The following is a 41,487-nucleotide window of genomic DNA, read 5'->3' as shown; positions in this document are numbered from 1 at the left end:
TATATTACAGTTTGGTCCACTATGGGCATTTTATTTATTATTTTTTTAATTAGTTCAAGTTCATTATACAATCAAGCTATTATATTTATTTAAAAAGTATTTAAATACTGCTCAAGTTCCCAATTTGAGACCTGAGTTCTATAAGAATCCCATTCTGCTTTTTTAGCTATTACAAAATGCTCATATACATGTTTACCTAAAGTAGCTTTGATTAATTCATCACCAGCTAAAATTTCTACCGCTTCATTTATATTAGAGGGCAGACTTTCTATTTGTAATTCTTCTTTGCGTTCTGGAGTCATTTCATAAATGTTTTCCAGTACTTCTGCTGGTGGCTCAATTTCATTTTTAATTCCATCTAAACCAGCTTTTAACATTACTGCAATGGCAAGATAAGGGTTTGCAGTTGGATCAGGATTTCTAAGTTCAAGTCTTGTTCCATTACCACGAGCTGCTGGAATCCTAATTAAAGCACTTCTGTTAGCACTTGACCAGGCAACATAAACTGGAGCTTCATAACCTGGAACTAGTCTTTTATAGGAGTTAATAGTTGGATTAGTGATAGCTGCAATTGCTCTAGCATGTTTTAATATACCACCTATATAATGATAGGCAGTTTTACTTAAACCTAATCTATCATTTTCATCATAAAAGACATTTTCTCCATTTTTAAATAAAGACTGATGGACATGCATACCTGAGCCGTTTTCTCCAAAAATAGGTTTTGGCATAAAAGTAGCATGTAAACCATGCTGATGAGCAATAGATTTGGTAACAAATTTAAAAGTGGCAATATTATCAGCTGTTCTTAAAGCAGGAGCATATTTGAAATCTATTTCGTGCTGTCCAGGTGCAACCTCATGGTGAGATGCCTCTACTTCAAAACCCATTTCTTCTAAAGCTAAAACTATACTTCTTCTAGCATTTATACCTTTATCTACTGGACCTAAATCAAAATAACCACCATTATCTTGAGTTACAGTAGTTGCTTCTCCATTCTCATCTAATTGAAATAAGAAAAATTCTGGTTCAGGGCCTACATTCATTTCATAACCCATTTCTTCAGCTTCTTCTAAAGCTTTTTTCAATACATTTCTGGGACCACCGGAAAAAGGCTCTCCTGTAGGTGTGTAAACATCACAGATTAAACGTGCAACTGATCCACCTTCTTCTGGACGCCAGGGGAAGATAGTAAAAGTATCATAATCTGGTCTCAGATACATATCAGATTCTTGAATCCTTGTAAAACCATCTACAGAAGATCCATCAAACATAATTTTATTATCTAAAGCATCTTCTAATTGATTAACTGTAATTGCAACATTTTTTACTATTCCCAAAATATCTGTAAACTGCATCCTGATAAATTTCACATTTTTTTCTTCGGCCATCTTTAAAATATCTGTCTTTGTTAAAGTTGACATAAAATCACTCTCCTATTTTTTGATTAATATTTTTAAATCTTGATAACAGTATAAGTACTTTTTTTGGGGGTGTCAATAGAGGCTAAAAAAATAAAAAAAGTACTATAAGCCTTGTTATAACAGCGAAGTTATTATAGAAAGATAAATTTTATGCTATTTTAAATACCTGTATACAAATATAATATACTTAATTTTAGCTAAGAAGATTAAAATTTTCTTGAAAATATAAGTAAATTAAAATATTAAATCTTGGTCTTAACTGTAATTAGTATTATAAAGTATTTAAAAGGACTAATAGATAGTATAGAAGATCTAATCTCTTTTAATCACTATTATTAATGTGAAATAAAGCACAATATATTTGTGTTTTTGCTTAAATTCTGATAATCTATAATTAAATAATAAAGCAAAGTTGTTTTCTGCTTTTAGAAGTAGAAAATTTATAATAAACTTTAAAAATTTGCCCAAATGCTATACTAATCCTCTGTAAAGGTGTCCCTGCCCGGGCGCCTTTTTTTCTTTTTCAAAAATTTTCTCTGATTCTTGACAATTTTCTAAAAATAATATATACTATACAAAACATAATAAATAGAAAAGTATTGAGAGGAAGGAAAGTAATTGCATCGATAACAGAGAGTCGGATGAGCTGAGAACCGATATCTAAGCCAATTATTTTTGTAGTCCTTGAACTGTAAAGCTGAAAAAAGTAAGCTTTATCGGCTGCCCAAATGGGCTAAGCATCCGTTATCATATGCTGAGGTATAATTAGTTACAAAACTTTTTTGTGCCAATGAGGCTGTTTTCAGCAAAAATGGGTGGTACCACGTGAGAGAACTCTCGTCCCTACTAATAGTTTAAACTATTAGTAGTGATGAGGGTTTTTTTAAATTAAAATTATAATTTTAAATTAAGAGGAGTGAGTAGAGTGAGTAAAAATAATGAAAAAATGATGAGTGGAGCAGAAATTTTTGTTAAATCTCTAGAAGCAGAAGGAGTAGAAGTTATTTTTGGTTATATAGGAGCAAAGGTTATTACTATTTATGATAAACTTTATGATTCTAAAATTAGACATGTAATGCCTCATCATGAGCAGGGTGGTGTTCATGCTGCAGATGGTTATGCTCGTTCAAGCGGCAAAACAGGGGTATGTATTGCTACATCTGGCCCAGGTGCTGCCAATATGGTTACAGCTTTAGCAACTGCCCATATGGATTCTGTACCTCTTGTTGCTTTTACAGGTCAGGTCCCTAATACTATGATAGGTACAGATGGATTCCAGGAGGCAGATATTAAAGGTATTACAATGCCAATAACTAAAAACAATTATATTGTTAATGATGTTACAGAGATCTCAAGAGTAATAAAAGAAGCTTTTCATATTGCTTCAACTGGAAGGCCAGGGCCAGTCTTAGTAGATTTACCTTCTAATATTTTAGCTGACATGGCAGAATTCAATTATCCTAGCCAGCTTGATCTACCAGGTTACAATCCGACTTATAAGGGGAACAAACTTCAAATTAAAAGAGCTGCAGAACTAATTAATAATGCAGCTAAACCGATTATTTATGCTGGTGGTGGAGCAATAATATCAGGAGCAGAAAAAGAAATTACAGAACTAGCTAAAAAAGCAGAAATACCAGTTACAACAACTTTAAATGGGATTGGTATTTTTGATGAAAATCATTCTTTAAGTTTAGCTATGTTGGGAATGCATGGTACTACTGAAGCAAACTTGGCTATTACTAATTCCGATTTAATAATTGCTTTAGGAGCGCGTTTTGATGATCGAGTAACAGGAAAAATTGACAGTTTTGCTAAAAATGCAGCTGTTATTCATGTAGATATCGATCCAGCCGAAATCGGAAAAATTATTGAAACTCAGGTTCCTATTACTGGTGATGTAAAATCTGTAGTTGAAGAAATCATTCCCAAGGTTAATAAAGCAAAAAGACCTGCCTGGTTAAAAGAAATAGATGAATGGAGAAAAATTGATAAAAAGGCCGATCCTGAAATCAATGATAAATTATTACCTTCTGAGATAATAGAAAGTCTTTATGAACTGACTGAAGGCAAGGCTATTATTACAGCTGGAGTTGGTCAGCATCAGATGTGGGCTGCCCAGTATTATAAATACTCTCGTCCGCGCAGTTTTATTAGTTCAGGTGGACTTGGTACAATGGGTTTTGGTTTTCCAGCTGCTATAGGAGCCAAAATTGCTAATCCAGATCAGGAAGTATTTGCCCTTGTAGGTGATGGAAGTTTTCAAATGAATATTCAAGAACTAGCTACTGCTGCTAAAAATAAGGTTCCGGTCAAAATAATTTTATTTAATAATCAGTATTTAGGTATGGTTAGACAGTGGCAGGAACTATTTTTCGATAAACGTTACTCAGCAACCTGTTTACGCAGACAGATAGATTGTCCACCTCATTGTTCAGGACCTAATCAAGACTGTCCTGAAATGATACCAGACTTTATTCAGGTAGCAAAAGGTTATGGGATTGAAGGCCAGACCATAACTCAAAGAGAAGACATTAAAACTGCTTTAAAAACAGCCTTAGAAGCCAAAGGAAGTTATTTGCTTAACTTTATCATTGAAGAAGAAGAAAATGTATTTCCTATGGTTTCAGCTGGTGGAAGTTTAGAAGATATGATTTTAAGAAAAGAACAGGGAAAATATGCAGATAAATAAAATATAATATAATTCACTAAAAATCCGCTTATTATTATGATACAATAAAAAAGAAAAGCATTAACTACTACAGATAAAATAATAGATAAAGCTATAAAATAATTATCAAACAAGGGGAGATTTTAGTGGATATTCCAACAAAACTAAAAGGGAAAAAGAAGTTTTTGTTTTTCCTTTTAGTTTTTGGTGTTTTAATTAAATATAATTATTTAATCTGGTCTGTTTTTCAAGCTCCATCACTTATTAGTTTGCTTTTTAAGAATATAATTATTACTGCTTTTATTATTTTGTTATTTGATAGTTTTACTAAAAATAATAAAAGAAAGAAGTTAACCTTTGCAATCTATTTCTTTTTTCTAATTTTCTTTTTAGCTAATCTCTGGTACAATAGATATTTTGGTAATTATTTAAGCTTAACAGATATTACTATGGGGCAGGGAATAAGACCATTTAAAGTACTAATTCGCCAATTGATTAGATGGCAGGACATAATTTTTATTATTGAACTACCATTTTTAACTTATTTACTTTTATTTACTAAAGATAAAAGTAAATACAGTTATAACAAAAATTTTTTTAAAGTAAGCAAAGGATTAGATAAATTTATTTTAGCTGGCTTAATTATAATTTTATTAACCTCACAAATTGTTTACAGTAGTTCCCTATTTAAAGAAAAAGGATTTTTGAATTTATATGAATATAGCACACCTGCTTTTGTCAGTGTATATGGTATTATTCCCCTATATATAGCTGAATATAGGTTGATTAGAAAAAGGGATCAAAGAGAAAATAATGCTGCTGAAATAGATGCTGTTGCAACTGAGCAAAAAATGAGTGGAAAATACAAACTCGATAATGTAAAAAATATTATAGTGATTCAATTAGAATCAGTAGATAAGAATATTATTGATTATGAATATGAAGGCAAAGAAATTACACCTTTTTTAAATAAATTGAAAAGGAGCTCGCTTAACTTTACAGATATTTATGCCCATCATATTAATGGTAGTTTTGATGCTGAATTTTCATTTTTAACTTCTTTATATCCTATTAATAGGAATTATGCTTTTAAAACAAATGATATGGCAGAATTTAAGACCTTAAATAGAATTTTAGCTGAAAAGGGGTTTCAAACTCTTGCCTTTCATGGAAATGATGATGGTTTCTTTTATCGTGATAAAGGTTATTTAGAAATGGGTTTTGATAAGTTTTACAGTCGAGATCATTTTTCAGCTTCAGAAGGGCTCATTGGTGATGAGAGCTATTTGGGAATTAATGATTATGATTTTTTTGATCAATCTTTAGATTATTTAGCAGAAGCTGAAGAAAATATTTTTGCTCTTTTAATATCGGTCAGCAGTCATACTCCATTTGATTTTTATCCTGAAGAAAAAAGTGTTGAAGAATTTGAGGATATTAGGCCTAAAATAGTTAAAGATTACTTCAATTCAATGGCATTTGTGGACAAATCATTAGAGATGTTTTTTAAAGGTTTAAAAGAATTATCTTTATATGAAAATACCTTATTTGTTATTTATTCTGACCATGTAGCTGATATAAATAGTGATAAATATAGTTCAGGCGGGAATTTTCTGGCAAATAGAAATATTAAAGAACCAGAGCATATACCACTGTTTATTTATCATCAGGATATAAGTCCTAGAGAAATTGACAAAACTGGTACCCATACAGATATAGCACCAACAATTCTTGATATTTTAGCTTATCCTGAAAATCCTAAAGAATTTTTAGGGATATCTTTACTTAAAGAAATTGAAAAACCAGTCTTCTTTTTGCATGAAATCCCCCAAATATTATATAAAGACCAACTATATTTAAGACTGCCAGCTACTGCTGATGGAGAAAGAAATTTTACTAAGATTGCTCGAAAAGTTGATTCAGCACAAAGAGAGCATCAATTTAGCTCAGAAGAGAAGGCAAGAATGGATCAAATTATAAATTACATGCAGAAGATAATGAACACTATTTTAAGTGAAGATTAGCTATTTTAAAAAGGGGGCAAAACAATGAAAAATAAATTAAAAAAAGGCTCCATTTATTTATTCTTAATGCTATTAATTGCAGCAGTTATTTTTTCTTTAAACTATTTCTATGCTAATAGAATTGCTGAAGATATTGAAAAAAGCATCAGAGCTTATGCAGATCAAGAAGGTTATCAGATTAGAGAGCTGCAGACAAGTGTAAATCCTCTTTTAAGAACTATAAATATCAATAGTTTAAAGCTTTTAGAATCTGAAAATTTTAACCTTGAAATAAGTGATTTAGAAATTAATTTGAGCTGGCAGCAGTTAATACATTATATTCAAGCAGGTGATTTGAATCTATACAGAGACTTTAAAATGGAAATTGATAACTTTAGCTATTCAGATTTAAAAGATGATTATCAATTAAACTTTAAAGAAAGCCGCATAACTTATCAGGGTAGTGCAGATTTTGAGCAATTTGCTGAAAGCAAGGATTTTTTTACTTCAGACCATGATATTGATTTTAGAGCTGAAGAACTTAAAGTTGATTACCCTTATTATAGGCGCTATGGAATTACTAGAGATAGTTGGGAGAGATTATCTTATTTTGACAATCTTGTTTTAAAAGCTAATTATAATTCTCAAACAAAGGAATTATTAATAGAAGAATTTGATTTAAGTGGAGAGTTTTTGAGTTATCACTTTGATCTAGAAGCGGTTTTAATGGATATTGATGAAGAAGAAATTTTAGCAGAAGATAAAATTTTAATAACTAATGATTCAGCAAAAGCCTTTAAAGATCTTAAAGCTAATTACAATTTTTCTTTTGCCGGAAGTGCTTTAGAAATATTAGAAAATGATTATTTTGAAGATCTTCAGCTTGATTCTTTTAGCTTTGATGGTTATTTTGATCTATATTTAGATGAGCTTGAAGATATGAGTTATCATCCCAATCAACTTAATTTAAACTTAGAGTTGAAAGATTTGAAATTATTGTTTTCAGAAGAGCTAAGTCAGCAAATAAATCAGAGTACATTTGGAATTTTAGCCAGAGATCAGCTTTTTTCTATAGAAATCAATTTATTTAATTATCTTCAGGATTATACCCATCCTAGAGGTAGTACTGAATCTAGGCTTGAATCTCCTTTTGCAGATGCTCAACTAATTGCTGATTTTAATTACAGCCAAGAAACTCCTTATTTAACTAATGCACAGTTAAGATTTAGACCTAAAAAAGAATCAGCCGAGCAGCTGCTCCTATTTTTACAGCTGATTTTTAAGCTTGAATTTGAAGAAGATGAAGCAGGATATTATATTATAGAGGCCTGGGGAGATATTGATGATCTGCAGTTTAATTAAAAAGTACTTTACAACTCAAGATTAAAATGCTAAAATAATTATTAGTATTTTAAAATTAAATATACTAGCGAGGATGGGTGTAATTCCCTACCGGTGGTTAAAGTCCACAAGCCTATTTAGGGTTGATCTGCTGAAATTGCAGAACCGACAGTAAAGTCTGGAAGGGAGTTAGTAGAATAACTTTTAAGATTTTCAATTGATATTAAAGATAATTAGCTCTTTAACAGCTAATTATGGCTAGATTTATAATGCTGTTAAAAGTGAATTGGAAATCATAACTATGAATTTAACAACCCTTCCTTTTTTTGGAGGGGTTTTTTATTTGAAGTAGTTATTTAATTAAAGAATGGGGGGATAATTGTGGAAGAAAAGTTTTCAATTAATGATATCAGATATATGGCAAGAGCACTTGAAATCGCAAAAAAGGGAGAGGGTAGTGCATCACCCAATCCTATGGTTGGTGCAGTTTTAGTAAAAAATAATGAGATTATTGGTGAGGGATACCACAAATTTTATGGTGGGCCTCATGCAGAAGTTTATGCATTAAAAGAAGCAGGTCAAAAGGCCACCAATGCTGATATCTATTTAACTTTAGAGCCATGCAGCCATTATGGTAAAACACCTCCCTGTGCTAATAAGTTAATTGAAGCTGGGATAAAAAGAGCAGTTATTGCTATGGTAGATCCAAACCCTGAAGTATCTGGAAGAGGGATTGAACTTTTAAAAGAAGCCGGGATAGAAGTAGAAGTAGGTTTGATGGCAGAAAAGGCCAAAGAATTAAATGAAGTTTTTTTAAAGTATATAACAAGTGAATTTCCCTTTGTTTATTTAAAAAAAGCTCAAACTTTAGATGGTTTTATTGCAAGTTCTACCGGCCATTCTAAATGGATAACAAACGAAAAAGCTCGCTTAGAAGGTCATAAGTTACGCCATAAAGTAGATGCAATAATGGTTGGTATTGGAACCGTTCTAGCTGATGATCCATCTTTAACAACGAGATTGGCTGAGCAAAAAGGAATTGACAGTTTAAGGGTTATACTTGATCCTAATTTAGAGATGCCTTTAGATGCTAAAATTATAAATCAAGAATCTACTGCTTCAACCTTATTGATAGTATCTCAGGCAAATTTAGAAAACAATGCAGACTCCATACAGAAGAAAAAAGAGAAAATTCTAGCTAAAAATAATGTAGAAATCATCGGTGTTCCAGCAGAAAAAAATGAAATATTAGATTTAGAATCTATTTTAAAAAAACTACATGATTTAAAGATTAGCAGTATTTTGCTTGAAGGAGGAGCTAAATTGAGTTATTCATTTTTAAAAAAAGGTTTAGTTGATAAATTATATTATTTTATAGCTCCTAAAATTTATGGTGGTAATGATGGAATTTCCTCATTTTGTGGTAAAGGACCAAAATTGATGTCAGATTCAAAGGATATTAAAATTTTAGATAGAAAATTTTTGGATGATAATATACTTTTAATTGCTAAAGTAAAAGAGCAATGAATTTATAGCGGGAGGTGTGCTTAATTGTTTACTGGAATTATACAGGAAAAAGGAGAATTTGTCCGAAAAATGAAAGGCAATAATAAATATCAGTTAGAAATTAGTGCAGAGTCTGTTCTAAAAAATGTTAAAACAGGAGATAGTATTGCAGTTAATGGTGTTTGTTTAACTGTAGTTGATTTTTCCGATAACTATTTTAGAGCTGATGTGATGCCTGAAACCTTAAAAGCTACTAATCTTGGTCAATTAGCTAGGGGAGATATAGTTAATTTAGAACAGGCCCTAAGACCAGATGATTTTATTGGTGGCCACTTTGTAACAGGTCATATTGATGATACAGCTGAGGTAAAAAAAGTTTTTACAGAACAGAATGCGAAAATAATTAAGATGGAGCTTTCTGCTGAAATAGAAAAATATATTGTTAAAAAGGGCTCGGTTGCCATAAATGGAGTTAGTCTAACTGTAATGGAAATAGAGGATGATCTCATGACTATCTCTTTAATCCCAGAAACCTGGTCAGAAACTAATTTAGCTGCTCTTTCTGTAGGAGATAAGGTTAATATAGAAACAGATATGCTGGGAAAATATATTTATAAGATGTTAAAAAGGGAAGAAAACCAGGAAAAAAAGAGTAAAATTTCTAAAGATTTTTTAGCGGAAAATGGCTTTATTTAAATCCACTTAAAGCTTAATTATTAAATTTATTTAGAGAGGGAGATATTGATGGATAAAATAGAAGATGCAATAGCTGACATAAAAGCAGGGAAAATGGTTGTTGTGGTTGATGATGAGGATCGTGAAAATGAAGGTGATCTGCTTATGGCAGCAGAAAAGGCTACTAAGGAAACTATTAATTTTATGATTAAAGAAGGAAGAGGTCTTGTCTGTACACCGGTTGAAGAAGATATCATTGAAAGACTTGATCTACCAATGATGGTTGATAAAAATACAGAAACTCATTCAACAGCTTTTACAGTTTCCATCGACCATGTTGATGTAACTACTGGGATTTCTGCTCAAGAGAGAGCCCATACGATTTTGAAAATGGTAGATGAGGATTCTCAACCATCTGACTTTATGCGGCCTGGTCATGTATTTCCATTAGGAGCTAAAAAAGGTGGGGTACTGAGAAGGGCAGGTCATACAGAAGCTGCAGTTGATTTGGCAAAATTAGCCGGTCTGAAACCAGCAGGTATTATTTGTGAGATAATTAAAGAAGATGGCGAAATGGCTAGAATGCCTTATTTAAAAGAATTTGCTAAAAAACATGACTTGAAATTAATTTCAATTGAGGATCTAATTCAATATAGAAAAAAGGAAGATAAGTTAATTAAAGAAGCTGCTGCAGCGGAACTACCAACTGAGTTTGGTGATTTTAAAATTAAAATTTATACTACAAATGTTGATAATAAAGAACACATCGCAATTATCAAAGGTGATGTAGAAGGTAAAGAAAATGTATTAGTTAGGGTTCACTCTCAATGTATTACAGGTGATATCTTTGCCTCTAAACGCTGTGATTGTGGAGAACAGCTTGCAGCTGCACTACAATTAATCGAAGATGAAGGTCAAGGAGTAGTTCTTTATATGCGTCAGGAAGGTAGAGGTATTGGACTGGCAAATAAAATAAGGGCATATAATTTACAGGATAAGGGGATGGATACTGTAGAAGCAAATGTTGCTTTGGGATTTGAGGTTGATATGAGAGATTATGGTATAGGAGCTCAAATTCTAGCAGAGCTTGGTTTATCAAGTTTAAGGCTGTTGACAAATAATCCTACCAAGATTGTAGGGCTGGAAGGTTATGGGCTTGAAGTTACTGAAAGAATACCAATTGAAATTGACCCAAATAAAGATAATGAATTTTATTTAAAAATCAAAAAAGATAAGATGGGCCATCTTTTAGATTTTAATGAATAAGGATTGCTCTTTGCTTTACCCTGAAAAGCATTAAATCTAAATTAAAAATATTAATATAAAGGAGAATTATAATGCATAAAACATATGAAGGTAAATTAATTGGTGATGGTATTAAAGTCGGTATAGTTGTGGGGCGTTTTAACGAATTTATTTCTGGCAAATTACTTGAGGGAGCCTTAGATGCTTTAAAAAGGCATAATGTGGCTGAGGAAGATATTGAAATAGCCTGGGTACCTGGTTCTTTTGAAATGCCTTTAACTGCAAAAAAAATGGCAGCTTCTGATAAATATGATGGTGTAATTGCACTTGGAGCTGTAATTAGAGGTGAGACCCCTCATTTTGATTATGTATCTGCTGAGGTGTCTAAAGGTTTAGCAAATGTAGGTTTAGACCTTGAAAAGCCAGTAATTTTTGGTGTTTTAACAACTGATACAATAGAACAGGCTATTTCAAGAGCTGGAACTAAATCTGGTAATAAAGGTTATGATGCAGCAGTCTCTTTAATTGAAATGGTTAATCTTTTTGAAGAAATTGAAAAATAATTAATATTATAATAACCCGGGCTTTTAGCTCGGGTTATAATTAACAATTTTCTTATAAAAGCAGGAAGTTTAAGAATTATCTATAATAAATAAATTAGTATTTTAAAATTTTTCACAATATTCTTTCAAATTATTTACTTTAATTGCAATTTCTAATTGTAGGCTGAATTTGTGAGGAGGTATAAAATTGAAAACTCAAAAATATATACTTGGTATTGATCAGGGGACCTCTGGAACTAGAGCTTTGCTTTTAAATGATGATTGGGAAATTCATTCTCAAGGCTATTTTGAACATCAGCAATATTATCCAAAACCAGGCTGGGTAGAACATGATCCGGCAGAAATATGGGAAAAAACCAAAAAATCATTGGCTCAGGCAATTAAAAATGCTCAGATCAATAAGTCAGATATAAAGGCTTTAGGGCTTGATAATCAGGGTGAAACCGTAATTGTTTGGGATAAAAATACTGGTCAAGCTATTTATAATGCAGTTGTCTGGCAGGATAGGCGCACCTCAAAAATGGCAGATAAGTTAAAAAAAGATCATGGAAAATTAATCAAGAAAAAAACTGGAGTTGTTGTTGACTCATATTTTTCTGCTTTAAAAATAAAGTGGATTTTAGATAATGTTGAAGGTGCCAGAGAAAAAGCCGAAAAGGGTGAATTACTGGCTGGTACAACTGATACCTGGTTGATCTGGAATATGACTGGTAGAAGATTACATATGACAGACTATTCTACTGCTTCTAGAACAATGCTGTTAAATATCCATAATAAAAAATGGGATAAAGAGATTTTAGATATCCTTGATATACCTCTTAAGATTCTGCCTGAATTAAAAAATAGTAGTGGAGTATATGCTAAAACAGATCCTGATTGTTTTTTAGGACTTGAATTACCTATAGCAGGAAGTGCTGTAGATCAGCAGGCTGCTTTATTTGGTCAGACATGTTTTGAAGCTGGTACAGTTAAAACAACCTATGGGACAGGATGTTTTATGCTGATGAATACTGGTGATAAAATAGTTAATTCAGAAAACGGTCTACTGACCACAGTTGCCTGGGGCTTAGATGATAAATTAACTTTTGCCCTTGATGGAGGAGTATATATTACTGGTGGAGCAGTTCAGTGGCTGCGTGATGGCTTAAAAATCATTGATAATGCTGCCCAATCCGAAACAATGGCTAAAGCTGTAGAAGATACTGGTGGAGTATTTTTTGTCCCCGCTTTTTCCGGTTTAGCTGCACCTCACTGGGATCAGTATGCAAGAGGAACTTTAATTGGTATAACCGGTGGGACGGAAAGAGAGCATATAGTCAGAGCAACTTTAGAAAGTATAGCTTATCAGGTCAATGATAATCTTAAAGTTATGAAAAAAGACTCTGGTATGGATATAGATGTTATGAGGGTTGATGGTGGAGCAGTAGTCAATGAGTTTTTGATGCAGTTTCAGGCAGATATTTTAGATATTCCTGTTGATGTTCCTGCAATAACAGAAACAACTGCTCTAGGAGCAGCATATTTAGCAGCTTTAGGTATAGGTATTTTTGATGATTTAGAAGAGATTGCGAAGAAATGGAAATTAGCAAAACGCTATGAACCTCAAATGAGCAGTAAAAAAAGAGAGTATTTAATCGGTCGTTGGCAAGAAGCGGTCAAAAGATCTAAAGACTGGGCCAAAGGTGAATAAGCATGTCACTTAATTTAAATATAGATAACTTTGGAGAGGGAGAGGATCAAGATGAAAGAGCACTATGATATTGTAATAATTGGTGCTGGAGCAATTGGTAGTGCGATTGCCAGAGAATTATCAAGATATAAATTAGATGTTTTACTTATAGAGAAAAATGTAGAAATTGGTGGAGAAGCGACTACATCTAATAGTGCTATAATCCATACAGGTTATGATGCTAAACCAGGTACTTTAGAATCTAAATTAGTGGTAGGAGCTAACCCAATGTATGATCAATTATGTGAGGAGTTAGATGTACCATTTAAAAAAGTAGGGGCTATTTTAGCAGCTGTGACAGAAGAAGAGCTAAAAACATTAACCCAAATAATAAAAAAGTCTTATCAAAATGGAGTATATGATATTGAATATTTAAGTGGAAAAGAAATCAAACGTCGCGAAAATGATCTCAGTGATGATGTCAAGGGGGGTATTTATATCCCTAGAGAAAGTATTATTGATCCATTTATTTTAAACATAGCTTATGCAGAAAATGCTTACACAAATGAAGTTGATATTAGTTTATCTACTAAAGTGACTGATATAAAAACTAAGAAAAACAAAATAAAAAGTGTTATCACAAATAAAGGAGAAATAAATTGTGATTATGTAGTTAATGCAGCTGGGGTATACTGTGATGAAATTGCTGAAATGGTAGATTTATGTGATTTTAAAGAACATCCCCGTAAAGGTGAGTTCTTTATTTTAGATAAAAATGTTTCCTATCAACTAAATCACATTATTTTACCGGTACCGACTAAATTAACTAAGGGTAAATTGATAACCCCTACCATTCATGGTAATTTGTTATTGGGGCCAACTGCAGAAGATATTGAAGATAAAAGAGATAAATCAACAACAAAATCAGGTTTAGAGAGTATTATTGAAGATGTAAAAAAAAGAGTGCCTAAAGTAGAGGCAAAAGATTCTATTAAACAATATGCAGGTTTAAGACCAACAAGGACTCCAGAAGGTTATCATATCGAAAGTTATGATTTAAAAGGATATATAGGCTTATCTGGAATAAGGTCAACCGGTTTAACTTCTTCTCCAGCGGTAGCTAAATATGTAGTTGATTTACTTAATCAAGAAGGGGTAGAACTTGTTTTTGATCCAGATTTTGATCCTAAGCGTGAAGGCATAAAAAAATTCAGTCAATTATCCTGGTCAGAAAAAGAAGAATTAAAGCAAAAAGATAGTAAGTATGGTCAGTTAATCTGTAGATGTGAGGAAGTAACTGAAGCAGAAATAGTTGCAGCTATTAATAGACCATTAGGGGCTACTACTCTAGATGGAATTAAAAGAAGGGTCCGTCCGGGAGCCGGAAGATGTCAAGGTGGATTTTGTAAACCAAGGGTTTTGAAAATAATTTCTAGAGAATTAGATATTCCTGTAAGTGAAATTCTCAAAAAAGAAAAGGGAAGTAAGGTTATTTCCAGAAGCAAAATTTAATAATTGAGGATGATAACTATGTATAATATAAAAATATTTAATGCAGGAAAAGATGATTTAAAAGAGGTTTTTGCTGTTTTTAGTAATGCTTTTGTTAATGAGGGAATTAGTAGTTATATTTTTGATTTTTCTAAAAAAAAGAGCAAAAAAGTATTTTCTCGCCTTAATATGATAATAGGTGAGTTATATTTAGCAGAAGGAAATCAGATTTTGGCTGCTAAAAGTGAAAACAAAATCGTTGGTAGTGCTATATTAGCTAAAGATTATGAGCTTTCTGATGCAGAATTATTTAAACATATTTTAAGCAAAGATATTGCTTTACTAGCTTCAGTTTTATGCCGTCTAAATTTCATTAGGGCATATAAAGTACATAAAGCCTCAAAAAAGCCGGATAAACTTCCCGATAAATTTATGACTCTAGATATGCTGGCAGTAGACCCAGCTTATCAAAATCAGAGCATTGGAACCCAATTGTTAAATAAGGTTCATAAAATTGCTGAAGAAAGTGGTGAATATAAGGGAGTTTATTTAATCACCGGTGAAAAAGAAAACGAAGAACTATATCAATATTTTGGCTATAAAACAATAGAGGTCAAAAAAGCAAGTAAACTGAATATTTATCATATGTTTAGGGAAAACAGCAATTAAAGCAAAGGCCTTATTTTTTATCTATTTTCAATTTACTATAAACAGATAAAGCTAAGGCTTTTTTCCCAAGGTCTCTTTATTTAGCTTATTCACTGCTAAAAATAAATCTGCCGCTTAAGGCATAGATAACTGCTATAACTGTCATCAGAGTAATTACAGCAACTTTAGAATCAGGTTTTTCAATTTGTTCTTTTTCTATATTTAATCAAATCCTTTTTATATATTTATATTAGTGAATTTTTGCACACTTATTATATAATAACTATTTTTCTGCCAAAATTCAAATAAATTTATGGCTGGATATTTTAACTTAACTTAATCTTGAGTAATCTACTTACTATTAATCAATATAAATTAATAATATTCTATAAAGAGAACAGTAGAATATTATGAATTAAATATATATAGGAGGTAGATTAGATGAATTATTTAATAGTTATGGCAGTTGTCTTAGTGAGTGTTTTTGGCATGACAGCTAGTGTAATAGCCCAGACTGAAATTCCCTATGATCAGAAAATGAGAGATGTAGAAACTGAAACAGCAAGTTTTGCTTTAGGCTGTTTTTGGGGTCCAGATGCCTCTTTTGGTGCCTTAGAAGGTGTTATAAGAACAAGGGTTGGTTATGCAGGTGGAGAGACAAAAAACCCCACCTATAAAGCAATTGGTGATCATACAGAAACAATTGAAATCGATTATGACCCTAAAATAATTTCATTTAGAGAATTAGTAGAAATTTTCTTTAACAGTCATAATCCCTATCAAAGAGCATACTCTAAGCAATATGCTTCCTTAATTTTGTATCAAAATGAAGAGCAAAAAAAGACAGCACTTGAGCTTAAAGCTGAGCTTGAAGCTGAAAATTCTGCTCAAATTCAGACAGAAATAAAAGAATTAACACAATTTTATTTAGCTGAAGATTATCATCAAAAGTTTAGATTACAGCAAAATGCGAAATTTAAAAATCATTATTTAGCTAAAATGTCAATGGAAGAATTTATTAATTCTCCTGCTGTAACAAAAGCCAATGCCTATATAAATGGAAATGGTTTAAGGGGTAATATTATTAAAAATATAGGAGAACTTGGGCTTTCAGAAGAATTACAGGAAAAACTATTAGAATTTAATGATATAGATCCAGCAGAGTGTACAAGTTTTTGTGCAACTCAAGCTGCTGATAGTGTAGAAATAAATGAAGCAGAAAGTGATGCAGAATTGAGAGAGCGTTTAACTGATCTTCAGTACAAGGTTACTCAACTTGATGCAACTGAACCTGCGTTTAATAATAAATACTGGGATAATAAAGAGCCGGGTATTTATGTTGATATAGTTTCAGGAGAACCATTATTTTCATCTATAGATAAGTTTGATTCAGGTACAGGCTGGCCCAGTTTTAGCAGACCTTTAGTTGAAGAAAATATAATTGAAAAAGAAGATAATTCATTCTGGATGAAGAGAGTTGAGGTTAGAAGTAAAAATGCTGATTCTCATTTAGGCCATGTATTTGAAGATGGCCCTCAGCCAAGTGGCTTGAGATATTGCATTAATTCTGCTGCTTTAAGATTCATTCCGGCTGCAGAATTGGCTGAAGAAGGATATGAAGAATTTGAAGCTCTTTTTGAATGATTTTTATTAAGTGAAAATATTATTTTTAAAAATACAATTAAGCGGCAAAAACTCATTGCTTTTGGGTTTGAGCCGCTTTTTTTTAATTCAGTGAATTTACTTCTTTAGTCTTCAAATTTGAATTTAATTAAAATAGAGCAGAAAATCATTAAAATAATTTATTAATTTAATTGATTAAAGTATATAATTTATGTTAAAATTAACTTGCTTAATAAATCTGAGCATAATTGCTCAAATAAAAATATAAAGGGAGGATTTATTTTGTTAACTAATCCAGTAGTAATCTCAGTAATTGTAATGACTGTATTATCATTGTTAAAACTAAATGTAATTTTAGCTTTAATTATGGCAGCTTTAGTTGGAGGGACTCTTTCCGGTCTTTCAATTGGAGAAACAATGTCAACTCTAGTTGGTGGAATGGGAGGAAATGCAGAAACTGCTCTAAGCTATATTTTATTAGGAGCTTTAGCTGCATCAATCCACAAAACTGGTTTGGCAGCAATATTGGCCAAAAATATGGCTAAATGGATGCAGGGGAAAGGTACTGTTCTAATTTTAATTATTGCTTTTGTTGCTTCATTATCTCAAAACCTAATTCCGGTCCATATAGCTTTTATTCCAATTTTGATTCCGCCCTTAATTGGAGTTATGAATAAACTTAAAATTGATAGAAGGGCTGTTGCCGTAGCTTTAACATTTGGTTTAAAAGCACCATATCTTGCTTTACCAGTTGGTTTTGGATTAATTTTTCATAATATTATTAGAGATCAAATGATAGAAAATGGAATGCAGGTAACTAACTCCATGATCGCTAGTGTGATGTGGGTTCCAGCATTGGGAATGGTAATCGGTCTAATTTTAGCAGTTTTTTATACTTATAAAAATGAGAGAGAATATAAATCACTTGAAGAGCTAGACCTAGCAGATGAAATAAATGGTAAGCAGAAAATTGAAAAATTCAATACCAGCCATTTTGTTGCATTAGTAGGAGCAGCTGCAGCTTTAGCAATTCAACTTATAACAGACTCTTTACCATTAGGAGCAATAGTTGCTTTAACCATTATGTTAGTTTTTAGAGCTATAAAATGGAAAGATATCGATGACTTAGTAAATGACGGAATTGGAATGATGGGTTTTATTGCTTTTGTTATGCTGGTTGCTTCTGGTTATGGGGCAGTCATTAGAGAAACAGGTCAGGTTGCAGTTTTAGTTGAAAATGTATCTGCTTTGATGGGAGATAGTTCTTTGATATCTGCTTTTATCATGGTTTTTGTTGGTTTAATTGTTACAATGGGAATCGGAACTTCTTTTGGTACAATTCCAATTTTAGCTGTAATATATGTACCGTTAGCAACTGCTACCGGCTTTAGTCCTTTAGCAACAATTGCTTTAATTGGTACTGCAGCTGCTTTAGGTGATGCCGGGTCACCAGCTTCAGATAGTACCCTAGCACCTTCTGCTGGACTTGATATAGATGGTCAGCATGATCATATCTGGGACACCTGTGTACCAACCTTTATTCACTTTAATATTCCAATTATGATTTTTGGTATTATAGCAGCTCTTGTATTTTAATTAATACTTAAGAGCCAAGCTGTTTTAAGCTAATATAAATTCTATTAATCGTCTACTTTGATATTGAATTGATATTCTATCTGGTAGGCGATTTTGCTTTTGGAGAAGGAAATGTTAAACTTAAGTTGTAATTTTCATTAAAATATTATTAAAATCACAAATATGATTGAAGATAAAATAACAATGCATTATAATATAAGTGGATATTTATTATAAGACAATCTAAAATCTAAAGAGTTTTAATAAAAAACTGGAGTGGTGAATTTGTCAAAAATTAATTGGTCAAAATTAATAAGTGGAACAGATATTAGAGGTAAGGCAGTAGAAACTGAAAATGGCCCAATTGAATTAAGCAATCAAGTAGTTTATGGAATTGGAGATAGTTTTTCTAAGTGGTTAGCAGAGAAGAAAGATAAAAAGCTTAATGACTTAACAATAGCAGTTGGCCATGATTCTAGGATATCAGCTCAAAGGCTTAAAAATGCTTTGTTAAAAGGTTTATCCCATAATGGGGCTAAAGTATATGATGCAGGTTTAGCCTCTACACCAGCTATGTTTATGGCGACAGTTTTAGCTGGCCACCAATATGATGGTGCAATTATGATAACAGCAAGCCATCTTCCTTATGATAAAAATGGTTTTAAGTTTTTCAGCAGAGAAGGTGGTTTAGAAAAAGAAGATATTAAAAATATCCTAGATTTAGCTGCTCAAAGTGAAGCAGAGATTAGAGAAAACTATCAAAAAGAAGAGGACAAAGTATTAAAAGCTGAAAAGATCGATTTAATTTCTGACTACTGTAATCACTTAAAATCAATTATTAGAGATGAACTTAAAGAAGGGATTGATAAAGATAAACCTTTGGCTGCTTCAAAAATAATTGTTGATGCTGGGAATGGAGCAGGAGGCTTTTTTGCCGATAAAATATTAAAAGAGCTTGGAGCTGAGATTGAAGGAAGTCAATTTCTAGAAGCTGATGGTTATTTTCCTAATCATCCTCCCAACCCAGAAGACAAAGAAGCCATAGAATCTATTAAACAAGCAGTTATTGAAAATGATGCCGATCTTGGTATAATTTTTGATACAGATGTTGATCGAGCAGCAGTAGTTGATAGTAATGGTCAGGCAATTAATAGAAATAAATTAATTGCTTTGGCTTCAAAGATAGTTTTAGAAGACTACCCAGGCTCAACAATAGTGACTGATTCTGTAACTTCAGTTGGTTTAAATAAATTTATTGAAGATAAACTGGGTGGTGTTCATCATCGTTTTAAAAGAGGTTATAAAAATGTAATTAATGAGGCTAAAAGATTAGAAAGTGAAGGTCAAACCGTACCACTTGCTATAGAAACCTCTGGTCATGCAGCATTTAAAGAAAATTATTTTTTAGATGATGGTGCCTATATGGTTGCTAAAGTATTAATTAAAATGGCTAATTTAAAAGCTCAAGGAATTAATAATATTGGAGTTCTGATTTCAGACTTAGAAGAAGCAGAGATCAAAGAAGAATATAGAATGAATATAAAACTGGAAGACTTTCAAGAATATGGACAGGATATAATTAATAATTTAAAAAATTATATAAAAGTCTTTGCTAATTGGGAAGTCGCTCCCAGAAATTATCAGGGGATTAGAGTAAATTGTGGTGATAAGGACTGGTTTTTGTTAAGGATGTCATTACATGATCCTGTTTTAGTTTTAAATGTTGAATGTGATGATAAAAGCAAACTAGAATATATTAAAGCTGAGTTAAGAAAATATTTAGCTAATTATGATAAGGTAGAACTTGAAAATTTACAATAATCTTATAAGAAGTTATTAGGGGGAATAAATATGCAGTATAGAAAAATAGCTGGTACAGATCTCGAGGTCTCTGCAGTTGGCCTGGGAACCTGGGCCTATGGCAATGATACATTTGGCAGAGTTGATGACCAAAAATCTATTCAGGCTATTAAAGCAGCAGTTTTTTCTGGGATTAATTTAATCGATACTGCTCCGGCATATGGAGATGGTCATGCAGAAAAGATAGTTGGTCAAGCAATAAAGGGTATTAGAGATCAAGTAATAATTGCCAGTAAATGTGGAACTTATAGAGATGGTCCTAAATATATTAGGGATTTAAGCCCTCAGAGAATTAGAAAAGATCTTGAACTCTCTTTATCTAGGCTTGAAATTGATCAAGTTGATATCTATCAAATTCATTGGCCTGATCCTGATACAGCACTCGAAGAAAGTGTAGAAGAACTACAGAAATTGAAAGAAGAGGGCAAATTCAAATATTTAGGAGTCTGCAATTTCGATCTCAATTTAATGGAGAAAATTGCGAGTTTAACTGATATTATCAGTTTACAGCCACAATATTCACTTTTAAAAAGGGATATTAAAAAAGAGATTCTACCCTATTTAGTTGAAAATAAATTAGCAGCTTTAAGTTATGGTACCTTAGGCGGTGGAATTTTAAGCGGTAAATACAAAAAAAGACCTGATTTTAGTGGTGAAAAAGAAAATAGAGATTCATTTTATCCCTTTTTCAAAGCAGAAAATTGGGATCTAGTTCAAAAGTTGATTGAGCTTATCGAAGATATTGCAGCAGCTAATAGCAAAACAGCTGCCCAGGTAGCAATTAACTGGGCTATCAATCGAGCAGGTATTACAACTGCTTTAGTTGGAGCTAAAAACAAAAAACAGGCTGCAGAAAATGCAGGTGCTGCAGATTTTAACTTAAGTGAAAAAGAAATGCAGTTATTAACTGATAAATCTGATCAAATAATTACTAAACTTAATTTAGAATAATAAAAAAAAAATAAGCGGACAAATTTAACAGCTGCTAATTTTTGTCCGCTTATTTGAAGCACTTATTCTTCTTTTTCCAGCTTAGATTCTTCTTTTTTCTTTTGCTTACAAGTATTTATTTTTTCTAAAAGTTCTGGCACTTTTTCAATTAACTTATCAAGTGAACCTCTTGTGTTTACCGGCATCATTTCTACCTGATTATCTTTAATAACCAATATTGCATCTGGTGATATCTTGCAGCCTAAGCCACCACCTCCACCACTGTCATTTTTTTCTTCACCAATACCTCCACCTAAACCAAAAGAGGCAGTTATTATTGGTATCAACTTGATATCATCAACAACTATTGTTTCACCAATTTAAAATAATTTTACCTGCTATTTCTAGATCTCCTTTAAATTCGCTGGCCTGCCAGCAAAGATCTGCATTAAACACTCCTTTCTTAAATAAGTTTTTAAAACTATAATAATATGCATAAAATAAGCCGCTATAATAGGGGTCAGAAAAGGCTAAATCCATTTTTATTTTTAAAAGATTATTTTTTAAATGATTTAATAATTTAACTATGAATTGAAAAAGATGATTAAGATTATTCTGATTAATTATTTTAGCTATTTCAGCAAAATCAAATTTCTTTTTAATTGACTTTATTTCTTTTTTAGTATTATTTTCATTATTTATTATATCTTTTGCCAGAGAGCCTATATTATTTAAAAAAGGGATTTCAGTTAAATTTATGCTGTGATTAAAAAGGCTGATAATCAGCTCAGAATTAAATAAACTCCCTTTGACTTTTAAAGAAATAAAGCTGTACTTAAATAAAAGAAAATAATGAAAGTGATCTTTATAATAAAAATTAATTTGGTAATAATAAGGAATAATTAAAAGCGTTAAGAGAAAAAATAAGATTAAAATAAAAAATATAAATATAAATTGCAGCAATTTATTTTCCCCCTTCATTAGTTATATTATATAAAAAATTGTAGTATTTGTATATTAATATTTTCATTTAATAGACATCAGCATTAAGATTAGGTATAATAATAAGTGATTATACAAATTGGAGGTTAATAAGAATGGAGTATTTGAGTACAAGAGGAAAATTTAAAAGAGTAAGTGCTGCAGAAGCAATCCGTTTGGGATTATCTCCTGATGGAGGGCTTTTTGTTCCAGCTCAAGTAGAAAAATTTAGTAGAGAAGAAATAATGGAGAAAAAAGATAAAAGCTATCAGGAAATTGCAAGCTGGATTTTAAAATATTTTTTGAGTGATTACAGCAGCAGAGAAATTGAAGAATCTGTTAAAGCTGCTTATTCAGAGCAGAATTTTCCGGTTGAAAAAGTAACCCCACTTAAGAAATTAGATAATAATAGATATATACTTGAATTATGGCATGGACCTACCGCTGCCTTTAAAGACCTTGCCCTTCAGATAATGCCTTATTTGCTTGTTTTAGCTGCAGATAAAAGTGATGTAGATGATGAGATAGTTATTTTAGTTGCAACTTCAGGAGATACAGGTAAGGCTGCTTTAGAAGGTTTTAAGGATGTTGAAGGTGTAAAAATTATTGTCTTTTATCCTGAAGCTGGAGTAAGTAGGGTACAAAAAGATCAAATGAAAACCACCGGTGGCAGCAATACTGAAGTAGTTTCTCTACAGGGAAACTTTGATGATTGTCAAAATGCAGTAAAAGAAGTATTTAGTGATAAAAGCTTTAAAGCTAAAATGGAAGCAAACTCATATCGTTTTTCTTCAGCTAATTCAATTAACTGGGGTAGATTATTACCGCAAATAGTATATTATTTTTCTGCCTATTTTCAATTAATAAATGATAATGCTATTAGTGAAGGAGAAGAAATTAATATTACAGTTCCTACAGGTAATTTTGGTAATATACTTGCAGCATATTATGCTTATAAATTAGGATTACCAGTTAATAAGTTTATATGTGCTTCAAATGATAATAAGGTTTTAACAGATTTTTTAAAAACAGGTGTTTATGATATTGATAGAGAATTCAAAAAAACTATCAGTCCTTCAATGGATATTTTAATTTCTTCTAATCTGGAGAGATTTTTATTTGAAATGACCGAACATGATAGTGAGCAGATAAACCAATGGTATAAAGAATTAAAAGAAAATAATAGCTTTAAAATCGATCAAGAAACTTTAGCTAAGATCCAGGCCAAGTTTGTTGGTCAATTCAGTCAGGAAGATGAGGCAAAAAAAGCAATTAAGCTTTGCTATCAAGACTTTGATTATTTAATTGATCCTCATACTGCTGTTGCTTTTGATTCTTTAAATAAATATAGGGATCAAAGTTCAGACTTAACTACAGCTGTGATTGATTCTACTGCTAGTCCATATAAATTTAGCCGAGCTGTACTGGAAGCAATTAAAAATGAAAAAATTGCAGTTGATGAATATAGAATAATTGAAGAACTGAAGCAATTAAGCGGCACAGAAATTCATCGGGCAATTAAAGGATTAGAAAATATGGATGAAAAACATAAGCGAAACTGTTCTAAAAATAAGGTTAAAGAAGAATTAAAAGATATTTTAGCTATTTAAATTGATAGCTTGTTAAAAAGCTCGAAATACTAATTCTGCTGTAGCTGAGGTGATTATTGTGCAGGATAATTTTTTGCTTTATAATAAACTTAAAAAAATGAAAAATAAAACTATTCTATTAAAAAGTTTTTTGCTCATATTTATCCTTGCAATCGGTATTTTAGTCTATTTTACTGGTGGAACCAAAAACAGTTATGCTCATTTAATATACTTACCAATTGTTATTTCAGGCTACTTTTATGGTTTAAAAGGGGGGATAATTGCAGCGGTTATCAGCGGTTTTGTGCTTGGGCCTTTAATGCCTATTGATTCTGAGATTATGTTAATGCAGCAGACTCAAAATTGGCTTTTTAGAATGGTCTTTTTAATTATAATTGGTAGTTTTGTGGGCTATCTTTTCGCAAATTTAGAACAACAGATAATGAAAAATAGAAAATTAGCTTATTTTGATCAAGAAACCGGACTACCAAATAAAAGTACATTGAAAAATGTGATAGAAAATAAAATAAATAATGAAAAGGAATTTCATTTATTTATTTTAACAATTAATAATCTTTTAAATATCTATAAACTGACCGGTTTTAGCAATTTTCCTGATTATGTTGATTTGCTAGTTGAATATATTAAAGAATATCCCGCTTTAGAAAAACAAATTTATTATATTAACGAAAATCACTATGGAATTATTCTGGATAAAGATAGAGTTGATGATTTAGTTGCATTTACTAATGATTTTCTTCAATATCTTGATCAACCTCTAAACTTTGGCAAGATTTCTATTTATAATAATTTTACAATTGGAATCACAACTTATCCGGATTATGCCAAAAAAACCGATAGAATTATCAATCAGGCTTTTTTAGCAATTAAAAAAGCTAAAAACAAAAAACTTCCTTTTTGGCATTATGAAGATATTAATTTTCAAGAAGAAAGCACAAATTTAGATTTGTTGGCAGAAATTAATAAATCTATTCAAAATGATAATTTTGAAATACATTATCAGCCTAAAATCAATTTAAAAAACCAAAGTATTCAGACTTTTGAAGCTTTAATACGATGGAATCATCCTGGTAAAGGCTATATTTCTCCAGCTGAGTTTATTCCCCTTGTAGAAAAAAGCAGTTTAATCGAACCATTAACAGAGTGGGTAATAAAAGCAGTGCTTGCAGATATAAAAAAATTTAAAGCTAATAATAACAGTTTAGAATATGATATTGCCATTAATATCTCAGCTCGTAATCTTCAACAGCCAAATTTTGTTGAATTATTAATCAATTATCTTAAAGAGTATAATGTTGATCCTCAAAACTTTAGTATTGAACTAACAGAAACTGATTTAATGGTTGATATTGAAAATAATATTAACAAACTCGACCAATTAAAAGAAAAGGGAATAAATATATATCTAGATGATTTTGGTAAAGGCTATTCTTCTTTAAAATATTTAAAAGAGATTCCAATTGACTATATTAAAATTGACCAATTTTTTATCGAAAATTTAACTGAAGACCAAAAGTCTTTTGATATTGTTTATTCAATAATAGAACTAGCACATGCTCTTAATATAGAAGTTGTGGCAGAAGGAGTAGAAACTGAAGCTCAACTTAAAGTGCTCAAAGATATAGATTGTGACTATGGGCAGGGTTATTTATTTGCTAGACCTGATAGTAAAGAAAAGATAATTAAGTATTTAGAAAAAGCAGCTGAATTAAATTATGAAAAATAAATTTATTAAATTAAGATTCTATGCTGATTTAAATAGCTTCATAGATTTAAATAAAACTAAGAATTTAACTTCATTTGGCAGAGAATATTTGCATTATTATCAGGGTAGACAAAGTATCAAAGATAGAATAGAAAGCATCGGGATCCCACATCCCGAAGTTTCTTTAATATTAAAAAATTCACAAGCAGTGGATTTTTCTTATCTTGTCCAAGCTGGGGATAGATTTTCTATTTATCCCTATTTTTATTGTTTTAAACTTGATGATGAAATTAAGCTCTTGAATGAATTTCAGGGTAAACCAGCCTTTATCCTTGATGTACATTTAGGGAAATTGGCCCGTTATTTGCGGCGCTTTAATTTTGATGCAGCTTACAGCAATAATTATGATGATCGAGAAATAGTAGATAAATCTCTGCAGGAAAAAAGAATTATTTTAACTAGAGACCTGGGGTTATTGATGAGAAAACGAGTTAAATGGGCTAAATTTATAAAAAATGATAACCCGCAAAAACAATTTGAAGAGATTATTAAACGTTATGATTTAGCTGCTTATTATAATGGTCATCAAAGTAGGTGTGTTAATTGTAATAAAGAATTAAATCGAATTGATAAGGATAAAATTATTGAGCGGCTAGAAGCAAAGACTATAAAATATTATGATAATTTTAAGATTTGTCCGGAGTGTAAAAAAATTTATTGGCAGGGTTCGCATTTTGAGCATACAGAGGCTTTATTGAAAAAATAAATATATTATAATATTTTATTAGGATGGGGCGATTAAAATGGATAATAAGCTTGATTATGTTGAAAAAGATGAAAAACTTAAAAAAGATGGTAGATTTTTAGTTGATAATTTTGGGGTAGATATGGATCAGATCTCTTACATACTGATTGGTCCTTTAATTTTTCTAACCATTATGCTGATTCCAATTCCAACTCTTGATTGGCAGGCTAGAGGTGGTTTAGGTGTTTTAATTTGGATGGCTTTTTGGTGGACTAGTGGACATATTGCAGTTGCAATTACAGCCTTAGTACCTATTTTTGTTACTACCTTTATCCCTATTGCACCTGTGGGTGAAATTGTTTCTGTCTTTAGTCACAGAATTGTTTTTTTAATTGCAGGAAGCTGTGCTATGGGTGCTGCCTGGCAGAGGTGGGGAATCGCCAGACGTTTATCACTTAAGATTTTATCTTTATTTGGTAATAGTGCTCGCAAACAAATTTGGGCCTGGTTTTTAATATCAGCTCTTTTAAGCTCAATTATTGCAGATACTGTAACTGCTGCTGTGTTTGTACCAGTTGCTGTTACCTTATTAAAATATTTAGGCTATGATTCTAATTCTAAACGCTGGAACAATTCAGCTGCAACAAATATTTTGCTTGCCATTGCTTGGGGAGCTTCTATAGGAAGTTTACCAACTCCACTTGGAGGAGGTCAGAACCTCTTGATCTATGAATTTCTGACAGAAGCTGTTGGTAGGCAGATATATTTTTATGAATGGACAATTAGAATGCTTCCCTTTACCCTCTTTTTTATACCCTTTATAGGTTTTTATTTAACCCGTGTTTTACAAAAAGAAGACGAAATACTACCCGGTTCTAAAGAAATATATCAAAAAGAATTAGAAAAGATGGGTAAATTAAGTAAAGGAGAACTATATTCTGGCTTAGTATTTTTTCTGGCTGTTGCAGCAGCTTTTTTAGAACCTTTATATACAAACTTTTTACCATTTTTAGACCCAGCTTTTATATTTTTTAGTTTAGCTTTTATTTTATTTTTTATTCCAACCGAAGAAGATGAAAATGTTTTATCAATAAAAAGTATGGGGAATTTCCCGATAACAGTAATGATTGTTTGGCCAAGTGCTTTGGCTTTAGCAAAAGTTTTAGAGTTTTCTGGTTTAGCAGAAATTATCGGAGAAAATCTAAGCTTTTTCGCAACTGGCCATGGTATAATAACCTTTTTGATTTTTGCAGGGATTACTGTACTGCTGACAAATATATCTACTAATACAGCTTCAGCTGCTTTGTTAATGCCTGTTATCATCAGACTCTTTATAGCTCAGGGAATCAATCCTGTGCCTATTATTTTGTTATTAACTGTGTCAGTTAATTTATCATTTGCAATTGCTTCTGGAAATGGTTGTCTTGCTGTAAGTGCCGGTTATGGGGTTAATCTTAAAACCATGTTTAAACATGGGATAATAATTGCAATTTTAGGCTTTTTCCTATCAACTTTCTTTGCCTTTTTATTGGACAACATTATTCCCTGGTGGGGAATCCTTTAAATAAAATGAATTTTAGCTGGGAGTCTATTCCTAATTTTAATTCTTTGCAGGAAAAGTTACTAATAACTAGAATAAAGTTATATAGGCTTCTTTAAAAAACCTTATAATTAAGGAGTTAAATAAAAATGGAATTTAGATTAGCTAAAAATAGTGATTTAAAAGCCATTCTGAAAATTATTGCTGAGGCAAAAGATTATCTAAAATCAGCAGGAATTGATCAGTGGCAGCAGGGTTATCCAGATCAAAGAGATATAAAAGAGGATATTTTAAAAGAAGATGCTTATGTTTTAGCTGACAAAGATAAAGTTTTTGCTTATGCAGCTTTAGTATTTGCTGAAGAAAAAAGCTATCAGAAAATATTTGAGGGTAGTTGGCTGAGCAGAGAAAACTATGCGGTTGTGCATAGATTAGCTGTTGATAAAGAATATAAAGGTAAAGAATTGGCTAAATTATTATTAGAGGAAATTGAAAAATTAGTTTTTAAAAATGGATTAAATAGTATCAAAATTGATACACATCAAGACAATATTCCTATGCAGAGATTACTAGAGAAAAGTAATTTTAGATATTGTGGGATAATATATTTAGAAGATGGTAGTAAAAGACTAGCTTATGAGAATTATAGGAAAGGAGAGAAGTTATGGATGAATTAAAATATTTAAAGCTTTTATCAAAGCAGTTTCCAAATATTCCAGCTGTAAGCACAGAAATTATTAATTTAAAGGCTATTTTAAATCTGCCTAAAAGCACAGAGCATTTTCTTACTGACCTCCATGGGGAATATGAGGCCTTTCAATATATGCTTAAAACTGCTTCTGGAGTAATAGAATATAAAATAAATAATATTTTTGATAAAGAATTAGATGATATTGAAAAAAGGGATTTAGCTACATTAATTTTTTATCCAGAAGAAAAAATGGAGAAGATAAAAAAGGAAGAGGGTTTAAGTGAAGAGTGGTATAAAGATTCTTTAAATAAAATAATTAAACTTTGTAAAGAGGTTTCTTCTATTTATACTCGTTCTAAAGTTAGAAAAGCCCTACCTGAGGAATTTGCCTATATAATTGAAGAACTGCTTCACTTGAGAGAAGATGATGAAAATAAAAAAGATTATCATCAACAGATTACTTCAACAATAATTGAAATTGGTCAGGCACAAAACTTTATTATTTCTCTTTCAGAATTAATTCAAACTTTTGCAGTAGATAAACTTCATATTATTGGGGATATTTATGATCGAGGACCAAATCCCCATAAAATAATGGATGTTTTAAAAAATCATCATAATGTAGATATACAGTGGGGTAATCACGATATATTATGGATGGGCGCAGGCCTGGGTCATAAGCCTTTGATTGCAACTGCGATTAGAATTGCTGTTAGATATGGTAATTTGGAAATGATCGAAGAAGGTTACGGAATTAATATGCGGCCTCTGGCCAGACTGGCTATGGAAAATTATAAAGGTGATATCTGTAATATCTTTTGTCCAAAATTACTAGATAAAGATTTAGATGAAAAAGAACGTAGAATAAGTACTCAGATGCAGAAAGCCATAGCTATAATTCAGTTTAAATTAGAGGGTAATCTAATCAAAAGAAGAGCTGAATTCAATATGAATGAAGCACTCTATTTAGAAAAAATTGATTATGATAAAGGAATTCTGTATTTAAATGGCAATGAATATGAGCTGACCGATAAAAACTTTCCCACTATTGATCCTGATGACCCCTATAAGTTAAGTCCTCAGGAAGAAGAAGTTATTAATCAGTTAAGTGAATCATTTAAAAATAATGATAAACTACAGGAAGATATAAGATTTTTATTCAATAATGGAAGTATGTATAAAAAATATAATGGGAATCTCTTATTTCACGGCTGTGTTCCCCTGAATGAAGATGATGATTTTGCCTGTGTTGATGTTGGTGGCCACAGGGCAAAAGGTAAAGAACTCTTAGATTTTTTCCAGGATATTATCCGTAAAAGTTATTCTGATACCAATGGAGATAAAGATCAAAGAGATTGGCTCTGGTATCTATGGCGAGGAGAATACTCCCCATTATTTGGTAAAGATAGGATGACAACCTTTTTGCGTTATTTTACTGATGAAGATGATAAATCACTATATAAAGAAAATAAGAATCCATATTATGCAGCTAGAGAAAATGAATTCACCTGTAAAAAGATTTTATCAGAATTTGGAGTTGATCCCGAAAAAGGACATATAATAAATGGTCATACACCTGTTGAAGAAAAAAGAGGTGAAAGCCCAATCAAGGGTAATGGAAGGCTGCTGGTAATTGATGGTGGTATTTCAGCTGCTTACCAAAAGAAAACTGGTATAGCGGGCTATACTCTAGCCTATACCCATTCAGAAATGAGGTTAATCTCCCATGAGCCTTTTATCTCTAAAGAAGAAGCCTTGAGCAAAAGAAGTCATGATACTGTATCATCAATTAGAATAATGAAATTTGATGGCAAACAAAAAATTGCTGATACTGATAATGGGGCCAGACTACAGGATGATGTTAAATATTTAAATAAATTATTTGAAGCATATGAAAAAGGTATTATCAGGGAAAAATATAAATAAATATAAATTTTAAAATTGATAGAATTTGTTTGTAATTGATTATCTATGATTGTTATTTAAAAATTTAATATTCAATTTTAATCTGAAAACAGCTCTTTTAAGGGCTGTTTTTTTCTTTGTATATAGAATAAAAATTAGATTTTTTTAGACAGAATTTGCTGATATAACTGACATATTTAAAGATTATAAATTCTGTCATTAATGACAATTGACATATATATTTTTCTTTAGCTTGCATTATTGGATTATTGCCATTAAAATTAAATTAGCGCTGGAGAAAAGCAAGAAAAAAGAACTTTTTTAAGTGACATTATTTAATAGTAGCTACTATTAAATTAATAGTCGTTTAGAACCTTCAATCAAATTAACTTCTTATAGCATAATTTTTAATGATTATCTTGGAGGCAAAAAAAATGAAAATTAGTTCTAGAACTAAGAAAATACTGGAAATACTGCTCACAAACGAAAATTATGTAGTTATTGATTTTATTGCAGATGAACTTGGGGTTAGTTCTCGTACTATTTTAAGAGCACTACCTCGGGTAGAATATTGGCTGGAAAAAAACGATTTTCAACTTGAGAAAAAAAAGGGGACAGGAATTAGACTTGACTGCAGCCTAGAAGAAAAAGAGAAGTTAAAGAATCTCTTAAATATTGAATCTGTTGAAAATTATTATTCACCTAAGGAGAGAAGACTGATCATCTTGTCTGAGTTATTAAAAACTCAAGAGCCGACAAAATTATTTAATTTTACGATGCTGACAAATGTCTCTGAAGCAACCATAAGTCATGACTTAGATGAAATTGAAGAATGGATAGAAGATTATAATTTAAAATTAGTTCGCAAACCCGGTTTAGGAGTTTATCTTAAAGGTAGAGAAAAAGACATTAGAAGAGCAAGTATCAATTTGCTTTATGATAATTTAGATCTTCAAGAAATATTTGCTATCATGCAGAACAAATTTAATGAAAACTCTCAAGATAAAAGCAGAACAAATTTATCAAGAACTAGACTTTTAAACTTGATCGGCTTGGAAACTATTCATTTGTTAGATGATTTCATTCAAGAATTAGAAGAAAATTTAGATTATCAACTAGCAGATGATTCTTATGTAGCCTTAATGGTTCATTTAGCAATTGCTTTAAAAAGAATAAAAGATGGAGAAAAAATTATTATAAAAGATGAAATATTAAATGAATTAAAAAAGAGCAAAGAATATCCAATTGCGGTCTCACTTATTGCAAAGATTGCTCAAGCTTTTTCAGTAGATATCCCTGAGGCAGAAATTGGTTATGTGACAATGCATTTAAGAGGCAGCAAAGGTCGTGGTGGTTTTTATAATGATAATATCTCTATAACTGATGATTATAAATTAGTTTTATTGACCAGAAAGATTATTGAAAAAGCAGAAATTGAATTAGGAATTTATTTAGAAGATGATGATGAATTACTGATTGGCCTGGTTAGGCATTTAGAACCAACAATTAATAGAATTAAATTGAATCTGGATATTCGCAATCCTCTTTTAAATGAGATCAAAGAACAGTATGAAGAGCTATTTGAAGTTTCTAAAAAATGTGCAGATATTATTGCTAAAAATGAAAATATAGAAGTTCCAGACTCAGAAGCAGCTTATATTGCTATGCATTTAGGAGCAGCAATTGGAAGAAAAAAAACTCCAATCAAAAAATTTAGAGCTGCAGTAGCCTGTACTAGTGGAATAGGAGCTTCTAGGCTTCTAGCTTCAAGATTAAACTCAGAATTTGAAAATCTAGAAGTTGTAGCATTGATCTCAACAATTGATTTTAGCAACAAAGAAATTTCAGAGATGAATGTTGATCTTATTATATCAACAGTATCTATTCCTAAAAGCAATGTTCCTGTAATCGTAGTAAATCCACTTTTAACTGAAAAACACCAGAGAAAGATAAATGAGTTTTTATCAACCCATAAGGCTGCTAAAAGAAAGAAAAACAAGCAGAATGTTAGTTTAAAAGAAAAGCTCTCAATAATAAATAATTATAATCAAAGGATTTTAGAAGTATTAAATAACTTCAGAATTCAAAATAATTATCAATTCCAAAATCTTGATAGATTATTGAATGATGCTGCAGAACTTCTAGCAGATAATAAGGATGAAAAAGAAATTATAAAAAAAGACTTATCTTTAAGAGAAGAAAAAGGGAGTACAGTTTTAGAACACAACAATATATTATTATTACATTGTCGAAGTAGGGTTGTAGAAGAAGTTAAATTTATTATTATTAGACCAGAGGATAAATTTGAAATCTTAAATGATGTGAAGAAAAAAGTTGAAATTAGAATAGTTGTAGTAATGGCAGCACCTTTAGAAGGATCTGAACAGGGAAGAGAAGTTTTGAGTGAGATCAGCAGGCTTTTAATTGAAAGTGAAAGTTTTATAGAAGCAATTAATTCAGGCTTGAAAAATGAAATTTATTTTGAGATGGCAGATTATTTTGATCATTTTTTACAAAGAAAAAGCACTATGGAATATCACAAGGAGGAATAATAAATGTCTAAAAATAGTTTTCAAAATAGTGTACAGAGTTTTGGTAGATTTTTAAGTGGAATGGTAATGCCTAATATTGGAGCGTTTATCGCCTGGGGTTTAATTACAGCTTTATTTATCCCAACAGGATGGCTTCCAAATGAAGGGCTGGCTTCTTTAGTAGGACCTATGATAACTTATCTTTTACCCCTATTAATTGCCTTTTCAGGTGGTAAGTTAGTAGCAGGTATTAGAGGGGGAGTAATTGGTGCTGTTGCAACCATGGGTGTTATTGTTGGTTCTGATATACCAATGTTTATCGGAGCTATGGTAATGGGGCCATTTGGTGGTTATACAATTAAAAAAGTTGATCAACTTTTTGAGGGAAATGTTAAATCCGGATTTGAAATGCTGGTCAGCAATTTTTCAGCTGGTATAGTTGGTGGAGCCTTGGCAATCTTAGCTTATCAGGTGATTGGACCTGTTGTTTTAGGTTTAAACACAGCACTAGCTGCTGGAGTAGAAGTAATTGTTAATCAGGGTTTATTACCACTTGCTTCAATCTTTGTTGAGCCTGCTAAAGTATTATTTTTAAATAATGCTATCAATCATGGTGTTTTAAGTCCTTTAGGAATTCAAGAAGCAGCTGAGACAGGAAGATCAATTTTCTTTATGCTAGAAACCAATCCTGGCCCAGGTTTAGGTGTGCTGCTGGCTTACTGGATCTTTGCTAAAGGTATGATTAAACAATCTGCTCCAGGTGCAATTATAATTCATTTCTTTGGTGGAATACACGAAATATATTTCCCATATGTTTTAATGAAGCCTTCACTTTTATTAGCTGTTATCGGTGGTGGAGCTAGTGGAATATTTACCTTTAACTTATTAGGTGCTGGATTAGTGGCTACACCATCACCAGGTAGTATCTTTGCTTATATTGCCATGACACCAAGAGGAGCATTATTCTCAGTTCTTTCTGGAGTAGTAGTTTCTACAATTGTATCATTTGTAATAGCCTCAGCATTGATTAAAAGGTCTGCTGATAGAGGTGAAGAATTAAGTCTAGATGCAGCTACAACTAAGTTAAGAGATATGAAAGGTAGAGATCTGCATACTGAAAAAACTGCAGGACAAAAAGAGTATAATGCAGATGAAATAAATAAAATAGTATTTGCTTGTGATGCTGGAATGGGTTCAAGTGCAATGGGGGCAAGTAGACTCCGGAAAAAATTAGAGAATATTGGCTCTGATATTACAGTTGTAAATAAAGCAATTGAAGAGATACCACAGGATGCCCAAATAGTTATTACTCATAAAAATTTAACAGAGCGAGCAAAAAAAGCTGCTCCTCAGGCAGAACATGTTTCAATTGATGATTTCTTACAAACACCTGCCTATGACATGATAACTAATAGAATTAAAGCAGGTTTAGAAGAAAAAAAAACTGAAGTAAAAGCAGAAAAAAAAGAGTCTGAAGATAAATTAAGTCAAGATGTTTTGCAGAAAAAGAATATTAAACTTGGACTTGAAAGTGTTGAGAGAGATGAAGCAATTAAAATGGCTGGTAATCTTCTATATGAGAGCGGATATGTTGATGAAGACTATATTGATGCAATGTTAGAAAGGGAAGAAGACCTAACAACTTATATCGGTCAGGGAGTAGCAATACCACATGGTGTTGGAAGTGCTAAAAAGAAAATTAAAAAAACAGGTATTTCAATTCTCCAATTCCCAGAAGGAGTAGATTTTGATGGAAATACTGCTTATCTTGTAATTGGTATTGCTGGCCTTGGTAATGAACATTTAAAGGTCTTAGCTAATTTATCTGAGCTTATTGAAGAAGATGAAACAGCAGAAAAGTTAAGAAAAACAGATGATCTTGATTATATCTATAATAAGTTTACTCTGTAGAAGTTACTGTAAACTATAACAAACAATTAAGGATTGATATAAATATGATTAAAACATTAACTTTAAATCCAGCTCTAGACAAAACAATAATTGTAGAAGATTTTAAACTTGATAGTTTAAATAGAATCAAAAAAGTTTTTCGTGATGCTGGAGGTAAAGGAATAAATGTCTCAAAAATGATAAATAATTTAGGTGGCATTACCACTGCTTCAGGATTTTTAGGTGGTGATGCCGGATCTTTTATAAGAAAAGAATTGGAAAAAGAAAATATTAAGCATCATTTTATTGAGGTTGAGGGAGAGACTAGAACTAATCTAAAAATGGTTGATAAAAGCCAAAATACTTTTACAGATATAAATGAAAAAGGTGTTTATGTTAGTAATGATAAAATAATTGAATTAAAAAAAGAGCTCTTTTCAGATTTAAAAAAGGGTGATGTGCTGGTTTTATCAGGCAGTGTTCCTGATGGAGTAAAGAATAATATTTATCAGGAAATAATAGAAATTGCTCACCAGCAAGAGATTAAAACTATTTTAGATGCAGATGGAGTTCTGTTTGAAAATGCTTTAAAAGCTGGCCCTAGCTTAATTAAACCAAATGAGCATGAATTAGCTCTCTATTATGGTGGAGATTTCAATAAAGAAGAAGATATGATTGAAGCAGCTAAAGGGTTTTTCCGCTATGGAGTTGAAATAATAATGCTTTCACTTGGTGAGCAGGGAGCTGTGTTTTTAACAAAAGATGAAGAAATAAAAATAGAAGCACTTAAATTAGATGTTAAAAGTACTGTTGGAGCTGGGGATGCAATGGTTGCTGGCCTTGCAATAGGCTTAGATAATAATTTTGCTACTAGTGAAATGATAACTCTTGCAGCAGCTTGTAGTAGTGCAAGTTTAATTAATGATGGTACTGAAATGGGTAAAAAAGAAGATGTTGATAATCTAAAGGAAAAAATAAGATATTACTATATTTAGAAAGGTGATTATAATGAAAACAAGAGCTGTTAGATTATATGGAGAAAATGATTTAAGGCTGGAAGAGTTTGAATTACCAGAAATTAATGATGATGAAATATTGGCCAAAATTATTTCAAATAGTATTTGCATGTCAACCTATAAAGCTGTTATACAGGGAGCTAGACATAAGAGAGTTCCAGATGATGTGGCAGAAAATCCGACTTTAACCGGACATGAGTTTGCAGGTGAAATTGTAGAGGTTGGGGAAGAGCTAAAAGATGAATTTGAAGTAGGCCAAAAATTTGCCGTACAACCTGCTTTAAATTATAAAGGTAGCCCTTATGCACCTGGATATTCTTATCCATATTTTGGTGGTAATAGTGAATATGCAATTATTCCTAAAGAAGTAATGGAATTAGGTTATTTATTAAAATATGAAGGAGAAGCTTTTTATGAAGCATCTCTCTCAGAGCCAATGTCTTGTATTATTGGTGGATATCATGCAGTTTATCATACTGAAAGCAATAATTATATTCATAAAATGGGAATTGTAGAAGGTGGTAAAACTGCTTTGCTTGGAGCTGCTGGACCAATGGGCTTAGGAGCAATTGATTATGCACTACATGCAGATAGAAAACCTTCAGTTTTAGTTGTCACTGATATTGATCAGGAGCGTCTGGACAGAGCAGCTGTTTTATTTACTCAAGAAGAAGCTAAAAAACAAGGTGTTGAATTACATTTTGTTAACACTGCTGATTTAGATGATGTTCCTAAAGAATTGAAAGAAATTGTTGGTGGGAGTGGTTATGATGATGTTTTTGTATATGCTCCTGTAAGAGAACTCGTTGAACAAGGTGATCAAATCTTAGGCAGAGATGGTTGTATGAACTTTTTTGCTGGCCCTACAGATAAAGGATTTTCTGCAGAAGTTAATTTTTACAAAATCCATTATTCACCAACTCACATTATGGGTTCAACTGGTGGAAATGATGATGATATGAGAGAATCATTAAAAATGTCAGCAGAAGGTAAAATTAATCCTGCAACTATGATTACTCATGTTGGTGGACTTGATAGTGCAGCAGACACTATTTTAAATCTTCCTAATATACCTGGTGGTAAAAAGCTGGTATATACAGGTATTGATATGGAATTAACTGCAATTGATGATTTTAAAAATAAAGCAGATCAAAACCCTATTTTTGCAGATTTAGCAGCAATAATAGAAAAAAATAATGGTCTTTGGTCAGAAGAAGCAGAAAAATATTTACTGAATAACTGTAAATAATTTAGATAAAGGAGATAAATATTAATGATAAAGAGTGAATTTGTATTAAAACATGAAGAAGGCTTTCATGCCAGACCGGCAGGTCTTTTTGTAAAAATTGCTTCAAAATATAAATCAGAGTTAAAACTTTTAAAAAATGGTAATGAAAATAAAGAATATAATCCTAAAAGTATTATTTCAATAATGAGTATGGGAGCTGTCAAAAACGATAAAATAACGATTATTGCTGATGGACAAGATGAAAAAGAAGCAGTTAAAAATTTAAGATCATTGGTAGAAAATGATTTTGTAATTTCAAATTAGAGAATAAATAGAATAAATAAATTGAAACCCAGTTTTCACTTTTAAATAAGTGTTGGCTGGGTTTCTAACTTTTTATCCACTTTTTATTTATATTAATAAGCTCATTTTTCTAAAGCAGCTATAATTATTAATAATAGTTATTGTTTTCGAGATTTTTTCGAGAATTTTTCGAGAAAATTTATTAAGTGTTTTGTTATAATTTATTTAGGAATATATTGTTTATTTAAAATTTAATTTAAATTATAAAAAATTAAGCTGTTTTTGTTTGTTTAAGTTTGTAAAATCTTTTAGCCTCGGAGGTGAGAACATTGAAAAATTTACTCCGCAAAGATTTAATAATATTGATAACAATGTTGGTACTTATATTTTATAATTATCCACTCCAAGCAGAAATCTATCCAACCCAGGTAAAATTTATAATACGTTCCCAAGCTGAAATAGTAGGACAAGATGATTTTTTTGAAATATTAGAACTGGATGAATATATTTTAATTCCGATAGTTTCACTTTCTAGATGGCTGGATATTGATTTAAACTATGATCGCAATAATAAGTTATTGACGGTTTATTATGAAGAAAAAGATATTAATATAATTGTTGATTTAAAATATAATATTTATTATGATTTTCCAGATTGGTCAAAAGATCCTCCTAAAATTCTTGAAGGTGATTTTTATCTTGCTGTAGCTCTTGTTGAACACTTAACAGGTGCAAAAGTAATTTGGGAGCCAAGAAAACAGGAATTAATTCTCGATTATGACGCAAGTGTTAAAGAAGATGATAAAGAAATTGCTGAACTTAGAATTAAAAAAAGACCGGAAGAAATTTCAATAGTACCCGAAGTAACTGGTCCTGATTTCAATATTGCATCTATTCAATATAAATTTGGTTTTGACTATGAATTTAGTGATGATGAAAATGATGATTTTTTAGAATTTAATAAAATCTTATATATTTATGGGAGAGCAGGAGATTGGGCTATTTCTACAGGCCATAGATTAGAATATGATTTAGATAGTGAGGAATATGAGTTTGAAAATAAACTTTTAAGAGCAAGAAACATTGAAAATGATAGAATAATTATCATAGGTGATAATAAATATAGATTTCCTAATACAATTGGGCGAACAGATATTAGAGGTTTTTACCTTCAATATCCAATTCAGCAGATAAGTGATAGAAGAGCATATACTGCAATTAGTGGTGAAGCAGAGGAAGGAAGTACTATCACTTTATATGTTAATGATAGAAAGATTGATAGTAAATATTTATACCAGGGTGAAGAAAAATATTATTTTGAAAATGTACCAATTACAGAAGAAAGAACAAATATAATTAGAGTTTTAATTCAAGATATTGAGGGAAAAGAAAGAGAAATAGTAAAAAAAGTAGCTGGCAGTTTAAATGTCTTTCCAAAAGGAACTAATGAAGGGATATATACATTTGGTAGTAATAATAGAAGATCTGATTCTGAATCATTACTAGAACTAGGTGGTATGCAGATAAAATATGCACCTTCTGCAGGAAGCTCTTTGTTCTGGGAGCTTGGAGTGGAAAGAAATTATAATAATTCTGATTCTGATGAATATAACCTTGGCAGCTTGTTAAGAGTTGCTGTAAGCCCTGAAGACCTACCATTAGTTTTTTTAGCTGATTGGCTGGCCGGTAGAGATGTTGACTTAGTAGAGCATGGTGTAAGAGCAAGCACACTTTATACTAAAGAAGATGGCTATATTAGAGCATCACTTGCTTATGTACCACCTATCGTTGAAAAAAGAACAAATGCAGAAGCAGGTCAACAAGCTTTAATTAACTTAGAAAAAGAGCTTAATGAAAACTGGAATTTAGATCTTGGCTTAGAAAATAAACGATCTATATTAGATATGGAAAACTTTGAGCAAAGTTCTATAAATTTAACTTTTGATTATAGTGATAGGGCTAGAAACTCATTAGTTATTGCAGCTGAATTAGGAAGTAGAGAAGAAGAAATATTTTGGCGCAATTTAGATCTGAGAGAAAATAATCGTGATTGGTTTGATATAAGTTTAACTGGAAGAACTTTTAGAGGTCCTGCTCGTTTAGGAAGTGAAATTATATATGTGATCTCTGATATTAATTTTCAAGATGATTTAGAAAGTGGTGAAATTGCAAAGCGAGAAGATTTTGTTTCTGCTAAATTAAACCTCAGCAGCAGTTTAACAGATAATTTAGTTTTAAGTGGAGGTTTAAAATCTTCTTTTACCTGGTTAGAAGGTGAAAGACTTGAAAGTGATGCTGATCTTGATTTAAGAGTCAGACTAAGGACTGGAGATTTCACTTCAATAACAGCTGGAATTTCCACTGAAGTTGATTACAGAAAAAATAAATATGGTATTGAATCAACAAATGAAGTTCAAGAAGTAGAATTATTTTTAAGACATGATGTACCAAGAAACATTACTCTAATAACAGGTGTAAAGAAGACATTTCTTGAAGATGAGAGTTATCTTAGGAGTAATGCTGGTTTAGATTATGAAAATCCAGATAATGACTGGGGATTGAGATTAGATTATGAGTATATAGCTCCTTATGCTAATAGAGAAAATTCACAAAAGAAATTTGGAATTGCCTATAAAAGACATTTAGTTTCTGGCTTAGAAGCTCTTTTTAATTTTGAGAGAACTTATGCTACATCTAGAAGTGAAGAGCCAGTTTATGAGGCTTCTATATATTTAAGTCAAGCACTTGGTTTTACTCCATCTAGAGTTATTGGGCAGAAATATCCTAGAATACAAAGAGAAACTTATAACTCTTTTATTGCAGGTCTTGTTTATTTAGACCTAAATGGTTCAGGCAAAAGAGATCCAGGGGATCCTCTTTTAGAAGGTATAAGTATTTCTAATGATGGTAGAAGAACTAATACTGATCAGGATGGTATCTTTATTTTTGAAAACCTGAGAAGTGGATTATATAAAGTTGGTTTTAACTTAAGAGAACTTCCAGAAGAATATAAGGTGCTTACAGAAGCTAAAGTTATCCAAATAAGAGAAAATGAAAATATATTCTTAGAATTTGCTTTAACCCAATTAGGAGAATTAAAAGGCAATATTAATCTTGAGCAGAAAGCATTTGCAGACATAGACAGAGAAGAAATTGCATTAAATTTAATCAAACTTGAAATTAAAGAACTCAACAGAATAATTTTTAGTAGAAGTGATGGTAGTTTTAATGTTAAGAATATTCCTTTAGGAGAATATAAATTAAGAGTTATAGAAGAATCTTTACCAGCAGGAACTAAACTTAAAGAGCAAGGAATTTATGAATTTAATATAACTCCTGATAAATTAATAAATCAAGAAATTAAAATAAATTTAATTTCTAATGAATAAAATAGAATTATTCAATTTGATTAATATAAATATAAAAAAACTATTTTAGGAGGTGATTATCAAAAAAAACAAAAGATATTTATTGTCTTAATTAAGAGGTTAATAAAGTATTTGTTAAGCTTATTTGAGGCTCTTAACTGCCAGAATAATACTGCTTAACTTATTGATTGGCTGTGAGCTAAATAGTGAAATCTACCAAAGAGTATTAAGATCAATAAGGAGGAATGTTTTATGTATAATAAAAGAATGAGTGCCATTTTTATAGCTCTTTTTTTAACACTGTTAATGGTTTTTGGTGTGTTTTTAACTACTAGTGTTTTGGCGGTTGAGCCTGAATATATGGATGGAAATGATAAAGATCTTCCGAGTGAAGTTAGAGCATTAGATTCGTATAAATTTGATCCAGTTCCGGAAGGTACTACAACTAGAAGTGGTATAACCATTGATGTTTATAATACCAATAGAGGTCAAGAATTTGATTGGGATTCTAATAGGACAATCGCTTATGTTTTTGTCAAAGGTGGTCCTGGTGGTAATCTATATGATTATACTCCTGGAGCAAATTCAGGTAATGGCCTCCATGCACCCCTTGCCCCAAGTGGAGATTGGTATGGTTTAAGTCATATAACATTTTATTTTGCTGATGAAGAGCTAACAGGTGAGCTATTGATAACAAAACAGTTCGACTTAAATGATGTTGAAGGAGATGTAGACTTCCCTGCTTCGATT

Annotated in this window: 29 protein-coding genes, 1 pseudogene and 1 riboswitch; of the genes and pseudogenes, 27 read left to right on the top strand and 3 right to left on the bottom strand. The window is 31.3% G+C overall.

Annotated elements, in window-relative coordinates:
* Positions 1-89: 89 nt before the first annotated feature.
* Entirely contained in the window at positions 90-1,424 is a 1,335-nt protein-coding gene (glnA, locus tag LJ207_RS01585) for a type I glutamate--ammonia ligase (RefSeq protein WP_229343446.1), read from the bottom strand.
* Between the two features lie 946 nt (positions 1,425-2,370).
* Between glnA and ilvB the strand changes: the two genes are divergently transcribed.
* The 14 genes from ilvB to LJ207_RS01515 all read left to right on the top strand — a co-directional run bounded on the left by ilvB (position 2,371) and on the right by LJ207_RS01515 (position 21,245).
* A complete protein-coding gene (ilvB, locus tag LJ207_RS01580; protein WP_255666624.1) occupies positions 2,371-4,116 on the top strand; it encodes a biosynthetic-type acetolactate synthase large subunit in 1,746 nt (581 codons plus the stop codon).
* Positions 4,117-4,241: 125 nt separating this feature from the next.
* The gene (locus LJ207_RS01575; protein WP_229343443.1) at positions 4,242-6,119 is read left to right on the top strand and encodes an LTA synthase family protein; all 1,878 of its coding nucleotides are present in this window, start codon (positions 4,242-4,244) and stop codon (positions 6,117-6,119) included.
* Positions 6,120-6,143: 24 nt separating this feature from the next.
* A complete protein-coding gene (locus tag LJ207_RS01570; RefSeq protein ID WP_229343441.1) occupies positions 6,144-7,460 on the top strand; it encodes a hypothetical protein in 1,317 nt (438 codons plus the stop codon).
* A 59-nt stretch (positions 7,461-7,519) separates the two neighbouring features.
* Positions 7,520-7,637, top strand: a riboswitch (FMN riboswitch).
* 183 nt (positions 7,638-7,820) lie between these two features.
* Positions 7,821-8,966, top strand: coding sequence for a bifunctional diaminohydroxyphosphoribosylaminopyrimidine deaminase/5-amino-6-(5-phosphoribosylamino)uracil reductase RibD (gene ribD / locus LJ207_RS01565; RefSeq protein WP_229343440.1), 1,146 nt, complete (start codon positions 7,821-7,823; stop codon positions 8,964-8,966).
* Positions 8,967-8,990: 24 nt separating this feature from the next.
* Positions 8,991-9,641 carry a riboflavin synthase gene (gene ribE, locus LJ207_RS01560; RefSeq protein ID WP_229343438.1) on the top strand — a complete coding sequence of 217 codons (651 nt, stop codon included), beginning with the start codon at positions 8,991-8,993 and terminating at the stop codon, positions 9,639-9,641.
* Between the two features lie 48 nt (positions 9,642-9,689).
* Positions 9,690-10,886: a bifunctional 3,4-dihydroxy-2-butanone-4-phosphate synthase/GTP cyclohydrolase II gene (locus tag LJ207_RS01555; protein ID WP_305038477.1), complete on the top strand. Its 1,197-nt coding sequence runs from the start codon at positions 9,690-9,692 to the stop codon at positions 10,884-10,886.
* 71 nt (positions 10,887-10,957) lie between these two features.
* On the top strand, positions 10,958-11,428 hold the full coding sequence (gene ribH, locus LJ207_RS01550; protein WP_229343434.1) for a 6,7-dimethyl-8-ribityllumazine synthase: 471 nt from the start codon (positions 10,958-10,960) through the stop codon (positions 11,426-11,428).
* Between the two features lie 187 nt (positions 11,429-11,615).
* Positions 11,616-13,118 carry a glycerol kinase GlpK gene (gene glpK / locus LJ207_RS01545; protein WP_229343432.1) on the top strand — a complete coding sequence of 501 codons (1,503 nt, stop codon included), beginning with the start codon at positions 11,616-11,618 and terminating at the stop codon, positions 13,116-13,118.
* 51 nt (positions 13,119-13,169) lie between these two features.
* Positions 13,170-14,609, top strand: a complete 1,440-nt coding sequence (locus tag LJ207_RS01540; RefSeq protein WP_229343430.1) for an NAD(P)/FAD-dependent oxidoreductase — start codon at positions 13,170-13,172, stop codon at positions 14,607-14,609.
* An 18-nt stretch (positions 14,610-14,627) separates the two neighbouring features.
* Positions 14,628-15,257 carry a GNAT family N-acetyltransferase gene (locus LJ207_RS01535; protein WP_229343428.1) on the top strand — a complete coding sequence of 210 codons (630 nt, stop codon included), beginning with the start codon at positions 14,628-14,630 and terminating at the stop codon, positions 15,255-15,257.
* A gap of 420 nt (positions 15,258-15,677) precedes the next feature.
* Positions 15,678-16,880: a peptide-methionine (R)-S-oxide reductase MsrB gene (gene msrB, locus LJ207_RS01530; protein WP_229343426.1), complete on the top strand. Its 1,203-nt coding sequence runs from the start codon at positions 15,678-15,680 to the stop codon at positions 16,878-16,880.
* Positions 16,881-17,141: 261 nt separating this feature from the next.
* Positions 17,142-18,455, top strand: coding sequence for a Na+/H+ antiporter family protein (locus tag LJ207_RS01525; RefSeq protein ID WP_229343423.1), 1,314 nt, complete (start codon positions 17,142-17,144; stop codon positions 18,453-18,455).
* A 264-nt stretch (positions 18,456-18,719) separates the two neighbouring features.
* On the top strand, positions 18,720-20,255 hold the full coding sequence (locus LJ207_RS01520) for a phosphohexomutase domain-containing protein (RefSeq protein ID WP_229343421.1): 1,536 nt from the start codon (positions 18,720-18,722) through the stop codon (positions 20,253-20,255).
* Between the two features lie 30 nt (positions 20,256-20,285).
* Entirely contained in the window at positions 20,286-21,245 is a 960-nt protein-coding gene (locus LJ207_RS01515) for an aldo/keto reductase (RefSeq protein WP_229343419.1), read from the top strand.
* Positions 21,246-21,307: 62 nt separating this feature from the next.
* Here LJ207_RS01515 and LJ207_RS01510 read toward each other — a convergent pair whose 3' ends face one another.
* Both LJ207_RS01510 and LJ207_RS01505 read right to left on the bottom strand, forming a co-directional pair.
* A complete protein-coding gene (locus LJ207_RS01510; RefSeq protein ID WP_369414137.1) occupies positions 21,308-21,577 on the bottom strand; it encodes a GerW family sporulation protein in 270 nt (89 codons plus the stop codon).
* 19 nt (positions 21,578-21,596) lie between these two features.
* Positions 21,597-22,187 (bottom strand): hypothetical protein, encoded by a 591-nt coding sequence (locus tag LJ207_RS01505; RefSeq protein ID WP_229343415.1) that lies wholly within the window; start codon positions 22,185-22,187, stop codon positions 21,597-21,599.
* A gap of 134 nt (positions 22,188-22,321) precedes the next feature.
* On the opposite strand from LJ207_RS01505, the gene thrC reads away from it, so the two are divergent.
* The 13 genes and pseudogenes from thrC to LJ207_RS01440 all read left to right on the top strand — a co-directional run.
* Positions 22,322-23,815 carry a threonine synthase gene (gene thrC, locus LJ207_RS01500; protein ID WP_229343412.1) on the top strand — a complete coding sequence of 498 codons (1,494 nt, stop codon included), beginning with the start codon at positions 22,322-22,324 and terminating at the stop codon, positions 23,813-23,815.
* 73 nt (positions 23,816-23,888) lie between these two features.
* Positions 23,889-25,541 (top strand): bifunctional diguanylate cyclase/phosphodiesterase, encoded by a 1,653-nt coding sequence (locus LJ207_RS01495; RefSeq protein WP_229343410.1) that lies wholly within the window; start codon positions 23,889-23,891, stop codon positions 25,539-25,541.
* Positions 25,531-26,286, top strand: coding sequence for a Mut7-C RNAse domain-containing protein (locus tag LJ207_RS01490; RefSeq protein WP_229343408.1), 756 nt, complete (start codon positions 25,531-25,533; stop codon positions 26,284-26,286). The genes LJ207_RS01495 and LJ207_RS01490 overlap by 11 nt, the downstream gene beginning before the upstream one ends.
* A 37-nt stretch (positions 26,287-26,323) precedes the next feature.
* On the top strand, positions 26,324-27,829 hold the full coding sequence (locus tag LJ207_RS01485; RefSeq protein WP_229343406.1) for an SLC13 family permease: 1,506 nt from the start codon (positions 26,324-26,326) through the stop codon (positions 27,827-27,829).
* Positions 27,830-27,954: 125 nt separating this feature from the next.
* The gene (locus LJ207_RS01480; protein WP_229343404.1) at positions 27,955-28,482 is read left to right on the top strand and encodes a GNAT family N-acetyltransferase; all 528 of its coding nucleotides are present in this window, start codon (positions 27,955-27,957) and stop codon (positions 28,480-28,482) included.
* Positions 28,470-30,422, top strand: coding sequence for a fructose-1,6-bisphosphatase (locus LJ207_RS01475; protein WP_229343402.1), 1,953 nt, complete (start codon positions 28,470-28,472; stop codon positions 30,420-30,422). Before LJ207_RS01480 ends, LJ207_RS01475 begins: the two co-directional genes overlap by 13 nt.
* 413 nt (positions 30,423-30,835) lie before the next feature.
* A complete protein-coding gene (locus tag LJ207_RS01470; RefSeq protein ID WP_229343400.1) occupies positions 30,836-32,953 on the top strand; it encodes a BglG family transcription antiterminator in 2,118 nt (705 codons plus the stop codon).
* Positions 32,954-32,956: 3 nt separating this feature from the next.
* Positions 32,957-34,843, top strand: coding sequence for a PTS mannitol transporter subunit IICBA (locus LJ207_RS01465; RefSeq protein ID WP_229343398.1), 1,887 nt, complete (start codon positions 32,957-32,959; stop codon positions 34,841-34,843).
* 44 nt (positions 34,844-34,887) lie between these two features.
* Complete coding sequence (gene pfkB, locus LJ207_RS01460; protein WP_229343396.1) at positions 34,888-35,817, top strand: 1-phosphofructokinase; 930 nt, start codon at positions 34,888-34,890, stop codon at positions 35,815-35,817.
* A 13-nt stretch (positions 35,818-35,830) separates the two neighbouring features.
* Positions 35,831-37,087, top strand: coding sequence for a zinc-binding dehydrogenase (locus LJ207_RS01455; RefSeq protein WP_229343394.1), 1,257 nt, complete (start codon positions 35,831-35,833; stop codon positions 37,085-37,087).
* A 24-nt stretch (positions 37,088-37,111) separates the two neighbouring features.
* Positions 37,112-37,390, top strand: coding sequence for an HPr family phosphocarrier protein (locus tag LJ207_RS01450; protein WP_229343392.1), 279 nt, complete (start codon positions 37,112-37,114; stop codon positions 37,388-37,390).
* Positions 37,391-37,698: 308 nt separating this feature from the next.
* Positions 37,699-40,758 carry a stalk domain-containing protein gene (locus LJ207_RS01445; protein ID WP_229343389.1) on the top strand — a complete coding sequence of 1,020 codons (3,060 nt, stop codon included), beginning with the start codon at positions 37,699-37,701 and terminating at the stop codon, positions 40,756-40,758.
* A 231-nt stretch (positions 40,759-40,989) separates the two neighbouring features.
* Positions 40,990-41,487: pseudogene (locus LJ207_RS01440) on the top strand (hypothetical protein); the annotation flags it as partial.

Source organism: Halanaerobium polyolivorans, assembly GCF_020711195.1.
In the GTDB taxonomy this organism is placed as follows: domain Bacteria; phylum Bacillota; class Halanaerobiia; order Halanaerobiales; family Halanaerobiaceae; genus Halanaerobium; species Halanaerobium polyolivorans.
Note: the sequence above shows the minus strand (reverse complement) of the source record. Positions and strands in the feature narration are given on the sequence as shown.

Bases quoted from the DNA above. Each gene is read 5' to 3' on its own strand.
- LJ207_RS01450 (WP_229343392.1), top strand. From the start codon at position 37,112: ATGATAAAGAGTGAATTTGTATTAAAACATGAAGAAGGCTTTCATGCC.
- LJ207_RS01470 (WP_229343400.1), top strand. From the start codon at position 30,836: ATGAAAATTAGTTCTAGAACTAAGAAAATACTGGAAATACTGCTCACA.
- LJ207_RS01555 (WP_305038477.1), top strand. From the start codon at position 9,690: ATGGATAAAATAGAAGATGCAATAGCTGACATAAAAGCAGGGAAAATG.
- LJ207_RS01490 (WP_229343408.1), top strand. From the start codon at position 25,531: ATGAAAAATAAATTTATTAAATTAAGATTCTATGCTGATTTAAATAGC.
- LJ207_RS01465 (WP_229343398.1), top strand. From the start codon at position 32,957: ATGTCTAAAAATAGTTTTCAAAATAGTGTACAGAGTTTTGGTAGATTT.
- LJ207_RS01475 (WP_229343402.1), top strand. From the start codon at position 28,470: ATGGATGAATTAAAATATTTAAAGCTTTTATCAAAGCAGTTTCCAAAT.
- thrC (WP_229343412.1), top strand. From the start codon at position 22,322: ATGGAGTATTTGAGTACAAGAGGAAAATTTAAAAGAGTAAGTGCTGCA.
- LJ207_RS01570 (WP_229343441.1), top strand. From the start codon at position 6,144: ATGAAAAATAAATTAAAAAAAGGCTCCATTTATTTATTCTTAATGCTA.
- LJ207_RS01540 (WP_229343430.1), top strand. From the start codon at position 13,170: ATGAAAGAGCACTATGATATTGTAATAATTGGTGCTGGAGCAATTGGT.
- pfkB (WP_229343396.1), top strand. From the start codon at position 34,888: ATGATTAAAACATTAACTTTAAATCCAGCTCTAGACAAAACAATAATT.
- ribH (WP_229343434.1), top strand. From the start codon at position 10,958: ATGCATAAAACATATGAAGGTAAATTAATTGGTGATGGTATTAAAGTC.
- LJ207_RS01535 (WP_229343428.1), top strand. From the start codon at position 14,628: ATGTATAATATAAAAATATTTAATGCAGGAAAAGATGATTTAAAAGAG.
- glnA (WP_229343446.1), bottom strand. From the start codon at position 1,424: ATGTCAACTTTAACAAAGACAGATATTTTAAAGATGGCCGAAGAAAAA.
- LJ207_RS01480 (WP_229343404.1), top strand. From the start codon at position 27,955: ATGGAATTTAGATTAGCTAAAAATAGTGATTTAAAAGCCATTCTGAAA.
- LJ207_RS01455 (WP_229343394.1), top strand. From the start codon at position 35,831: ATGAAAACAAGAGCTGTTAGATTATATGGAGAAAATGATTTAAGGCTG.
- ilvB (WP_255666624.1), top strand. From the start codon at position 2,371: ATGATGAGTGGAGCAGAAATTTTTGTTAAATCTCTAGAAGCAGAAGGA.
- LJ207_RS01485 (WP_229343406.1), top strand. From the start codon at position 26,324: ATGGATAATAAGCTTGATTATGTTGAAAAAGATGAAAAACTTAAAAAA.
- msrB (WP_229343426.1), top strand. From the start codon at position 15,678: ATGAATTATTTAATAGTTATGGCAGTTGTCTTAGTGAGTGTTTTTGGC.
- LJ207_RS01515 (WP_229343419.1), top strand. From the start codon at position 20,286: ATGCAGTATAGAAAAATAGCTGGTACAGATCTCGAGGTCTCTGCAGTT.